This is a genomic window from Pseudomonas sp. CMR5c, from assembly GCF_003850545.1.
Lineage (GTDB): Bacteria > Pseudomonadota > Gammaproteobacteria > Pseudomonadales > Pseudomonadaceae > Aquipseudomonas > Aquipseudomonas piscis.
On the sequence record NZ_CP027705.1, the window covers coordinates 5,025,663 to 5,082,166 of the forward strand.

Sequence of the window (56,504 nt, forward strand, 5' to 3'; positions counted from 1 at the left end):
AGAATGGCCAACTGGGCTACCTGGGGCTGGACGTCTATGAAGAAGAAGCCCAGCTGTTCTTCGAGGACCGCTCCGACCTGCCCTTGCAGGATGATGTACTGGCCCGGCTGCTGACCTTCCCCAACGTGATAGTGACCGCCCACCAGGCCTTCCTGACCCGCGAGGCCCTGGCGGCGATCGCCGACACCACCTTGCACAACATCGCCAGCTGGTTCGCCGGCCAGCCTCAGAACCTGGTCCATGACTGAGCGCCGCGCGCGGGCTGATCGAAGGTCGCCAGCCCGCGCCCTGTGGCGCCGGGGCCCGTGCTAGCATACGCGGCAGATTTGGAGGACCCATGGTCGAACACGATTTCCGCTACACCCTGATGAGCCCGCAACACACCCTGATCGAATGCCGTGCACTGGTGCCGGGCCGCTATCAAGTCACCGGCAATGGTGGCTCGATCCGCGCCAGCGACGTGCTGCTGGTCACCCTCAAGGGCAGCAAGGACTTGTCCATGCGCCTGACGGTGGACACCGTTCGCCACCTGATCAACCCGGTCGGCCAATGGGTCGCGGTCGCCAGCGGCCCGGTCTTCGGCGAACTGGCCATCCACCAATGGCAGGTCAACTGCGATAGCTGCGCCACCCAGTTGGATTTCGAATTCGCAGTGGATGCCAAGCTTGGCGAAAAGGCGCGCCAACCCGCCGCCAGCGCACGGATCGCCGAACTCGGCTGGAGCAGCGAAGGCGAGCGCCACCTGTGCCCTCAATGCCGGCAGGCGGCGCAATGAAACGCCTGGCGCTGGTCCTGGCACTGGGCGCTGGCCTGCTGGGCTGCGCCGCCGAGCCGCTGCAGCTCAAGCAAGACCGCAGCTATATCCTGGAATGGATCGGTGAGCGTCCGCTCATCGACTACAGCCACCTGACCATCACCCTGGGCGAGGATGGCCGCGCCTACGGCAATGGCGGCTGCAACCACTGGTTCGCCCCTTATACCCTGGATGGCCAGAAGCTCAGCTTCGGCAAGGTGGGCAGCACCCGCAAGCTCTGTGCCCCGGCCCTGATGGAACAGGAACGACGCTTCCTCCAGGCCCTGGAGACCGTCGAACGCTGGGATATCTCGCCCATCGAGCAGGTACGCTTCTGGCCTGCCGAAGGCAAGCCGCTGCGCTGGTGGCTGGAAGAAGGCTGACTGTCCTGTGCCGTGGCCACCGGGTGGCCGCGGCGCCCCTCATCAATGACCGCGCAGGGCCTGCAGTTTCGCCAATACCCCTGCTGCGGTCTGTTCACCCAGCAGTTGCTCCCGCACCTTGCCCTGGTCGTCGATGATGTAGGTCACCGGCAGCGCCTCGGTGCGTGGCAGGTCGAAGATCGGCGAAGGATCCTGGGCCAGCACGGTGAACTTGATCCCCAGCTTCTCGCTGGCGCTCTTGAGTTCCTCGCCCTGCACGTTGTCGAAGTTGACCCCCAAGACCGTCACCGACTGCCCCTTGAGCTGCTCGTCCAGGGCGTTCAGCTCGGGCACCTCGGTCCGGCACGGGCCACACCATTCGGCCCAGTAGTTGAGCACCAGCCACTGCTTGTCGAGGCGTTCGGAGGCGACTTTGCGGCCATACTGGTCGACCCCGTAGTCATTGCCACAACCGCCCAGCAACAGGGTCGTGATGATCGCCAATGCCGCTGCCAATTGCCTTGCCATGCCTGTTTTCCCGTCTTTGAAAGTGTCTTGGATGATCCACGGCCACCCATGGCCGCTGCGACCGAACGACTCTCGAGGTTCAGCAGAGCCCGTCGCGCGGTTAGAATAGCCGCCACCTTACGCAAGATGCGACCCGCACATGACCGACCTGACGCTTTATCACAACCCGCGCTGCTCGAAATCCCGTGCCGCACTGGAGCTGCTGGAACAACGCGGCCTGGCCCCGACCGTGGTCCGCTACCTGGAAACCCCACTGGACGCCGCCCAACTGCGCAGCCTCCTGGGCAAGCTCGGCATCGGCGCCCGTCAGTTGCTGCGCACCGGCGAAGACGAATACAAGGAGCTCGGCCTGGCGGACACCAGCCTCAGCGAAGAGCAGTTGATCGCCGCCATCGCCCAGCACCCCAAGCTGATGGAGCGCCCGGTTCTGGAAGCAGGTGACAAGGCCATCATTGGCCGACCACCGGAAAACGTGCTGGAGATCCTGCCTTGAGCACGCCGTACATCCTGGTGCTGTACTACAGCCGCAATGGCTCCACCAGCGAGATGGCTCGGCAGATCGCCCGAGGCATCGAACAAGCCGGCCTGGAAGCCCGCCTGCGTACCGTCCCGGCCATTTCCGCCGAATGCGAAGCCGTGGCCCCGGCCATCCCCGACAGCGGTGCGCTGTACGCCAGCCTCGACGACCTGAAGAACTGCGCCGGCCTGGCCATGGGCAGCCCGACCCGTTTCGGCAACATGGCGGCGCCGCTCAAGTACTTCCTCGACGGTACCAGCAATCTGTGGCTGACCGGCGCCCTGGTGGGCAAGCCCGCTGGCGTGTTCACCTCCACGGCCAGCCTGCATGGCGGCCAGGAAGCCACCCTGCTGTCGATGATGCTGCCCTTGCTGCACCACGGCATGTTGATCACCGGCTTGCCCTACAGCGAATCGGCGCTGCTGGAGACCCAGGGCGGCGGCACCCCCTACGGCGCCAGCCACCATGCCGGCGCGGATGGCAAGAGCCCGCTGGACCAGCACGAGATCGCCCTGTGCCGAGCCTTGGGCCTGCGCCTGGCCAAGACCGCCCAGCGACTGGAGAACGGCCGTGGCCAAGAAGCCTAAGATCCTGCCCGAGATCCACTGGCTACAACCCCGGGTGCGAGTGGCCCGGGCCCTTAGTCTTATGTGTTTCTTCGCCCTGGTGGGCCTGTTGTGCATCTATTACCTGCTGGTCGCCGACCTGCACGGCGCCCGGCCCTGGGTGATCCTGCTGATCGAGCTGGTGCCCCTGTTGCTGATGGCACCCGGCATGCTCAGTGGCAGCGCCCGCGGGCACTCCTGGATGTGTTTCGTGGTCAACCTGTACTTCATCAAGGGCGCGCTGGCGGCCTATGACCCGAACCGCCAGTTGTTCGGCCTGCTGGAAATGCTCGCCAGCCTCGCGGTGTTCACTTCCTCGCTGCTGTACGTGCGCTGGCGCTTCCAGCTCAACCGCCGGCTGGCCGGCGAAGGCGCCACCCCGGCCTGAGGCAAGGTGCAAGCCCCCATCGCAAGATGCCGGGGCTTGCATCCATGCCAGCCGCCCCCACCTTGCACAACGGACCTTCTGACCGACACTCCCGATCCGACCGGAGCAGGCATGCACGATTACAAATGGCTGAATGAATACTGTCTCAATCGCTTCGGCTCCGCCGCAGCCCTGGAGGCGCGGCTGCCAACTCCGGCCAGCGACGACTACCTGCGCACCCTGGGTAGCGATCGCTACCTGTCGCTGCTGGCCTTGCGGGTCTTTCGCGCCGGCCTGAAGCACAGCCTGGTTGACGCCAAGTGGCCAGTCTTCGAACAAGTGTTCTTCGGCTTCGACCCCCACAAAGTGGTGCTGATGGGGGCCGAGCACCTGGAGCGGCTGATGCAGGACACGCGGATCATTCGCCACCTGGGCAAGCTCAAGAGCGTCCCGCGCAATGCCCAGATGATCCTCGACGTGGAGCAGCAGCACGGCAGCTTCGGCAGCTTCATCGCCGACTGGCCGGCCCAGGACATCACCGGCCTCTGGCAGTACCTGGCCAAGCACGGCAACCAGCTGGGCGGCCTCTCGGCGCCACGCTTCCTGCGCATGGTGGGCAAGGACACCTTCATTCCTTCCCAGGACGTGGTGGCAGCCCTCAATGCCCAGGGCATCGTCGACAAGGTACCCAGCAGCAAACGCGACCAGGCCCTGGTACAAGCCGTGTTCAATCAGTGGCAGCAAGAGAGCGGCCGTCCGCTGTGCCAGCTGTCGGCGATGCTGGCCTACACCGTCAACCACTGATCTCTGTTCACTTCCAGAGCATCTCCCTGCCTGCAACGGGCAGGGAGATCTTCCTCACTTTCGCCCAACCGATTACGCAAGCTGACAATAAGCTGAACTAAATGCGGGGATTTCTCACTCGCTGTTTGCGATCGGATAAAGTCCGCCTGAACTTCCCACACAATTAAAAACAATCAGTAAAGGCTTGGTGGAATCGACATTCTGCAATCATTAGCCATGTACAAATGGGCTACGAAGCATTGATCAGGCCAACAAGCTGAACAAAGGCTGTCGGCTTTTAAAATAATGATTGTGATCCATTCGTTTTTTTCACATTGCTTTCACCCTTCGCTAACTCGGCACGCTCTAGATTGGCAAGCAGTTGCAGCGCAGGTCCCGTTACCGGTCTTTTCAGAACATCAGCTCCAACCCGAATGACAAGCCCTCTTCCAGAACAGTTCAGGTAAGCGAAGTGATCGACACTGCTAAATCCGACACGGGCACCTTGGCCTCGCATCCAAACCGATTCCGCAAGGCCATGGCATGGGCCAGCGTGGCAGTCCTGGCAATCCTGGTCAGCGGCTTCGTGCTCTGGCCTGGCGCGCCCCTGGACCTGGGAGCCGCCAACCAGATGGAAAGCGCAGGCATGTACCGTCATTGGAACAGCGGCGAAGTGATTGCCCTGGTACGCCATGCCGAACGCTGCGACCGTTCGCCCAACCCCTGCATAGGCCCCATCGACGGCATCACATTGGCCGGAAGCAGCATCTCCAGGAGGCTGGGCCGGGCATTCCAGGTTCTGGGCATGGACTCCACCGATGTTCTCAGCAGCCCCGCCACCCGCACCCGGCAAACCGCGGAATTCATGTTCGGTCAGCCCGCGAAAACCCAGGACTGGCTGCTCAGTTGCGGTAGCCAGCTTGGCGAAACGATCAAGGCGCACAAGGCTCCGCGACGCAACCTGGTACTGGTCACCCACAGCGATTGCATCAGCGACCTGGAGAGCCAACTGGGCTTCGAGCACGCCCCCCACAGTCAGTACAACAGTTCGCTGTTCGTCACTCTGAACAGCGATGGCACGTTGCAGATACTTGGCAGCATCAAGGTCGAGGACTGGCAACAGGCACTTGTGCCGGAGGCGGCCAAGCTATAACTCTTTTTTACAACATCCCAACAGATTTAATTCAGCGCAAAGACAGACTAGACGCTTGAGCAAGTTGACTTCGATAGAACTTGTACTAATAGAAGAAACTACCGCACGACCTATAACAGCGCCGCTCCATTAACAGGGCCAGGTCAAAACACTAAAAACGGTCGCCTGACACTCTTTACAAGCTAAAAATACTGAGCTTGCTAACTAGTAATGCTTTATCGGCTGCATTCGATACAAGTAACGCCCCAGCTTCCAGCAGATGACTTAGAGGACACCAATGCACCGCACCTTGCCACCCCAGGCTTATGGAACAAGCACCACGCCGTCTGGCTACACCATGGGTGGAAGTACGACCGACATCCTGCAACGCTGGGGGCTGCTCTTTCTTTTGCTGGCCTTCGGCCTGTTCTACCTGCTGCCACTGACCGGCCATGGCTTGTGGATCCCGGATGAAACCCGCTACGCGCAGATCAGCCAGGAAATGCTGCAGAGCGGCGATTGGATCGCACCGCACTTCATGGGCATCCGCTACTTCGAAAAACCCATTGCCGGCTACTGGATGATCGCCATCGGCCAGGCCATTTTCGGCGACAACCTGTTCGGCGTGCGTATCGCTTCCGCCGTGAGCACCGGCCTGAGCGTGGTGCTGGCCTACCTGGTCACCCGCCGGATGTGGAACGACCCACGCAAGAGTTTTATCGCGGCCTTGCTGTACATGAGCTTCGGCCTGGTGGCCGGCCAGGCCGGGTATTCCAACCTCGATCCGCAGTTCACCTTGTGGGTCAACTTAAGCCTGGTGGCGCTGTGGTTCGCCCTGCACAGCCAAACCGTACGCGCCCGCCTCCTGGCTTGGGCTGCCCTGGGTGCAGCCTGCGGCATGGGGTTCATGACCAAGGGCTTCCTGGCCTGGCTGCTACCGGTGCTGATCGCCCTGCCCTACGCACTCTGGGAGCGCCGCCTCGGCCAACTGTTGCGCTATGGCCTGGTGGCGGTGCTGGTGGCGGTGCTCATCAGCCTGCCCTGGGCGCTGAGCATCCATGCCCAGGAACCGGACTTCTGGCGTTTTTTCTTCTGGCATGAACATATCCGCCGCTTTGCCGCCGAGAACGCCCAGCACACCCGCCCATGGTGGTTCTACTTGCCGATCCTGGTGGTTTCGAGCCTGCCGTGGGCGGCCCTGCTGCCCGGCACCCTGCTCCAGGCCTGGAAGGACAAGCGCCAGGCCGCCACAGGCTTCCTCCTGCTGTGGATGATCCTGCCGCTGGTGTTCTTCAGCCTGAGTCGAGGCAAGCTGCCGACCTACATCATGCCGTGCTTGCTGCCCCTGGCCGTGCTCATGGGCCACGCCCTGGTGGAGCGCATCAGTGCCGGCCGGGGTCGGGAAGTCCGTCTCAACGCCCTGCTCAACCTGGTGATCGGCGTTGGCGCCCTGGTGGTACTGCTGGTCCTGCAGATCACCCGGCCAGTGTACGGCCACGATGAAATGCTCAGCCTGTCCCTGGTGTTCATCATGCTCATGGGCTGGATCATCGCCAACCTGCTGCCCGCCTCCAAACCGCTGCAGTACTGGGCGGCACCGGCCCTGGGTATCTGGCTGCTGGTGGCGCTGCTACCGGCGGGCATGCCGGCGATGATCGTCTACAAGGAAATGCCCGACCAGTTCATCAAGGAACACCTTGTGGAGCTGCAACAAAGCAAGACCCTGCTGAGCAATGACCTGGGTACGGCATCAGCCTTGGCCTGGCGCCTGCAACGCCCCGAGGTGGCGCTGTACAACACCGAAAGCGAGTTGAAGTACGGCCTGGCATACGCCGATTCGATCCAGCGCAAGGTCAGCATGGAGAACGTCGGCCAGTGGATGGAAGCGGCGCGCAGCCAGGGATCGGTCGGGGTGGTCATGCGGGTCAAGGACGTGGTGGAAAACCAGGAGCTGGCCCTGCTGCCGCCAGGCGGCAAGCGCTATACGAAGGGCAACCTGGTGATCCTGATCCTGCCGGCAACCCAGCCCTGATACGCGCCCCCTGATACCTGCTGACAACGTCAGCGTCGGCCCAGGCCAACGCTGGCGCTTTACACGTGTGACGGCGATGGACCGCCTCTTCCTCGATCCTGTCCACGGAAATCCCACCGATGAAGATCCACAGCAACGAACGCAAGGCCCTGGCCCTGCTGCTCGGTGTGTCCGCCCTGATCCTGCTGCTCGGCCTGGGTTCGCGCGAGCTATGGGGCCCGGAAACCCGCTGGGCCAACATCGTGCTGCAAATGCTGCAGAGCGGCGATTACTTCGATCCCTATCTCAAGGGCAGTCCCTATTACGACAAACCCCTGCCCTCCTACTGGCTGATCGTCGCCAGCACCTGGCTGACCGGAGGTCTGGGACATTGGTCGCTGCGATTGTCCTCGGTACTGGCCGCCTGGCTGAGCATCTGGCTGGTGTACCGGCTGGGCGAGCAGCTGTTCCGCAAGGGCACTGGCCTGATCGCCGGCTGGATGCTGGCCACCACCTTCTATTTCGTCTTCTGGGCCCGGGTCGCCACCGCCGACATTCTCACCGTGTGCGGGGTGCTAGCCGCAGTGTGGTGGTACTGGCGGGGCCCGGAAGACACCCGCCTGGGCCGCTACACGGTGTTCTTCCTGATTTTGGCGATCACCTCACTGCTCAAGGGGTTGATCGGCTTTGTCCTGCCAGGCCTGATCCTGCTGCCGCACCTGCTGGCCCAGGGGCGCTGGAGGCGCCACCTCAACCTGCGCCTGGCCCTGGCAATACTGCTGGCCGGTGCCTTGTACATGGTACCGTTCCTGCTCGCGCATCTATATGGCACGCCGCATTCCGGAGAAAGCGGCCTGAACCTGGTATTTCGCGAGAACGTCGTCCGCTTCTTCGAGCCGTTCGACCATGTCGGGCCGATCTACACCTACCTCGTGTACCTGCCGCTCTACACCTTGCCCTGGACCCCTTGCTGGATCCTCGGGCTCTGGGTCGCAACCCGGCATTGGCGCCAGCTGCACGCCAACGAACGCTGGCTGGTCTGGGCCCTGGGCCTGCTGTTCCTGTTTTTCACCGCCAGCGGCAGCCGGCGCAGCTACTACGTCCTGCCGCTGGTGCCCTTCGCCCAGTTGCTGGGTGCCTGGTGGCTGTCCCGACGCCTGGAGCAGGCACGGAACCTGGGCCGGGAGCGCAGTCGCGGCTGGAACCTGGGATTGGCCAGCGCCGCCATGGTGATGCTGTTGGTGCTGGGGCTGGCCTATCCCTGGAGCAACGGCGGTGGCGGAGTGCTCGGTTTCGCCGCGCAGGTCAAGGCCGAGGCCAGCCGGATCGCTCCCTGGAACCAATGGCGAATGGTGATGGTGGAGGTCGACAACAAGCTGCCGATGTACGTGCAGAACCAGGGGGCGCCGTTCTACTACGTGCCCGAGAACCAGGATTTCCCGAAGCACGGCACCAGCGCCGACTTCATGGCCTGGCTGGAGCGCACCAGCGGCCAGCACTGGGACCCCCAGCGCACCCTGATCTTCGTGGCACAGGACAACAAAGGCCCGCAGTTACTGGAGTACCTGGGTGACGATCACCAGGTGATCAGGACCCAACCGACCAATGGCGAGCGGCTGGCCGGCAAACCCGCGGAAGGCAACCTGGCGTTCATTCCCCGTCCCGCCACGGAATGAAACAGCGCGCCGCGCCGGCAATGAGCGGCGCGGCAAACTCCCAGACTTAGAGGTTCACTACGTTGACGAAGCGCGGCGTGGCGCTTTCATCGATACGCAGGCTGGTGAAGTCGAACAGGTTGCGGTCCGCCAGCTGGGACGGGATGACGTTCTGCAGGCCGCGGAAGATGCTCTCGGTCCGCCCCGGGCTCTTGCGCTCCCACTCCTGGAGCATTTCCTTGACCACCTGGCGCTGCAGGTTCTCCTGGGAACCACAGAGGTTGCAGGGGATGATCGGGAACTGCTTGAGGTCGGAATAGGCCTGGATGTCCTTCTCGCTGCAGTAGGCCAGCGGACGGATCACCACGTTACGCCCGTCGTCGGCCAACAACTTGGGCGGCATGGCCTTGAGCGAGCCGTTGTAGAACATGTTGAGGAAGAAGGTCTCGACGATGTCGTCGCGATGGTGACCCAGGGCCATCTTGGTCGCGCCGATCTCGTCGGCGAAGGTGTACAGGGTGCCGCGACGCAGGCGCGAGCACAGCGAGCAGGTAGTCTTGCCTTCCGGCACCAGCTCCTTGACCACCGAATAGGTGTCCTTCTCGACGATGTGGTACTCGATCCCCAGTTCCTTGAGGTAGGCCGGCAGTACGTGCTCGGGGAAACCAGGCTGCTTCTGGTCCATGTTCACCGCGACGATCTCGAACTTGATCGGGGCCACCTTCTGCAGGTGCAGCAGCACGTCGAGCATGGTGTAGCTGTCCTTGCCGCCGGACAGGCAGACCATGACCTTGTCGCCATCTTCGATCATGTTGAAATCGGCGACCGCTTCGCCCGCCTGCCGGCGAAGGCGTTTCTGCAGTTTGTTCTGGTTGACCGTAAGAGTGCCCATGGCGCTTGGAATCCGCGAGGTGTGTGACGAAAAGCCGGACATTTTACGCAAAAACACCCGCCCCGCGAAAGCGCTGCCGAGCAGCGGCCAGCGGGCCCGAGGCGACAGAGGCCCTGGCGATTAGCCCAGGCTTTTACAGCGCAATTTGCTCTAAAGAGGCGTACATCTGGCGACAACTCCTCCCTATACTGCGACATAAGGTCGCATATACAGACCTGCACTGTGCCACGTGGTTGTAGCGCTCCGTTGGGGGGCGATGGCAACAACAAAGGAGTGACTGACCATGATTCATCATGTCGTAGGACTCTTCACCCACCCCGATCAGGAATGGCGAGACATCCGTGGCGATGCCGAAGAAAGCATCAGCCACATGTACCTCACCCACACATTGATCCTGGCGGCGATCCCCGCCATCTCGGCCTTCATCGGCACCACCCAGGTCGGCTGGGTCATCGGCAGTCGCGCGCCGGTGATGCTGACCAGTGAAAGCGCCCTGTGGATGACCATCATGTCGTACCTGGCCATGCTCGGCGGTGTCGGGGTCATGGGCGGCTTCATCCACTGGATGGCCCGCACCTACGACGCCAATCCGAGCCTGGCGCGCTGCGTGGCCTTCGCCACCTATACCGCGACCCCGTTGTTCGTCGGTGGCCTGGCGGCGCTCTATCCGCACATGTGGCTGGGCATGATCGTCGGCACGGCGGCCATCTGCTACACGGTCTACCTGCTCTACGTCGGGCTGCCGACCTTCATGAACATCCCGTCCGATGAAGGTTTCCTGTTCTCCAGCTCGGTACTGGCGGTGGGATTGGTGGTGCTGGTGGCAATCATGGCGTTCACCGTCATCGTCTGGGGCCTGGGCGTCGGCCCCGTCTACACCAACTGACGCCGCGCCAATAATAATCCTCTGTCTGCCAATACAGGCCGCCGCAAGGCGGCCTTCCTCTTTCCGGGCATGACCATTGGGCGGCTTGGCGGTTCGGATTCAGCGGCCTTTGCGGCATACTCGAGCGCTCTGGAGAACCGCCAAGCATGCCCGAGCAACTCAATACCCGCGTTGAAGACTGTTTCCTACTCGCTGAATCCTTTTTCAAACGTCCCTTCAAGCGCCCGCTGGTCAGCCTCAAGTTGCGCGGCCAGAAAGCCGGAGTCGCCCACCTGCACGAGAACCTGCTGCGCTTCAACCCGCAGCTGTACCGGGAGAACACCGAGGACTTCCTCAAGCAGACCGTGGCCCACGAAGTGGCGCACCTGATCGCCCACCAGCTGTTCGGCGACCGCATCCAGCCCCACGGCGAGGAGTGGCAGTTGATCATGCGCGGGGTCTACGAACTGCCACCCAATCGCTGCCATACCTACGAGGTGCAGCGGCGCAGCGTGACCCGCTATATCTACCGCTGCCCCTGCGCCCAGAGCGATTTTCCGTTTTCCGCCCAGCGCCACAAGCTGGTGGCCCAGGGGCGGCGCTACCTGTGCAGGCGTTGCCGGCAGACCCTGGTCTACAGCGGCGAAACCCGGGTCGAATGACCTGCCCCTAGGCGATCACCCGGTCGCGTCGCAATGCCTCGATCCGCTCGGCGTCGTATCCCAGCTCCGCCAACACCTCGGCGGAATGGCCCCCCAGACTTGCACCGACATGTCGCGGCTCGGGCAGACCCGCGGAAAACTTCAGCGGACAAGCGATCTGCGCCTGCCGGCTGCCATCCTCGCGGGGCACCTGGCTGACCAGCTGGCGCGCCTGCAATTGTGGATGCTCCAAGGCCTCGGCCAGGCCCAGAACCGGCTCGACACAGGCATCCAGGCCCTCGAACAGCCGGCACAACTCGGCAAAATCATGCTTCTCGAATTCGACCTGCAAGGCGTGCTTGAGGGCTTGCTGCTGTTCGGGGACAGGCGACAGCCCCTGGGCCGCCAGCTCCGGCCGCCCCAGGGCCGCGCACAACTGCTGCATGAACCCCGGCTCCAGGCTGCCCACCGACAACCAGCGCCCGTCGCGGGTACGGTAGTAGTCATAGAAACTGCCACCGTTGAGCACTTGCTGCTCCATCCCGGGCTCCACCCCACAAGCCAGGTAGCCGGCACCGGCCATGGCGTGGAGGCTGAACACGCAGTCGGTCATGCTCACGTCCAGGTGCTGGCCCTGGCCGTTTTGCTGGCGGGCGATCACCGCGGCCAGCAGGCCGATCACCCCGTGCAGGGAACCGCCGGCGATGTCCGCCGCCTGGATCCCCAGGGGCAACGGCCCTTGTTCCCGGCGGCCGGTCTGGCTGGCCAGGCCGGCCAGGGCCAGGTAGTTGATGTCGTGCCCGGCGCGGTCCTTGTAGGGGCCGGTCTGGCCGTAGCCGGTGATGGACACGTAGATCAGCCCCGGGTTGATCGCCTTCAAGGCCTCGTAGCCCAGCCCCAGGCGCTCCATCACTCCCGGGCGGAACTGCTCAAGGACGATGTCGTAGTCCTGCACCAGTTGCCGTACCACTTCCAGGGCCTCGGGTCGCTTCAGGTCCAGGGCCAGGCTGCGCTTGTTGCGGTTGAGGTAGGCATGGCTGGCCGATACGCCCTGGTCGTGGGGCGGCAGGACCCGCAGCAAGTCCATGCGGGTCGGTGACTCGATGCGCAGCACCTGCGCGCCCATATCCGCCAGCAGCAGCGAAGCGAACGGCCCCGGCAGCAGAGTGGAGAAATCCAGTACCTTGAGTGACGCCAACGGCCCTTGCATGTGCCTCTCCTTCTGATCGACTGCCCACAGAGTAGGCAGCCACGGCACGTCCGCCAATCACCGCAACGGTCAGCGGCAATGACCGTTGCGCTCAAGTCCCGGGCAATAAAAAACCCGCCGAAGCGGGTTTTTCATGGACAACGCAGCTTACTTGACGCTTGGCGCCGGGCCTTCGGCCACGCCCAGGTCGTCGCTTTCGCGGGTATCGATGATCGCCCGGCCACCGGATGCCAGCTCGGCTTGCAGCTGGTCTTCGTCCAGCTCCTTGACCCACTTGGCGACCACCAAGGTGGCCACGGCGTTGCCCACCAGGTTGGTCAGGGCACGGGCTTCGGACATGAAGCGGTCGATGCCGAGAATCAGCGCCAGGCCGGCCACTGGCAGGTGGCCCACGGCTGACAGGGTGGCCGCCAGGACGATGAAGCCGCTACCGGTGACGCCGGCAGCGCCCTTGGAGGACAGCAGCAACACCAGCAGCAGGGTGATCTGGTGGGTGATGTCCATGTGGCTGTCGGTGGCTTGGGCGATGAACACCGCGGCCATGGTCAGGTAGATCGAGGTGCCGTCCAGGTTGAAGGAGTAACCGGTAGGGATCACCAGGCCGACCACCGACTTCTTGGCGCCCAGGCGCTCCATCTTGATCAGCATGCGTGGCAGCGCCGACTCCGAGGAGGAGGTGCCCAGTACGATCAGCAGTTCCTCACGGATGTAACGGATCAGCTTGATCACGCTGAAGCCGTGGGCACGGCAGATGGCGCCCAGGACCACCAGCACGAACAGCACGCAGGTGATGTAGAAGCAAATCATCAGCTGGCCCAGTTGCACCAGCGAACCCACGCCGTAGGCGCCGATGGTGAACGCCATGGCACCCAGCGCGCCCAGGGGAGCCAGCTTCATGATCATGTTGATGATGTTGAACATCACATGGGCGAAACGGTCGATGAAGTCCAGGATCGGCTTGCCGTAGGCGCCCAGGCGATGCAGGGCGAAACCGAAGATCACCGAGAACATCAGCACTTGCAGGATGTCGCCGTTGGCAAAGGCACCGACGATGGTCGCCGGGATGACGTTGAGAATGAAGGCGACGACGCTCTGCTCGCTACCGGCAGTCACGTAGGCGGCGACTTTCGAGGCGTCCAGGGTCGAGGCGTCGATATGCATGCCGGCGCCCGGCTGCACGACGTTGACCACCACCAGGCCGATCAGCAGGGCGATGGTGGAAACGATTTCGAAGTACAGCAGCGCGTAGCCACCGGTCTTGCCCACCGACTTCATGTTCTGCATGCCGGCGATACCACTCACCACGGTGCAGAAAATGATCGGCGCGATGACCATCTTGATCAGTTTGATGAAGCCGTCACCCAAGGGCTTGAGGGCCACGCCCGCCTGGGGATAGAAGTGACCGAGCAGGATGCCGATGGCGATGGCAACGATCACCTGGAAATACAGGGATTTGTACAGTGGCTGACGAGTCGTCATTGCAAAGTTCCTCAAAAGCCCCGGCATGCTGCTTCCATCACGGCATGCGGTGCCTAAAGTGCGAACCCTCCTGCGCTGGAGGGATTTGTTGTGTCGAGCTGCGTACAGGCAGATCTGCAGGCTCTATCGCAAGGCCCGTGCCACCTTGTAAAAAATCCATACAAGCCTTTTAAAACAAGGGGTTAGAGCCGAACTCCGTTTCCAGTGAGCAACGATGAACTTGGCGGATTTCCGCCCACTCGTCGATTCTCGTCCTACAATTTGGCGGATATCCGCCTTGTTCCCTCATGGAGGTGCTGGCTAATATCCGCCACTCAATGGACGGACCTGCCTGCATGCGCGAACGTACTATCGCCAGCCACTTTGCCCGGGCCGCCCTCGGCGGCGCGCATCGTCGCGGCTATGACTACCTGCCGCTGCTGCAGCGCCTGGGCATCAGCCCCGAGTTGCTGCACCAGCCCAGGGCCCGCATCGCTCCCGAGCAGTTCACCCAGCTGCTGCAACAGCTATGGCTGGAAATGGACGACGAATACCTGGGGTTCGGCGATGGACCGAGCAAACCCGGGACCTTCGCCATGATGTGCCACGCCCTGATCCACTGCCGCACCCTGGAGAAGGCGCTCAATCGCGGATTACTGTTTTATAGCCTATTCCCGCAGGCCCCGCGGCTGAGCCTGACGCGTGAAGGAGACATGGCCCGGCTGAGCCTGGACGACTCCGCACTCTGGGACCCCGAGCACTTTCTCAGCGAATGCCTGCTGGTGATCTGGCACCGGCTGGGCAGCTGGCTGATCGGCCAGCGAGTCCGCCTGGAACAAGCCTGCTTCAGTTATCCGCGCCCTGAACACGGGGCGGAATACGACTTGCTCTTCCCCTGCCCGCTGCAGTTCGACCAGCCCCACAGCAGCTTGCTGTTCCACAGCCGCTACCTGGGCATGCCCTTGCTGCAGGATGAACGGACCCTCAAGCACTTTCTCGAACGCTCCCCCGCCGATCTGCTGTCGCGCCCCGATGAAGGCGACAGCCTCGCCAGCCAGCTGCGCCGCCTGCTGGCCCGCGATCGCGAACACTGGCCGGACCTGGAAAGCGTCGCCCAGCACATGCACGTCAGCCCCCAGACCCTGCGCCGGCATCTACGGGAAGAGGGCTTGAGCTTCCAGGAACTCAAGGATGAGCTGCGGCGCGATATCGCCATCTATCACCTGGGACGCGCCGACCTGTCGTTGCAACAGATCGCCGAACAACTGGGGTTTTCCGAACCATCGGCCTTCCATCGAGCCTTCAAGAAATGGACCGGGCTGACCCCGGGCGCCTATCGCGCCCGGACCCAGTGAGCAACCACGCTAAAGGACCGGGAAGTGAATCCGGAAGGCCGCCCCGCCCAGGGCTGAATCCCCCAGGGCCAGGCGCGCGCCGTAGCTTTCGATGATGTCCTTGACCACCGCCAGGCCGATGCCCTGCCCCGGATGCTGGCGATCCAGGCGCTCGCCACGCTGGAGGATCCGAGCCCGCTGGTCCGGCGGCACTCCCGGCCCGTCGTCCTCCACGCACAATTCGGAACCATCGAGGCTCTCGCGCACGCTGATGCGCACCGACCCCAGGCACAGGCGGTAGGCGTTTTCCAGCAGGTTGCCCAGCAGCTCCAGCAAGGCACCGTGCTCGATCGGCAAGTAGCAGCGCTCGGGCAGGTCGAACGAGACCCGCACCTGTTTGTCGCGATAGACCTTGTCCAGGGTGTCGCACAGGCTCTGCAACAATGGCCGCAGGCGTACCTGATGGCGCACCAGCCCGCTCTTGCGCAGGCTGGCTCGCTGCAGCTGGTAGCTGATCTGCTGGCTCATGCGTTCGATCTGGGTTTGCAGGACCCAGGCCTGCTCACGATCCTCGGGCCGCAGGGCCATGTCCTCGCTGACCCCTTGCAATACCGTCAGCGGGGTCTTGAGGCTGTGGGCCAGATCGTCCAGGGAGTCCCGATAGCGGCTACGCTGGTCGCGCTCGCTTTGCAGCAGGCGGTTGAGCGACCCCGTCAGGCGCAGCAGCTCGCGCGGATGTTCCTCGCTCAGGCTCTGGCGAGTGCCGCTCTCGATCTGGTCCAGCTCCTGGCTCAGGCGCCGCAGCGCCTGCAATCCCCAGGTCAAGCCCAGCCAGAGCAGCGCCAGCAGCACCAGCAACGCCGCACCGAAGCCCAGGTAGAGGTTCTCGCGCACCCCTTCCAGGGTCTGCTGGTACTCGCGCACCGGCTGCAAGGCGACGATGCTGAACGCCGCGCTCTTGCCTCCCAGCAGCTTGATCTCGACGTCGTAGACGAAGAACTCCTGGCCATTGGCCTCGCGGATCCGGGCGAACTCGTTGCCACGTCCGTCGTAGCGCGGCCGGTAGTTGATGTTCTCTTCCTGGGTGGCCCGGGAACGCCAGACCAGGTGCCCCTCGCGATCGTAGATGTAGCCCAGCAGCCGGCTATCGGCGAGATTGAAACGCTCGTCGGGCAATTGCGCCGGCATTTGCAGACGGTTGTCCTCGATGCGCGCAGCCGAGATCAGGGTGGTGACGTCCGAAGCCAGGCGCTGCTCGATGGAGTCTTGCAGGGCCAGGCTGAAAGCGCCCTGCATGGCTGGCAACAAGGCCAGCATGAACAGGACCGCGAGAATGGTTGCGGCCAACATCAAGCGCAGGCGTAGCGAACGAATCATCGGCAGCGCTCATTGAACAGATAGCCCAGGCCGCGCACCGTGTCGATCGGCTTGAAGCCCGACGGCGCTTCAAGCTTGCGCCGCAACCGCCCCACCAGCACCTCGATGACATTCGGATCACGCTCGTCATCGTCCGGATACAACTGCTCCATCAGCCGGTCCTTGGCCACTACTTGCTGGTGATGGCGCATCAGGTATTCGAGGATCCGGTATTCGTAGGCCGTCAGGGCCAGGGGCTGCTCGTCCAGGGACGCCTGCTTGCGATTGAGGTCCAGCAGCAGTGGGCCGGCGACTATGGTCGACTGGGTGAAACCGCTGGAGCGCCGCAGCAGCGCATTGAGCCGGGCTTCCAGCTCCTCGAACTGGAATGGCTTGACCACATAGTCGTCGGCGCCGGTGGCCAGGCCCTCGACCTTGTCCTGCCAGTTGCCACGGGCCGTGAGGATGAGGATCGGGAACGTCTTGCCCCGGGCGCGCAGCTGTCGGATCAGATCCAGCCCGCCCATGCCAGGCAGGCCCAGGTCGATCACCGCCAGGTCGTGGTTGAACTGCTCGGTCTGGTACAGCGCCTCTTCGGCATTGGCCACGGACTCGACGACATGACCGCTGTCGGTAAGGCGGGTTTGCAAGTGATGACGCAACAGCGCCTCATCCTCGACGACCAGCAATTTCATAATGCTCTCCCAGGCAAAATTCGACGTCTGCGGGGCACTCCTGCGCCCAGATGATTAATACGCCAACGCCGGACCGTGCCCAAGGCAAGGTCCGGCGTGGTTCAAGCTCGGCCGCTTCAGAAAGCGTAGTTGGCCGAGAGATAGGTCTGGGCGCTGCTGGTGAGACTCAGCGAACCCTGCTTGCCACCACCCCGCTCGCTCATCTGGGTTCCGGCATTGCTGCGCAGGTACCGATAGCCGAGCTCCACCGAGGCATTTTGTGAAACCTGCTGCAGGACACCGGCCTGCACCCCCAGCGCATAACCGATATCGCTGTCATGGCTGAACCCAGGGGACTTCTGGGTCAGCTTGGTCAGGCCGGCACTGGCGCCGCCGAACAGCCGGGTGCTGCCGGTCACCGGCAGGAACCGGTCATAACTGCCCAGCAGGTTCTGCTGACGCAGTTTAATGCCATTGTGCGAGCCGGAAACGTAGTCGTAGGTAGCGTAGTAGCGGCCCTGGTCATTCTGCTGACCAACCCGCAGCCCCCAGGTGTTGTCCTTGCCGATCACGCCATCGGTATTCGGATGGCCGAGATTGTTGTTGAGCGAACCGGATTTCTTGATCTTGTCGCTGGTCTGGCCGAAGGACAGGCTGGCGAAGTTGCTGTCAGCGGCCTGGGCGGCAGCGCTGGCACCGAGAACGGTAAAGGCCAGCAGCAGTTTTTTCAACGAAGTCATAGGAAACTTCCTTTGCGCTATTGACGTTTAGGTACGGCGCAAGAGTAAACGTCCCGCCCTGAACTCCCACTGAACATCCCCTTAACCTTGCCTGAACCGGAGTGCTCCAAGGCATTGCGTCCGGCAACTGTTCGCAGCGCCAGCCGGCTCTCTTTATATAGAGCACACGACTACCCACCCTGAGCGCAACCCGGCACACTAGCGGCCATGAACGAACACCGACTCCTCCCCGCCTGCTGTACCGTCCCGCAAGCTTCCTGGCCCCTGCCGGAGGCCTTGCCCAATACCCTCTTGCTCAGTACCCGGTTCGACTCCAAGCAGTTGGCTGCCGACGACTTCCAGCGCAGCGGCATCGAGGCCCCAGCGAACATCCAGCGCTCGGTGGCCAAGCGCCAGGCCGAGTTCCTCGCGGGGCGCCTGTGCGCCCGGAACGCCTTGTGGCAATTGCAAGGACTGGACTGGGTACCGGCGATCGGCGATGACCGTGCACCGGTGTGGCCCGAGCATATCTGCGGCTCGATCACACACAGCACCGGCCGCGCCGCGGCCATCGTCGCCGATAAACAGCATTGGCGAGCCCTGGGCATGGACCTGGAAGTGATGCTCGAGAGAGAACGCTCGGCCAACCTGGCAGGACATATCCTGACCCCCGCCGAGCTGCAGCGCCGCGACCAGCTACCAGACGAACTGCACGCCCTGGCGGTGACCCTGACCTTCTCGATCAAGGAAAGCCTGTACAAGACCCTGTACCCGCTGGTGCGCAAGAATTTCTATTTCGAGCATGCCGAGGTGCTGGAGTGGAACCTCGATGGTCAAGTGCGCCTGCGCTTGCTGACCGAGTTGTCCGAGGAGTGGCACCAGGGTCGCGAGCTCGACGGCCAGTTCACCGTCGAGGACGGGCAGGTCTTGAGCCTCGTGGCCATTCCCGCCTGAACCTTAGTGCGGCTCCTGCTGCCGTGGCCAGCTGAGGCTGAAGCAGGCGCCGCCCAGGCTCTTGCTGCGACCGATCAGTGCCCGGCCACCGTGCCAGTAGATGATCCGCCGCACGATCGACAGCCCCAATCCATGGCCGCCGGACGCCCGGGTCCGACTGTCATCCAGGCGCAGGAATGGCGTGAAGATCTTCTCCCAGGCGCTCTCGGGCACTCCGGGGCCATCGTCCTCCACATCCACCCGACAGCGCGACTGGCCCACCTGGTAGCTGACGGTCACCTGGGACTCGGCATGCCGCATGGCGTTGCCCACCAGATTCTGCAGCGCGCGGTGCAGGTAACGCGGCTCGGCCTCGACCCAGGCCCCATCGCAATCGGCGGCCGACAGGCACAGGCCACGCTGGACCTGGAGGTTGGCGCGCAACGGCGCCAGTTCGCCGATCACCTGGTTGATCAGGGCGTCCAGGTCGACCCGCTGGAAGTTCAGGGCCGGCGAACCCTGCTCCAGGCGAGCATAGGTGAGCATCTCGTCCACCAGCCGGTCGAGGTCCTGGATATCGTTGTCCATGCCGTCCAGATGCTTGTGCCGTGCCTGATCGGTACTCGCGGTGGCAATCATCTCCAGACCGAAACGCAGGCGCGCCACCGGAGTCCGCAGCTCATGGGATACAGCACGCACCAGCTCGCGCTGGATCGCCAGCAACCGCTGCAGATGTTCGGCCATGTCGTTGAAGGCCGCCGCCAGGCGCCCTACCGAATCCGCGCCCCTGGCCGGCACCCGGACCTCCAGGCTGCCCTTGGCGATACGCGTGGCAGCCGCCTCCAGGCCATTGACCCGGCGCTCCAGTTGGCGCACCAGCAGATAGACGATCAAGCCGATCAGGCTCAAGCCCAGCACCGCGATCAGCACCAGCCACTGCGGCGGATAGGGATTCATCTGGTACAGCGGGCCTATCTCCAGCACCCAGGGCGTACCCACCAGCCCGGCGAACACCCGGATCGAATCCCCCCCCTTGCCCAGCGCCATCACGGTATCGCCCTCGGCGACCCGGCGGCGCTGGTCATCGTCCATGTCGGTGGCATCCAGGGTCGACAAGTGCATGTCGAAGCCGAACCCCTTGTCCTGCTTCAATGCCGCCAGACGCTGGGGCTGCTCGGCCACGGGATAGCGTACCAGCTCGTCCGCCAGCAGATAGATGGTGGCCCGGGCCAACTGCTCGCTGATCTGCTGGACCTCGGCGCTGAGCAGCAGTTGTTCCTTGTCGCTGACCAGGCGGTAGACCCGGGCCGCGAACGGACCGGTCTGCTCCACCAGGGCCTGGCCGCGCAGCACCCGGCCACGCTGACTGCTATCCAGGTCGGTCTGGCTGAAAGTCTTGAGGCTCAGGGGAATGCCCAGCAACCGCTCCCAGACGGCCAGGGCCCGGCGGCGCTCGATCTCGCTCATCGGCTGCAGGTTGTCGGCCATCAGGGAGAAAGTGCCATGGGCCAGGCGCTCGCGGTATTGCTCGCTACGCACCTGGTTGAGCAAATGCAGGGCCAGCACCCCCAGCAGCGCCACCAGGACCAGGGCGGCGCACATGCCGCCGTAGATACGCAGGAAGATCGAGTTCACGACGGCATGTCGGCGGCGGCTTCGGGCACGAACAGGTACCCCTTGCTGCGAATGGTCTTGATCAGCCGCGGATGCTCCGGGTCGTCGCCGATCTTGGGGCGGATGCGGGAGATGCGTACGTCGATGGAGCGGTCCTGGCCGTCATAACCGATACCGCGCAAGGCCGTGAAGATTTCCTCGCGGGACAGGATTCGCCCGGCATTGACCACCAGCAGCCACAGCAGGTCGAACTCGGCGCTTGTGAGCTCGATCCCGGCATCGCACAACCAGGCCTCGCGCAGGGCGTTGTCCACTACCAGCGGACCGAATTGCAGGCGCCGGGTCTTCTCCTGGGCAGGCTCCGGCGCCTCGCTGCGCCGTAGGAGTGCCTGAATCCGCGCCAGCAGCAAGCGCGGGCGCACCGGCTTGCAGACATAGTCATCGGCCCCCAGGTCCAGGCCCATGACCTGGTCCATGTCGTCGGTGCGCGCGGTGAGCATGAGGATCGGCCCGTCGTAGCGAGCGCGGACCTTGCGGCAGATGCTCAGGCCGTCTTCCCCCGGCAGCATCAGATCGAGGATCACCAGGTCCGGCTGCTCGGCGATGATCCGCGCGGCGGCCAGGGCGCCGTTGCCCTCGATCGCCACCCGCAATCCGTTGCTCTCCAGATATTCCCGGGTCAACTCAGCCAGACGCTGGTCATCCTCGACAATCAGTACCTGCCAGGCTTCTTGCTCCACGCTCGACCTCTTCTTGTTTTTTGTTGCCAGCATTGGGCGCAACCGAACGCGTACATCCTTCTGTCATGAAAAAGGCCGATAACCGGCCCTGAAGGAGACGCCTTGCGCGGTAGATCGCGACGGATTGTAGCAACCGCCGCGGGCCTCCATACAAGCCACTGAAACGGCTCGGACAGGACGGTTTTTTGTGATAGGGTTCGCGCCCGCAAAAATCCGTCCCCGGGCAATTTTTGCAGGTAAAAAACAGTGACAAACGGTTCCATGCAGTGGGACTGCGGGCTGCGAGAGTTTTACCCAGTCCATGCACACTTTACGCACAAACTTATCCACAGGCCGTACGTTGCAACCACCCCCCAAACGCATTATCTTGTAGCCCGGCGGCTAAAAAACCCTATATCTAGGGTTTTACCCAAAAAACCAAACACAATTCAGACAAGAAACTCAAGCGCTTTTCTTGCGCCCGTTTGGTGGAACCAATCGCTGTTTTAGAAGACCAACACCGCGCGTGCGGATGGCACCGTTTTCCACCCTGCCCAGGAGAAGACGGTACGGGTGTTGCAGCAACAGACTGCCACCCAGGAACAAGGTGTCGGAGCCCATGCCCGGCACCCAGGACTTCGGCATGGAAGCGGCGCCAAAAGCCCCCTTCCTGAACTGTTCCGAAGTCGTCATGCCGGCCTGTGCCGGCTGCAGTGCTTCTGGACGGAACGGTGGGCACCTTCTTGGTGCCCAAATAAACATAGAGAACGTGGAGACACCCATGCAAACCGACACAACTCGCGAGAACCCGCAGGCCCATGCGCCGCAGGCCGGCGATTCCAACCTGGATCTGTCTGCTACCGCACCTGGCCAACTGCGCGTGATCAAGCGTAACGGCACTGTCGTTCCCTACACCGACGACAAGATCACCGTCGCTATCACCAAAGCGTTCCTCGCAGTTGAAGGCGGCACCGCTGCCGCCTCGTCGCGAATCCACGACACCGTGGCGCGCCTGACCGAACAGGTCACTGCCACCTTCAAGCGTCGCATGCCTTCGGGCGGCACCATCCATATCGAAGAGATCCAGGACCAGGTCGAACTGGCCCTGATGCGCGCCGGCGAACAGAAAGTCGCCCGCGACTACGTGATCTATCGCGACTCCCGCGCCAAGGAACGCGCCACCCGCTCCAGCAGCGAAGAGCCGGTGAACGCCCACCCTTCGATCCGCGTCACCCGCGCCGATGGCAGCTTCGCGCCTCTGGACATGGGCCGCCTGGGCACCATCGTCAGCGAAGCCTGCGAAGGCCTGGAAGAAGTCGACGGCGACCTGATCCAGCGCGAAACCCTGAAGAACCTGTACGACGGCGTGGCCATCAAGGACGTCAACACCGCCCTGGTGATGACCGCCCGCACCCTGGTGGAACGCGAGCCCAACTACTCGTTCGTCACCGCCCGCCTGCTGATGGACACCCTGCGCGCCGAAGCCCTGGGCTTCCTGGGCGTCGCCGAAAGCGCCACCCACCACGAGATGGCCGACCTGTACGCCAAGGCCCTGCCGGCCTACGTCGCCAAGGGCGTGGAGTTCGAACTGCTGAACCCGGTACTGGCCGAATTCGACCTGGAGAAACTGGGCAAGGCCATCAACCACGAGCGTGACCAGCAGTTCACCTACCTGGGCCTGCAGACCCTGTACGACCGCTACTTCATCCACAAGGATGGCGTGCGCTTCGAGCTGCCTCAGATCTTCTTCATGCGCGTGGCCATGGGCCTGGCGATCGAAGAGAAACAACGCGAAGACCGCGCCATCGAGTTCTACAACCTGTTGTCGTCCTTCGACTACATGGCGTCGACCCCGACCCTGTTCAACGCCGGCACCCTGCGCCCGCAGCTGTCCAGCTGCTACCTGACCACGGTTCCGGATGACCTGTCGGGCATCTACGGCGCCATCCACGACAACGCCATGCTGTCGAAATTCGCCGGTGGCCTGGGTAACGACTGGACCCCGGTACGCGCCCTGGGCTCGTACATCAAGGGCACCAACGGCAAGTCCCAAGGCGTCGTGCCATTCCTGAAGGTGGTCAACGACACCGCCGTCGCGGTCAACCAGGGTGGCAAGCGCAAGGGCGCGGTCTGCGCCTACTTGGAAACCTGGCACCTGGACATCGAGGAATTCCTCGAGCTGCGCAAGAATACCGGTGACGACCGTCGCCGCACCCACGACATGAACACCGCCAACTGGATCCCGGACCTGTTCATGAAGCGCGTCTTCGACGACGGCAAGTGGACCCTGTTCTCGCCATCGGAAGTGCCTGACCTGCACGACCTGACCGGCAAGGCCTTCGAAGAGCGCTACGAGTACTACGAAGCCCTGACCGAGTACAACAAGATCAAGGTCTTCAAGACCATCCAGGCCAAAGACCTGTGGCGCAAGATGCTGTCGATGCTGTTCGAGACCGGCCACCCATGGCTAACCTTCAAGGACCCATGCAACCTGCGCTCGCCACAACAGCACGTAGGCGTGGTCCACAGCTCGAACCTGTGCACCGAGATCACCCTGAACACCAACGCCGACGAGATCGCCGTGTGCAACCTGGGTTCGATCAACCTGCCGAACCACATCGTCGATGGCAAGCTGGATACCGCCAAGCTGGCGCGTACCGTCAAGACTGCCGTACGCATGCTCGACAACGTGATCGACATCAACTACTACTCGGTGCCGCAAGCGCAGAACTCGAACTTCAAGCACCGTCCAGTGGGCCTGGGCATCATGGGCTTCCAGGACGCGCTGTACCTGCAGCACATCCCGTATGGCTCCGACGCCGCCGTGAACTTCGCCGACAAGTCGATGGAAGCGGTCAGCTACTACGCCATCCAGGCTTCCTGCGACCTGGCCGATGAGCGCGGCGCCTACCAGACCTTCGACGGCTCGCTGTGGTCCAAGGGCATCCTGCCGCTGGACAGCCAGCAGATCCTGATCGAGGCCCGTGGCGCCAAGTACATCGACGTCAACCTGGAAGAGTCCCTGGACTGGGCACCGATCCGCGAACGCGTGAAGAAAGGCATCCGCAACTCGAACATCATGGCCATCGCGCCAACCGCGACCATCGCCAACATCACTGGCGTATCGCAGTCGATCGAGCCGACCTACCAGAACCTGTACGTGAAATCGAACCTGTCGGGCGAGTTCACCGTGATCAACCCGTACCTGGTACGCGACCTCAAGGCTCGCGGCCTGTGGGACTCGGTCATGATCAACGACCTGAAGTACTACGACGGCTCGGTACAGCAGATCGAGCGTATCCCGCAAGAACTGAAGGACCTGTACGCCACCGCGTTCGAAGTCGAGACCAAGTGGATCGTCGATGCCGCCTCCCGTCGCCAGAAGTGGATCGACCAGGCCCAGTCGCTGAACCTGTACATCGCCGGCGCTTCGGGCAAGAAGCTGGACGTGACCTACCGCATGGCTTGGTACCGTGGCCTGAAAACCACTTACTACCTCCGTGCACTGGCCGCCACCAGCACCGAGAAGTCCACCATCAACACCGGCAAGCTGAACGCTGTTTCCAGCGGCGGCGACCACGGTGACAGCTCGGTCCTGGCAGCCCCTGCCGGTCCCGCTCCGGTACCGAAGGCTTGCGCCATCGACGAGCCGGATTGCGAAGCTTGCCAATAAGCTGAGCAGACAGGCGCCTTCATTGGCGCCTGTGCCAACCCCCGATACGCCCCTGGTGTATCGGGGGTTTTCTTTTGCCCGCGACAACCCCCGCGCTAACGGCCTCGCGAACAACTCCAGCCCCCCGCCTGACGCGCGCCCGCACTCCGACGGGCCACCCCAGGCCGCAAAGACCAGTCGGCAGCGAACAGGCATAAAAAAGCCCCTCAGAGAGGGGCTTCTTGTCCAACACGCCAGAGCGGCATCAGGTCATCTGGATGATGGTCTGCATGATGGTGCTCTGGGTGGAGATGGTCTTGGCGTTCGCCTGGTAGTTGCTCTGGGCCTTGATCAGGTTCACCAGCTCGTTGGTCAGGTTGACGTTGGACTCTTCCAGGGAGTTGGACTGGATCGCACCCAGAGTGCCGGTCTTCGGTGCGTCATAACCCGGGATACCCGAGGAGTAGGTTTCCTTCCACTGGGTACCACCGATCGGCTGCAGGCCCTGCTCGTTGGTGAAGCTGGCCAGGGAGATCTGGCCGATCGGCTTGGTCTGCTCGTTGCTGAAGTTGGCCAGCATCACACCACTGCCGTCGATGGTCAGGTTGGTGATCTGGCCAGTGGAGTAGCCGTTCTGCGCGACTACCGAGCGGGCGGTATCACCCAGTACCGAGCCGGTCTTGGTCATGTCGACCTTCACGCCGCCTGCCGCTGCTACCGAACCGTTGGGGACGAAGTTGCCATTGACCACGTTGCCCGGGGTCCAGTTGCCCATGACGATGCTGTTGCCACTCACCGTGAACTGGCTGGTGGCCGGCGCGGTTGGCGGCGTCAGGGACTGGAGCTTGCCCGAGGAATCGAACTTGATGGTGATCGGCGCCTGGTTGGCCATGCTGAAAGCCGTACCGTCGGGGTTGCGGCCATCGATCAGGGTGTAGGTCTGCCACTCGTTGGGATTGGACGTCTTGATCATGTACTGATCCATGACGTGCTTGTTGCCCTGGGAGTCATACACCGGGGTGCTGAACTGCTTGCTGTAGGTTTCGCTCTTGGTCGGATCGAACACATACGCCGGGGCCGGAGCCGTAGGATTGACGTTGATCGGAGTTTCGCTGGAGTTCAGGTTGATGGTCGAGGAGATCGAATCGGTCGGCTTTGGCGCCAGGTTCGAAGTATCGATCCGCAGGTCGGTCAGCACGCCGTTGATGATCTTGCCGTTGGCATCCACGGCATAACCTTGCAGGCGGGCAGTGCCGTCGCTGGTGGTGATGTAGCCTTCCTTGTCGGCCTTGAAGGCGCCGGCGCGGGTATAGCTCAGCGAGCCATTGGTGCTCAGCACGAAGAAACCCTGGCCCTGGATCCCCATGTCCAGCACGTTGCCGGTGTTGTTGATATCACCGTTGGTGAACTGCTGGGACACGTTGGCCAGGCGCACGCCGTTACCCACTACCTGGGTGCCGCTGCCCAGCTTGGTGGCCGAGTACACGTCGGCGAATTCCGCACGGGAAGACTTGAAGCCGGTGGTGGCGACGTTGGCGATGTTGTTGCCGGTCACGTCCAGTTGCTTGTTGGCAGCGTAGAGACCGCTAAGGCCGATATTGAAAGACATATTCCACTCCTCGTGCCGCTTAGTCGGCTCTAGATACCAATAGTTTGTACTTTGGACAGCCCGATCGGGCTGCTCATGCCCGCCAGGTTCAGCATCAGCTCACCGCCGGTCTGGCTGATGGTGACGCTGTTGACCGTGGCCGGCAGGTAAGTGATCAGGGAAGTACCCTTGCCATCGATGGTGGTACTGGCCTTGAAGGTGTAGTTGCCCGGCGGGGCCTTGGTGCCGTCGGCCTTGGTGCCATCCCAGACGAAGCTGGCGTTGCCAGCCTTCTGGCTGCCCATGTCGATGGTCTTGACGGTGTTGCCGTCCTTGTCGGTGATGGCCACGGTGACCGAGCTCACGCTGGTCGGAACGGTCACCGACCCGGTCATGCTCTTGCTGGTATCGACCTGGGTGGTGCCGCTCTGGACGATCACCGAGCGCCCGACCAGGGACGAAGCCTGCAAGGCCTGGGACGATTTGTAGTTGCCCGTGATGGAGTTCACCGACGTATTGAGCGTGGTGATCCCTTCCAGGGTCGAGAATTGCGCCAACTGGGCCACGAACGCACTGTTGTCCTGAGGATCCAGCGGGTTCTGGTTATTCAGCTGGGTTACCAGCAGCTTGAGGAATGCATCCTTGCCCAGGGACTGCTTGCCGGTGGTGCTGTTGGTTGCCGCAGCGAGGCCATCAGCACTGGTGGTCGTGGTCTTTTTCGACGAATTGGCCAGCACATCCTTGAGGGATGGGGCTGTAGTGGTATCAGTAACGCTCATCGGATTCGCCCCTTATCACTGACCGAGGGTCAGGACCTTCTGCATCATGGTTTTGGCGGTATTCATCATTTCAGCGTTGGTCTGGAACGAACGGCTGGCGGAAATCATGTCGGCCATCTCTTCCACCACATTGACGTTGGGGTAGTAGACATAGCCCTTGGCATCGGCTGCCGGATGATTGGGCTCGTAGCGCGCCTCGAGGTTGCTCTGGTCCTCGACCACGCCCAACACTTGTACGCCCTGCCCGGCAGCGTCCTGACTCTGGAACAGCGAACCGCGATCACCACCCTGAGCGTTCTGGAACATGGTGGCGAACACCGGATGCCGGGCGCGGTAGGTCTGGTCGATGCTCGACGACACGCTCTCGGCGTTGGCTATGTTACTGGCGACGGTGTTCAGACGAGTGGTCTGGGCGCTCATGCCACTACCGGCAATATTGAAAACACTGGCAAGGGACATGGATTACTCTCCGCGCAGGGCTGCCACCAGCCCTTTGAATTTGCTGTTGAGCAGCGTGAAGCTGGCCTGGAATTCCACCGCGTTCTGCGCATAGTTCGACTGCTCGAGCTGCGCGTCCACGGTGTTCTGGTCGATCGAAGGTTGCATTGGCGTGCGATATTGCAGCGACTCGTCGCCAGCGCTCACGCCTTGCGCTTCGATGTGCCGGTTATTGGTCAGGTTCAAACCGAACGTCCCCTTGTTGACCTTTTCGTTCTGCTCGGCGAGCACGGCGGAAAAGTCCAGGTCCCGAGCCTTGTAGTTCGGGGTGTCGGCGTTGGAGATGTTGTTGGCCAATACTTCGGCCCGCTTGGCGCGAAAGCCGAGAGCCTGTTCGTGAATACCGAGCGCTTTATCGAAGCTGATGCTCATGTCGGGAAACCTTTGGGTGACCTGATTTTACGTTGACATCAAACTAGCAATCCGCGTGCCAACCTAGGAAACCCCGTAAATCAAGGCCCTCGCAGTAACGGCAAGGCGGCAAATGCCAGAAAAGCGGCAATGGTTTTCCGCGCAGCGCCGGCAAAGCGGCAATCACCCTGCCATCTCGGCATTAAATGACGAACATGAAAAAGGAGGCCCGAGGGCCTCCTTTGGCGTAGCGATCAATCCAGGTTACTTGGCCTGGTAGATGATCCCCGGGTTGCACTGGACCATCTGGTAATGATCCGGCAAGCCGTTGAGCGCCTCGGACGCCCCCAGGAACAGGTAACCGCCCGGCTTCAGGGTGCTGTGGATGCGCATCAGGATGTCCTTCTTCACTTCCGCCGAGAAGTAGATCAGGACGTTGCGGCAGAACACGATGTCGAACTTGCCCAGGCTGGCATAGCTGTCCAGCAGGTTGAACGAGCGGAACTCAACGCGGTTCTTGATCGGCGACTTGACCACCCAGCGCCCCGGCCCCTTGGGGTCGAAATAACGCTGCAGGCGATCGGCCGACAAGCCGCGACCAATGGCCAGGCTGTCGTATTCACCGGTCTTGCAGTTGTTGAGCATGGTCCCGGACAGATCGGTTGCGACGATCTGCGCGCCCATCTTCAACTGGCCCATGTTGGTACGCTCGAACTCGTCGATGGACATCGACAACGAGTAAGGCTCCTGTCCCGAGGAACAAGCCGCGGACCAGATCCGCAAGCGCTGGTTGGGATTGGCCTTGATCGCCTCGGGAAGCACTTTGTTCTTCAACACCTCGAATGGGTAGGTGTCGCGGAACCACAAGGTCTCGTTGGTCGTCATGGCATCCACTACCATCTCGCGCAAACCGCCGCGTGGCTGGGTCTGGATCCGCTGAACCAGCTCGCCCAAGGTTTTTATACCTTGCTGCTCCATCAGTTTGTTGAGACGGCTCGAGACCAGATATTGCTTGTTTTCCCCGAGCAAAATACCACAGGCTTTTTCCAGGAAGACCCGGAACTGTTCAAAATCCAAATTACCCGTAGACAATGCTGCCGCCTCTTAAATCTAGGTCCACCAAGGGCCACTGCCCTCAGCTGTGGTCTGCTGCTTTGATCCGGTCGACTACCCGGGAAGCCAGGTCATCAGGGCGGAACTTGGCAAGGAAGTCATCGGCACCGACCTTCTTCACCATCGCCTGATTGAACACCCCTGACAACGAAGTATGCAGGATGATGTGCAGCTTTTGCATGCGTGGATCGTTACGTATCTCGGCCGTGAGGGTGTAGCCGTCCATTTCAGGCATCTCGATGTCGGAAATCATCATGAGGAATTCCTCTTCCGGCTTCTTGCCTTCGTCGACCAGCTTGCGCAGGTAGTCCAGCGCCTGCCGACCGTCGTTCAACGCCACCACTTCCACGCCCACTGTCTGCAGGCAGCGAGTGACTTGCTTGCGCGCCACCGACGAATCGTCGACGGTCAGCACCCGCAGGGAAATGGCCTTGTGCTGGGTCTCGACATCCACCACGCCTGCCGAGATCGATTCGGAAGTTGGCGCGACTTCCGCCAGGATCTTCTCCACATCGATGATTTCGACCAGCTGGTTATCGACCCGGGTCACCGCCGTGAGGTAGTGATCGCGCCCTGTGCCCTTGGGTGGCGGATGGATCTCTTCCCAGTTCATGTTGACGATGCGTTCCACCGAGCGCACCAGGAATCCCTGGGTCTTGGTGTTGTACTCAGTGATGATGACGAACGGATTGCTCTGATCCTGCAACCCGCCAGACCCAGTGGCCATTGCCAGATCCAGGATCGGAATGGTCGCCCCTCGAATATTCGCGACACCGCACACCACAGGACTGGATTTGGGCATCAAGGTCAGCTTCGGGCATTGCAGCACCTCGCGAACCTTGAATACGTTGATCCCGTAGAGTTGCCCACCGTCCAGACGGAACAGCAGCAGCTCCAGGCGATTCTGCCCAACCAATTGCGTGCGCTGGTTTACCGAATCCATTACACCAGCCATGCCCAGACTCCCCAAAGCTTTAAGATCCGACGCACGCTCATTGCTAAACGGCACGGCGCTTGCTTTTTAACTGTTATGAACGCCAAAACGACATTTTTTCGACGCCTAACATCACCTGGCCGCAGAGTGCTCTGCGCCCTTGCGATGCTGTGCATTTTAAACCCTGGCGGCCCTGCCATTGCTGATTCGGTCACCCTGCCTGATCTACTTATCGGCGTCACTCAAGGGTTTCTTGAATTCACGGTAGAAGACTACCTGGCAACCAGTCAAACCGAAGGACGCTATGAGATCGAGGTCAAGCAGCTGGATCCACGGATGCACATGCCTGCCTGCGACAAGGAATTGACAGCCAGCCTGGAAAGCCCGGCCCAACCCCTGGGGCGTGTGACAGTCAAGGTCCGCTGCGAAGGCAGCTCGCCCTGGTCGGTTTTCGTACCGGCGCAGGTCAAGTTGTTCCGCGAAGTAGTCACCAGCGCCCGCCCTCTCAAACGATCGTCCATCATCGAGCCGGAGGATGTGGTGCTACGCGAACGGGATATCAGCCAGAACGGACAGGGCTACCTGACCTCGGTCGACCAGGCCATTGGTCAGAAACTTGTCCGACCAATGGTCGCCGACCAACTCGTCACCCTGGTTCACCTGGAGCAGGCCGAGGTGGTGCGCAAGGGCGATCAGGTAGTGATCTCTGCACGCAGCGGCTCCTTGAATGTACGAATGCCCGGCGAAGCCTTGTCCAACGGCGGCATGAGCGAGCAGATCAGGGTCAAGAACCTGAATTCGCAACGGGTGATCAAGGCTCGCGTCACCGCGCCGGGCCAGGTGGAAGTGGCCATGTAGATCACTGGCGCTTGCCCCTCCCGTTCCCTAAACTGTGACCGATAACGGGTCGCTGATACCTGCCTTGGCTTGTCGACAATTGAGCCTAAAGTTTTCCAGGGTATGGCCGAGAACATGGCAAGCGTCCAAATACCCAGAGGTTTTACTCATCATGGTCATCGACTTCAGCCGTTTGAACAGCTCCTCCCCACTGACAGGCAGTACGCGTACCAGCGCCAGCAAGGAAACCGGTGATGCCGGCAAGCCCGTAGCCCAGGTAAGCACAGCCGAGACCAGCAAAAGCGGGGAATCGGTACACCTCAGCAATGAGGCTCAACAGTTGCAACGAATCACTGACAAGCTGCGCGACCAGCCTGTTGCCGACAAAGCCCGGGTGGCAGCACTGAAGCAAGCTATCGCCGATGGCAGCTACCAAGTCGACAGCAACCGTGTAGCCAGCAAACTGCTCAATTTCGAAGCCCAGCGCTAGCCACAGGCTTGCGCCAGGCTTTTGGACGCTTAATCCCCAAGGCCAGCCATGCACGATACCAACCTACTGCAACTGATCACCGATGACCTTGCTCCAGCTCAACAATTGCTGGAGCTGCTCAGGGCCGAATCCATCGCCCTGCACGGCCGCGACATGCCGTTGCTGGAGGAGATCCTGGCGCAGAAACAGGCCCTGATCGTCTTGCTGGAACAGCATGGCCGCACCCGCACCCAGCTCCTGGACAGTCTTGGCCTGCCCGCCAATCGCGAAGGCCTTGCACAACTGGCCAGCCACTCCAGCCTGGGCGCGCAATTGCTCGAGCAGGGCGACCTGCTGGTCCAGCTCCTGGCTGAATGCCAGGCTGCCAACGAGCTCAACGGCCGCTCGATCCAGATCCAGCAGGCCACCACCGCCAACCAGTTGAAGATCCTCAATGGCGGCGAACCTCCAGCCCTCTACGACGCCCGCGGCTCCACCTCGATGCTTGCGAAGCAACGCCCACTCAGTCAGGCTTAGGCCGCAAAAATGAGCGCGTGCTACCAAGTCGCGAAACATGCTGGCAAAATGCTGGCCCATGCGTGTAGTTGTATTTTGTCTGGAGATTGATGAACCGTGTTCACAGCATCAAACGCGGAAGATGCTCCGCAGCCACCCAAGGTGCTAACCACCCCGTTGGAGATCTCCTCCAACCTGCGTTTGCTGCAAGAAAGCCACGATCCGCTGATCATCACTTTCCATGAGCGCAGCCAGCGCTTCCAGAGCTACGTGGTGGAAGTGGACCGCGAGAGCAATACGCTCGCGCTCGACGAAATGATTCCCCGCGACGGCGAACGCTTCATGCTCGCCGGCGAAGCATTCCGTGTCGAAGGCTTCCACGAAGGCGTACGCATCGCCTGGGAAAGCAACGGCTTGCCGACCCTGGACGAGTCTGGTGGCGGCCGCTGCTACCGCACCACCCTGCCGGACGAAGTGGTCTACCACCAACGCCGCAATGCCTTCCGCGCCGCCCTTAAACTGGCACAGCTGGTGGATATCGAGCTGGGCGGCGACAAGCTCAAGTCGCCCCTGACCGGCAAGCTGCTGGACATCTCCGCCACCGGCTGCAAGCTGCGCTTCGACGGCGAGATCTCCGCTCGCCTGCAACTGGGCCAGGTCTATGAGCGCTTCATCGCCGCCCTGCCCTTCGGCAGCATGACCGCACCGGTGGAACTGCGTTACCTGCACTACGAAGAAAGGATCGACACCACTTTCGCCGGCGTACGCTTCCACAACATGAGCGGCCTGGTGCAGCGCCAGGTAGAGCGCTTCGTCTATCAGTTGCAGCGCGAAGCACGGCGCTTCGACAAAGACGATATGTGATCGCCGAAAATCCATGAAAAACGGGCAGTGCCTTGCGGCAACTGCCCGTTTTTTTCATCTCGAGCGCTAAGGCCTGGTTTCGCCTAGCGGCTCGCCCTCACGCTCTTCGCCAACGGGCTCCTCGTCGCCTGCCCCGGACTCAGGCGACATGGGCGGCACGGCGTCCGTCGCAGGAGCGACCTGCATCTGATCCTGCACCACCTGCTCGTCCACCCGCGGGTCGAGGGCCGCCACCAGCGGCGAACTGGACATGCTGTCCGGCATCGCCACGTGATGCAGCGGCGCATCGTCGACCTGGTGCAGGTTGGTCACGGCCTTCGGCCGGATCCGCCAGACCAGTACCACGGCAAAGAAACAGAAGAAGGCATAGAGCATCTGGCTGCCGAACAGTTTCATCAGCACGCCGGCCGCCAACGGCCCGATGCTCGCTCCCACGCCGTAGGTAACCAGCAGCATCGCCGTCAGCGATACCCGTCGATCGCCCTCCACGTGGTCGTTGGAAAACGCCACGGCCAGCGGATAGAGACAGAACTGCATCAGCGAACAGAAAAAACCCAGGATGAACAAGACTTCCAAAGGCACCGTGGGCAAGATCGCCAACGGCAAGGCCATCACTGCCAGGAACAGGGCGAAGCAGCGAATCAGCAAGGCCCGGTCGAAGCGATCGGACAGCCAGCCCAGGGGCCACTGCACGACCAGGCCGGCAAAGATGCAGCTCCCCATGAACAGGCCCACCTGCTCGGTGCTCAAGCCCTGTTGCGAGGCATAGAGCGGCGCCAGGCCGTAGAACGAACCGACGATCAGCCCCGAGCCCAGTACCGTGCTCAGGGACTGCGGTACCCGCTTGATGAAGAAGCGCGGCTCCATCGGCGCCGGACGCAGGGGTGCCGGGTGGATGCGCCGGGTCATCGCCACCGGCACCAGGCACAGCGCGAAGCACAGCGCCACCAGCATCAGCAGCTCCAGCCCCAGGGCCGGATGCAGGACCAGGATCAGTTGCCCCAGGACCAGCCCCAGGTAGGACGCGATCATGTAGCCGCTGAAGACCACGCCACGTTGCTTGGCATCGGCCTGCTCATTGAGCCAGCTTTCGATGACCATGTACTGGCACATCATCCCAAGGCCGACGATCATCCGCAGCACCAGCCAGGCTGGCAGCCAGTTCACCAACCCATGGCCGAGCACCGCCGCGCCGACGATGCCGGCGCAGGTGGCATAGGCCCGGATATGCCCGACCCTGGCGATCAGCCGGTGCCCCAGCTTGCCCCCCAGGACCAGGCCGAAGTAGTTGGCCGCCATGAGCGCCCCGACCCACAGGCCGTCGACATGGTCGGCCGCCAGGCGCAAGGCCAGGTAGGTACTGAGCAGGCCCGAGCCGATCAACATCATCAGCGAGGCGAAATACAGCGCGCGAAAAGATTTCCAGATCTGGCGCATCGGCGTTCCGGGCGGCTCCTTGAATGAGGTTCCGGACCCTCGGGACGAGGGCCCGGCCAGCGACGTTGGTTAAGCCTGGGCCGCTAGTACACGCCGTTCCCAGGGAGTGATTTCATCGAAGAAGCTGGTCAACTCCATGGTTTTCGAAGCAATGTAGCCTTCGATGAACTCGCTGCCGAACAGTTCCCTGGCCAACTGGCTGCGCTTGAGGCGCTCCAGCGCCGCATGCAAGGTACAAGGCAGGGACAGGTTATCCGGCACTTCGAATTCCCCCTGGATGGCAGCCGTTGGCGCCAGCTCGTTCTCGATACCATGCAAACCTGCTGCCAGGCTGGCGGCAATAGCCAGGTAAGGGTTGGCATCCGCCCCCGGCAAGCGGTTCTCGACCCGCCGCGCCACCGGCGAACTGGCGGGAATTCGCAGCCCCGCGGCGCGATTGTCGTGGGACCAGCAGGCATTGTTCGGCGAAGCGTAGGGATGGCACAGGCGCTGGTAAGAGTTCACATTGGGCGCGAACAGTGCCGTGAAATCCGCCATCCCGGCCTGCAAGCCACCGATGAAGTGGTGGAACAGTGCCGTGGGCTGCCCAGACTCGTCACTGAAAACGTTACGCCCGCTACCAATCTCCACCAGGCTCTGATGGATGTGCATGGAGCTGCCAGGGGTATGAGCCAGCGGCTTGGCCATGCAGACCACGATCAAGCCATGCTTGAGCGCCACTTCCTTGAGCAGGTGCTTGAACAGGAAGGTCTGGTCTGCCAGCAGCAGCGGATCGCCATGCAACAGGTTGATCTCGAATTGGCTGACGCCCATCTCGTGCATGAAGGTATCGCGAGGCAGGCCCAGGGCCGCCATGCACTCGTAGACTTCCTTGAAGAAGGGTCGCAAACCGTTGTTGGAACTGATGCTGAAGGCCGAGTAGCCGTCTTCCCGGCGGCCGTCCTTGCCGACCGGAGGGCGGAAGGGCTGGCCGGGATCATCGTTGGGCGCGAACACGAAGAACTCCAGCTCGGTGGCCACCACCGGCGCCAGGCCCAGGGCCGCATAACGGGCGATCACCTGCTTGAGCTGGCCGCGAGTCGACAGGCGCGAGGACTCGCCGCTGAGTTCGTCGGCGTCACAGATGGCCAGCGCTCGCGGAGTCTCGCTCCAGGGCAACCGATGAATCTGCCGCGGGTCGGCGGTGAGGGCCAGGTCGCCGTCATCGCTGCCATAGAAACGCGCTGGCGGGTATCCGCCCATGATGCATTGCAGCAGCACCCCGCGAGCCATCTGCAGGCGCCGCCCTTCGAGGAAGCCCTCGGCGGTCATTACCTTGCCCCGCGGTACGCCATTCAAATCCGCAGTAACACATTCGATTTCATCAATGCCCGTCAATCGCTCGGCGAGTGAACTGTGGCCATCGGTTGTCATGACTCAATCCTTGTTGTTATACGAGCCGCGAACGGCGACCCGTACAAAATACGCACCACCCGTTCGGGATTTCAAGCACGGCAGAGCAAATTCCCGGACATGCCTGTTCCCGCCAGCACCAGCGCATCCACGACCATCCTGCGCGCCTGGACCTGTACTCGCCGGATCGATGCAGTAGGCTCGGCTGGTGACCTGAAGCAGGCCTGCGGAGGCCCCTCATGCTGGGAAATCTTGCCGATATCGATCTGCGGATGTTGCGGGTGTTCTGCGCCATCGTCGACGCCGGGGGCTTCACTGCGGCCCAGGCCCGGCTCAACACCAGCCTCTCGCGACTGAGCGTGGTGGTTCGCGACCTTGAGGAACGCCTGGGCTATTCCCTGTGCCGGCGCGGCAGCAGCGGCTTCCAGTTGACCGACCAGGGCCTGGAACTGTTCGAGGCCGCCCAAGGACTGTTCGCCGATATCGAGCGTTTTCGCCAACATGCCAACCGGTTGGGTCCCAACGCCCGCGAACACTTGCAGATCGGCAGCGTCGACAGCCTGGCCAGCCTGCCCTGCGCCCCACTGCCCCTGGCCCTGAAGCATCTGCGCCAGCGCTTGCCCCAGGTACGGCCGAACCTGCACCTGATGCGCCCTGACGAACTGGAGCAGGCCGTGCTGGACGATCGCCTGCACCTGGCCATCGGCGCTTTCCACCATGAGTTGTCGGGCTTGAACTATCGGCATCTGTTCGACGAAGAACAGCACCTGTACTGCGCCGCCGGGCATCCGCTGTTCGCCCTGCGCGACGAGGAATTGAGTCTGGACCGGATCTGCAGCGCCGACTATGTCGGTCGAGGCTATATGGCCGAACACCAGCGGCCCCACGACCTGCACTTCAACCAGGCAGTCAGCGCCTATAGCATGGAAGCCATCGCCACGCTGATCCTCTCTACCACCTACCTGGGCTACCTGCCCAGCCACTATGCCGCAGGCTGGGTCGCCAAGGGGCAGCTGCGCGCCCTGCTACCCCTGCGCCTGGGGTACCGCTCGCGCTTCCACTGCATCACTCGCCAGGGCCAGGAGCCTGGGACAGCCCTGGCCACGCTCCTGCAATGCCTGGAACTGGCGGCACAGCAACTGACCGAACCTGCGCCGGCCGTCGCTCAGGGCAGGTAGATCTTGAACAGGCCACCACCCAACGGGCCGCCGTTGCTGATCCGGGTGTGCCCACAGACGCCATTGCGCTGGTGCAGCTCGGCGATACGCCCGGCGAAATACAACCCCAGCCCGGTGCTACCGCTGCTCTGGTTGATGCCCTGCATGTACTCGGCCTGGCGCTCGATCATCGCCTGGGGATAGCCGTCGCCATCGTCGTTGATCGACAGCACCACCTGGCCTTCCTCGTCGCTGACACTGATCAGCAGGGCATGGCGGGCATGGCGGATTGCGTTATTGATGCAGTTGGCCAGCACCGAGGCGATCAGCTCACGATCCAAGAAACCCAGGGGGCTCAGCGGATCGACTTCATAGGTGGCGGAAATCCCGCGGCTCTTGAACACTTCCTGGTGGCTCACCAGCTGCGCTTCGATGAAGTCGTCCAATTCGTGGTAGGCCGGCTGCAACGGCAACTGGTTGACTCCCAGCTTGTACAGCCCCAACAGCTGCACCAGCATGCCGTTGAGGTGCGCGAACTCGTAGTCGATCACCCCCTGCTCGGCAGGCAGCTGCCCTTCCGGCAGGCGTGCCAACCACTGGGCATGGGCCTGCATCAGCATGGCCAGGGAGTTCTTCATGTCATGTACGGTGGAGGCGATCACCGTGGAAAAGTCGAGCGCCTGTTGCTTTTCGATCATTCGCCAAACGCCTTGCTTCGCAGCTTCTGGTAGCGCGGATAACGCGCGTCGGTATCGGGCATCATGCCGACCATCTTCAGGCACGCCTGGCATTCCTCCAGGAGCGCCGCATCCGGGTTGGCGTCGGCGCCATGCAGCAGCGACTGCGCCATGTTCAGGGCAACACTGATGTTCTTGGGCTGCATGGCCAGGGCCTTGCGGAACAGTTCCCGGGCCTCGGCCAGGTTGCCGGCCTTGTAGCTGCGCACGCCCTGGCGGTTGATGTCGGCTGCCGCATTGGAAGAACTGAGGATAGTCGGGTCATCGGTGAGCTTGGCGATGCCTTGCATGACTTTCGGGTCATCGCCGTAGATTTCCGCGCAGTTCTTGAGCATCGAGGCGCCGGCACTGGCCTGCCCCAGCATCTGTAACTGCTTGGCCACCAGCAGCGCCGCCTCGGGGCTCATGAACTGCTCCATGCCTTCGAGTCGCTGCAAGGCCTGCTCGGTGAGCTTGTCGGCCGTCTCGGCATCGTTGAGCAACAGGCTGGTGGCCTTCATCAGTCGCGCGCGGATCTGCAAGCCTGGATCGGCCGGGTTTTCCTTGGCTACGGCGCTCAGCGTCTGGTTGATCTCCAGCCGGGTACGGGTATCGAGGCCGCGCTCGCTGCCCTTGCTGATCAAAGCATGGGCCAGGCCCAGGTTGCTTTCCGGGTCCTTGAAGCGCGATTGCGCGCCCTGGTTCACCGCCTGGCGATAAGCCCTGGAGGCGCTTTCGAAGTCTTCGTTGGCCATGGCCAGCTTGCCCAGCAACGCCTGGCGCCGGGGAGCCAGGGGCGACAAGCGCACCGCTTCCTCGAGCACGCTCTGGGCACGCTTGGTATCGCCCTCGGCCACCAGCACATCGGCCAGGCCGTCATACAGGCCCGGCATCATCGGGAAAGCCTTCAAGGCCTTCTCGTACACCGCCTTGGCCTCGGTGACCTGGCCGCGCTTGAACAGCAGGCGCCCCAACCCGACATAGGCCCAGGGCAGCGGCCGATCCGCCAGGATGCTGTTGTACAAGCGCTCCAGGGGCTCGTTCTGGTTCATGTCGCGCAGGGCGTCGGCCCGGTAGCGCAGGCACAGCGGCGCATAGCGCGGGTCCTGCTTGCACAGGGTGACGCAGGCGTTGAGCACTTCCACCGGCTTGCCCCGGTCCAACGCCTGGAGGATCGGCTTGAGCAGGGTCTTGCGTTGCTGCAAGCGCTCCAGGCGCTGGGCCAGGCCGGAGCGATTGAACGGTTTGGTCAGGTAGGCATCGGGCTCGTGCTCCAGGGCGCTGAGCACCATGGCCTGGCTGCTCTCGGCGGTCACCATGAGGAACACGCTTTCATGGCTGATGAGCTTTTCCATCATCAGGTCTTCGAGCACTTGCTGGCCGTTTTTCTTGCCGTCACCCAGGTGGTAGTCCTGCAAGATGAAGTCGTAGCGCTTCTGCGCGCACATGCGCAGGGCCTGCTCACCAGAGTCGGCGGTATCCACGTCCTTGACGCCCAGCTCACGCAACATCGAGCGCACCGAACTGCGGTAGTCCGAGAAATCATCGACGATCAAAAAGCTCTTTTGGTGGTACGCCAGCATCGAAGATTCCAGGCAAGTAAGAAGATCAATCCAGAGACGCCAGGGCCCACCCGGCTTCACAGCCCCTCGGCGCGCAGATAATAGCGGCTGGCCGAAGGCTATCAAGCACTTTGCGGCCAGCCTGTGATGCAGGTCGCCGCTTGGGAACACAATTGTCCATCGCAGGTTATCGGCCGGATCGAGCATTCCCTTATAGGCGCTCGATAGCATTTATTGCGGTTTGGTCTGTCCTTGTCGCGATTTGCCCCACACCGGTAAAAACCTTCGGAAAATGGTCTTGGAAGGCCTGGGAAATCTTGGATTCTGCAACTTCACCTGCTAGCGTGCGCGCCTCTAAGCCTCGATCGCTGTCGCTCCCCACCCAAGCCGCGATACGCCGCTCTGCAGCGGCAAGCAAGCGCGGCTTGCAGGCCAGGTGCCGAAGAATCGGCGGGCACCCGACGCTGGCATCAGCGACATGGGCATGCCGGTTTGCCAGAAGATGCATCGATGGATGTACACAGCATTATCCAATGGAGTTAACGATGGCGCAGGACAGCAGTGTGATTACCGGTATTGAACTGGAACAGTTCATGGACCGCCTCGAAGCGCAACAGCAAGAGCAGGAAACCGATACCCTGCTGGCCCAGTTGCAAGCACAGCCTCTATTCGCCGACTCCCTGGGCTCCATCGCTCGCCTGCACACCCTGTGGATGCAGGCCGGCGATTCGGTTGCCGCGCAGGCCGTCATCGATCGCGACGGTGACGCCCTGCTGCAAGCCTCAGGGGATGCGGCGCGCGACGAGTTGCAGATCAACCTGGATATCCTGCGCCTGCAGGTCGCCAACTATCTGGATGACGAGCCGGTACTGCTGCAGGTACTGGAAAAACTCAACCAGATGGCCACCCAGACCCTGGACTTCGATGTCGAGTACTACCGGCGCTATCGGATCTTCGACCAGCTGGAAATGGGCAGTATCGAAGTCGCGCTCAAGACCATCGAAGTGCGCTATGCCCTGGCCCTGATCAACCCCGAACGCGCCGCCTTGCGGGCCTGGGACGACGCCGACCGGCATCGACGCCGCGCCCTGGCACTGGCGCGCCATGAGCGTGACGAAGAAGCCCGCGCCGCCGCCCTGGACGCGATCAACGTCGTCCGCAACGCCAGCCCCGAGCAGGACATCGACGAAGGTGACTGGCTGTGGCTGGGCAATTCACTGATCGAGATCATCCCACTGCGCCTGGCCCTGTTCGAGCAACCCATCGCCCAGCTCACGGCTGGCCTGTCGCAGCCCCGGCGTCGCGAATGGGACGTGCGCATCGCACGCCTGGCGGCCCGGTCCCTGCACGCCCAGGGCGACCTGAACGGCGCCCTGAAGATCTGTCACGTGGCGGCGATGAGCCTGGACAGCGGCGGTGGCAACAGCTTCATCGAGTATGAGTTGCCCTGGCTGCAGGAAGCCGGACGCATGGAGGAAGCCGGCCATCGGGCGTTCCTGGATATCTACGACCGCCAGTCGGAGATGTGGCCACCAGTAGCACGCCTGGTCCTCGAACGCCTCAAGGACCCGGAAGACCGCAACGCCTGGTGGCCGATCTGCATCATGCGTGCCTGTGTCACCAGCGAGCTGTTGCAAATATTCCTCGAGGCATTGCCGCCGATCACCCCAGAAGAACCGGCGACCACGCCGCTGCTGGTCGCCCTGTATGCCGCAATGGACGACCTCGAGCAGCTCGATCGGTTGTTCGCCGAAGCCCGGGCCGAGGCGCTGCGCCGCAACCCCGAACAGCCCTGGATCAAGCGCCTGGCCGCAGTGCACGACGCCGACCGCGATCTGATCGACGCAGCCACCGAGGTCGAGCTGCTGCAACAAGCCATCGAGGCCGGTCGCCTGCACGACAACCGCAGCGCCTATGCCTTGTTCGTCGCCCAAGTGCGCAAGCTGGGCATCATCGAAGCGCTGAAACAGTGCCGGCCACAACTGGCCAGCGGCAATCACGCCTACAACTACGCCCTGACCATGGAGGAACTGGCGGAACCAGAGGCCGACAAACTGCCAAGCGAGGCTCGCGACGAAGCCTACTCGCTGCTGCGCGATGCCCAGAAAGATGCCTACGAGCAGGGGCAAGCCCATATGGAGCGCTACTTCGCCACCGGCAGTGGCCACCCGTTCGATGCCTGTGCCCACCTGTACTCGATGCTCTGCAACAACCTGGCGATCAACTACCGCTGCTACAACGAGCAACAGCGCTACGCCGATGCCATCGAACTGCACCAGCGGGGCATTGCCGCCAGTTCCTTCGCCGAGCACTTCAACGGTGTCCTCAGCGCCCGTATCGCCATGGACGACTACCCGGGCATCGCCGAAGCCGCGGAGCAGCTGTGGCATTTCTCGATGGACTACGGCTACAGCCGTCACAATCCGGAGAGCTACATCGTCTCGGTGGCCTACGCCCTGTACTCGCTGGACCGCGACAGCGAAATCCTCATCTGGCTGGAACGCCTGCTCAACTGGCAGGCCGCCCAGGAGATCAGCGACCAGCAGCTGGACTCCTCGGCGCTGTTCGACCGGATCAAGCTGGCGCGCTACCTGGCCCCCACCCATCCGGACAACGCCGACAGCCTGTGGCAGCGCTATGAGTCCTGCGTGCTGGAAATGAACGAGGTGTCGGTGATGTCCTGTTCGGTGGACTACTTCAAGGCTCGTGGACGCACTGAAGAAGCCCTCGACTACTGCGCCCGGACCCTGGCCCTTTGCGATCCGAGCAAAGACTACGACGTGCAATGCCGCACCCGGATCGAGTCGATCATGGCCGAACTGCAGGCGCCTGCCGCCCCTGCCGCCAAGAAGAGCTGGTGGCAGCTATGGAAGTAGCCGCCGACAAACGCAGCTCCAGCTATGCCGCGCGCAACCTGCTCAATGCCGATGAACTCAAGCGAGGCATCAAGCAACGCAGCCAGGCCCGGGAAGACGAAGCTGCCGTGCAAAGCTGGCTGCTCAACCACTTCTATCGGCACCTGGCTGGCAACTTCGAACCGGCACGACGCATCCACGACCTGGATGACGCCGCTCAGGTATTGGGTAGCGCCGGGCTACCGGCCTGGGTAGCCGGGCACTTCAGTGCCGCCAAGGCCCAGGAGGCCGACGCCTGCGCCAGTGCGCCCCCCCTGGTGTGGATCGACCCGGCGCAACCCCAGCTGTTGGCCCAGGAGGCCCGGCTGGTGGAGTTCCTGGTGTCACGCAAGGGCACGGCCCTGGAGGGCAAGCTCGACCGCATCAACTGCCCCCAGGCCCTGGCGCTGTGGGAGAAGGAACATGCGCAAATGGTGGCCCGGGTCGACCAGGGCTGGCGCCAGAGTTCGGCCGATGCCTTGCAAGTCACGGTGACCTGTGCCGAGCACACCTGGGTGGAAATGCGCAGCGACAGCCCGCTGCTGCGGGCCGAGATGGCGTTCGAAAGCTATGTGATGCGCCACTGCCTGGGGCAGTTCGCCAATCGCCGGGCCTTGACCGGCGGCTATGGCGAGCGCTACGCCGAGGCCGTGGAGCAACAGGGCATGCGGGTCTTCAGCCTGCGCGATGCCCAGGGCCAGCCCCACATCACGGTCAGCCTGATTGTCCAGGACAGCGGCGCACTGACCGTGGAGCAGGTCAAGGGCAAGCAGAACCGCCCACCAGTGGAGCGCTACTTCCATGACCTGCTGGCGTTCCTCAATACCATAGGTACCGACCAACAGACGCCGGACGACTGCATCGCCATCGGTGTCGTGCGCACCGAAACCGGCTGGCTGCACATTGAAGAGGTCTGTGAGCCCGAGGCCCAGACACGCCTGGTATCGCGCTACCCACAGCTGTTCTCGCGACTGGACTCGCCCTCGCCCATGGTCCAGTGGCTGGTGGCGGCTCGCCAATGCGACCTGTTGCTGGAAAACGAACCCGAGGCCCCGGCTGTGCGCTATGCCATCCGGCATGTCTACAAGAAAAGCCCTTGGCCACAGCCTCGCCTGGAGGACCCGTTGTATCGCACCGAAGGCGTGCCATGGAAAGACATGTCCCCGGCCCAGGCCGAGTCCATCTGCAGCTGGCAAGCCAACAGGCAGCGAGGCAAAGCATGCTGACCGTCATTGGCTTCCTATTCGGCGCCTGGGTGGTCTGGGGTTACCTGCGCCGCCGCTCCAGCCCCACCTCCCTGGTGGTCTTCACCCCACGCAAGCGCTGGGCCCTGACACTGGCGCAACCCATGGTGGATGCCACAGGCATGACCGGGTTCTTCGATCCCGAGACCACCTACTTCGCCGATCAGGCCAGGGACACCCTCAGGGCTCCGCTGCTCCACCAGATCGGCTTTCGCAGCAACGCCAGCGACGATGAAGTTCGCAACCACCTTAACTCCACCCTGGAACGCCAGTGGTTTCGTATCGACCTGCATGGCCTGAACGCCAGCGACGATCCGCGGGCCGCCGTCGCCTTCGCTTGCGTGCGCAGTGCATTCTTCGCCCGGTGTGCAACGCTGATGGGCTGGCTGGAAGCCGACAGCGGCTGGCGCATCATGCTGCTCAATGCCCAGCGAGCTCAGGATTGCTTCGACAGCTGGGAAGACTTCGGCCAGGCCTTCATGCAGGGGCGCCGGCAATGGGTAGCGGCCTTCAGGGCGGACGCCCTGGGGAGCACCTTCAACGAAGACAGTCTCAAGCAGTTGCTCGCGGCAGACGGCGGGGCCTGGGCAAAAGTAGCGTGGCAGGGTTTGCCGGCATTCAGCCCGGCAACCGAGTGAAGGCCGGGAGAACCCTCACTATTAGCAGTCTCACACGTGAGACATAGAACCCGCAGGTTTAAGTTGCACTATAGATAAATCAAGCGCCGAACGGCCCCAGGCACCCTGAGTGTCCTGGGGCTTTTTCATGCCCACAGAAAAATGGAGGTTGTACCGTGTCCCATCTAGCTCTACTGATTACCGCCCTGATCCAGCGCAGCTCCAGCCTGTCGGCAGGACGATTCTGGACCCTGGCGATAATGACGTTCATCTACATGCTTGAACGCCTGTTCATCTTGTGGCGAATGACTTGAGAAACAACGCAAACAGCTCCGCCTGGGTATTGATCTGCAACTTCGCATAGAGATTCTTCCTATGCATCCTGATGGTCTCCAGGCCAACCTTCAAAGTATTGGCGGCGGACTTGGTGGAGTGCCCGCAAAGTATCAGATGGGCCACATCCTTCTCCCGCTCCGTCAGCGCTCCATTGCCAAACGGCTTGAAAGCCTCGGATATATGATCCCTGCTGATACCCTGTTCCTGGACATCAAACGCCTCGCATGGTCCTTGCTGTTCGGACAGGATGGCGGGTTGTCCTTGCCAATGCAGCAGCACCAGGCTCCTGACCAATGGCTCGACGGATCGAAGGAATTCGAGTTGCAGATAATCGAATGTCTCCCCCGTCTTGCCCTGAAAGAAACATAGGGTCAACTTGGTTACCGGGTCGAGATCGATGACATAGAAACAGTCCTCTTTCACCCCATTTCCCAGGTAATAATTCTTGTAGTACTCGCTGCTGAAGAAATCGTCCGGACAAGCCTCGGACAGGTGATAGAACCCTTGCGTAATACCACTCTTCACTGCCAGGCACATGGGATCGAGCATATAACCCGCTGCAAAGTAGCGGTTTATCAAGGATTCATATTTCTGTTGTGGGATACCACTCTCGTACAACAGAACTGGCGCCCTGGACTGGATCTCCAGCACGAACTGCGTGGACTGGATAACAGCCACGGTACTCAGGGCGTGCACCAGCCTCTCGACGAAATCATCGCTACCCACAGCCTCTATCACGGCCGACAGATTGGCGTGCCACTCTCGCAGCGATACCAGGGCTTTCATCTTTTCATAACTGCTCATGATGGAAGACATCGCCACGCTCCTGCTTGCCCGGGTTTGTGCATTCCTATCACAAAGACTTCCTGCTGGCGTGGACCTCAGAGTCTTACGCCCGGGCGAACGATTTGCTGAACATGAACCAGCCCTGTACCAGGCAACTTCCGGTGAGACTCCCGGCAGGCAGGACGGCTATCTGCCGGACTTGATCTGCGTCCAGGATCGCGTGGCAAAGCGCTGTATGGCAAAAGGCAACGGCGTGGCTACGAACAGCTGTTTTTTGGCCGTAATCTCTGGAAAAACCATGGGATTGTCGAGCAACTCGCGGCTGATCAAGGAATAGGATTTGTAGTTCGGATTGGGATACCCGACATCTTCACTGATCCTTGCGATCACCTCGGGCCTGAGGATGTAGTCGATGAACGCCAAGGCCGCATCAGGATTCTGCGCATCAGCGGGAATGGCCAGCATGTCATACGCCAGCTTGCTGCCTTCCTTGGGTAGCGAGTAGCTGATATCGATGTTTTTCCCCGCCTCCTGCGCCCTGGCCGCGGCCTGGTAGATATCCCCGGAGTAACCGATGGCCACGCAGATATTGCCATTGGCCAGATCGGATATGTATTTGGCGGAGTGGAAGTAAGTAATGTAGGGCCGGATAAGCAGCAACTTCTCTTGTGCCAGCTTGTAGTCCTTGATCTCGCTGCTGTTGGGGTCCAGGCCAAGATAATTGAGCATCACCGCAAACAACTCATCGGGCGAATCCAGTATCGCTACACCGCACTGGCTCAGTTGTTCGATATTCCTCGGCTCGAAGACAGTCGCCCAGGATTCGATCTTTTCCAGGCCAAGAATGGCTTTGATCTTGTCGACGTTATAGCCGATCCCCACCGACCCACCGAGGTAAGGCACTCCGTATTGATTACCAGGATCCACTACTTGCAACAGCTGCAAGATGTCCGGATCCAGATTGCTCCAGTTCTGCAATTTGCTCTTGTCCAATGGCTGGAACGCACCGGCGCGGATCTGTTTTGCCAGAAAGTTATTGGAAGGTACCACCACGTCGTAGCCGGACTTGCCGGCCAACAACTTCGCATCGAGCATCTCGTTGGACTCGAATACGTCATAGACGGGAAGGATCCCCGTGGCTTGCTGGAAGTCCTTCAGGGTGGTCCGCCCAATGGAATTGGTCCAGTTATAGATGTGCACACTTTCCGTACCCGCTGCGCTGGATAGCCATAACGCCAGTAGCACAGCGACACCTGCCTCGATTACCAGACTTTTCATTTTATTGTTCTCCTGGAAACGCACTGCCAGGAAGCTATCCAGGCCACCCCACTACGTCCATTACCCTACAGGGGGTATGTCCGAGGCGGTTGCGACGGCAAGACCCGAGCTTGTGAATTCTTCTTCCCTTGAAGGGGAATTCTTGCCGGAGATCGATCGGGATAAGTTGGATAGGGCGCATGCAGCTTGGAACAACACCCCTGAGCTGCTGAAAGTCTTGTAACCGACCACCAATAAAAACCCATGGGGATTAAAACAATGGTCTACGACAAATTGCTTATCGATGGGCACCTGGTATCTGGCGAAGGAGATAACGAACGCATCTATTGCCCAGCCGATGAAAGCCTCATCTGTGAAGTAGCCGCAGCCAGCCCGGCGCAACTCGAGTTGGCTGTGGAAGCCGCCAGCCGGGCGTTTCCCGCCTGGTCACAGACACCTCCCGGACAGCGCAGCTACCTGCTGCTCAAGCTCGCGGACCAGATTGAAATGGCCGCGCAAGAACTGGGCGCCCTGGAAAGTCGCAATTGCGGCAAACCGCTGCAAATGGCCATCGAAGATGAGATTCCTGCAGTGGTCGATGTCTTGCGCTTTTTCGCGGGGGCCGCTCGCTGCCTGCCCGGCAGCGCGGCAGGAGAGTATGTGCCCGGCAATACCAGCATGATCCGGCGTGATCCCCTGGGAGTCGTCGGGCTGATCGCTCCCTGGAACTATCCGCTGTTCATGGCGGCCTGGAAGCTGGCACCTGCCTTGGCAGCCGGCAACACCGTGGTCTTCAAGCCCTCGGAGCTGACACCCTTGAGCGCGCTCTACATCGCTCGGCTTTGCGCAGTCATATTTCCCCGGGGGGTCGTCAACATCATTTCCGGACGCGGCATTACCCTGGGGGCCCAGCTCTCGTCGCACCCCAAGGTACGCATGGTGTCCGTGACTGGCGACATCACCACCGGCCAGGCAGTGGCCCATGCTGCGGCTGGCAACCTGAAACGCACGCATCTCGAACTGGGAGGCAAGGCTCCGGTCCTGGTGTTCCCTGATGCGGACATTCGCGCAGTGGTCGATATGGTGCGCAGTGCCGGCTTCTACAACGCTGGCCAGGACTGCACCGCAGCTTGCCGCATCTACGTCGCGGAATCGATTCGCGAGCCATTCCTGGATGCCCTGGTGCAGCAAGTTTCGACGCTACGCAGCGGCCACCCAGAAGATCGAGACATCGATTTTGGCCCCCTGATCAGCCGCCGCCAGCAAGAGCGCGTCCTGGGCTTCGTACAACGCGCCGCGGCGCTGCCCCATAGCGAGGTGCTGACCGGAGGCGACGTTCCCGACGGCCCTGGATACTTCTTCCAACCCACGGTCATTGCCGGAGTCAGGCAGGAAGATGAAATAGTCCAGAAGGAAGTGTTCGGCCCGGTGGTCTCGGTGACCTCCTTCGACGATGAGGAGCAGGTACTGGAGTGGGCCAACGCCAGTGAATACGGGCTCTCGGCTTCGGTCTGGACCGGCGATGTCAAACGAGCCCTGAGGACCTCCAGGCAACTGCAGTACGGCTGCGTGTGGGTGAACCAACACATGACCCTTGCCACGGAAATGCCCCATGGCGGCCTGCGGCAATCGGGTTATGGCAAGGATATGAGCTTGTATAGCCTCGAGGACTACACCTGCATCCGCCACATCATGCTCAACTTCGAGTAGCCCATCATTGAAGCAGGCAAGGACGAACGACGGACAGGATGTCCGATGCAAGAAGCCAGCTTCATGGGATGCGAACAAGGGGAGAGATGGTGTCCCAGGGCAGGTTCGAACTGCCAACCTTCCCCTTAGGAGGGGGATGCTCTATCCAATTGAGCTACTGAGACCCGGAGGTAAGTGCCTGATACGGCACAAAGGACGGCGTGCATGTTAACGGCCAGCGGCGTATTTGTCATGTCATCGGTAGGGGTTTTTACAGGGCGCCACAGGCCTGGCTGGCGGGGATCGTGCAAATTGCATCAATGCAAAAAGCCATCATTGCAAAATGCAACTCACACATCCGGCAAACAAAAGCCAACCAGCTGTTTTTAAAGGATTTAATGGCATATACACTGTTGGCACGCAGCCTGCTTTATCCATGGATAAAACACTGCGGAGATGATGCCCATGAACAGCGTCCTGTTTCTCTTGAATGCGACAGCCATTGCCGTGCTGGTGGCTTTTCACTTTCTACCGCAGGACAACGTCACCGATGGGCCTTGCGTCACTCATCATAGCCAGGGCCTGAGCGCACAACTGGCCGTCCTCAATACCCAGGCCCTGCCCGGGACCATGACCCAGACCGCCACCGGAGAGGCCCCGCAGCCACCAGCGGAGCTAGTAAGCGAGCGCTGGGTATTCTGATCAGGAGATGTTCATGTCCACCGCAGCCAAAAGCCTGCTTGTCCTGGTAATGCTTAGCGCCATAGCGGCCATGGCATTGCCCGAAGGAACCTTCAGCTGGATATGCCTGGCAGCCTGCGGCGTGTTCTCCAGCCTGTTGCTGCTGGCCCTGATTGCCGGGCGCAAGATCAAGTTCGACCCGGTGCTGCGCTGATCCCGTGCAGGCGTAATATCTCCAATAGATGCTGGACGGTAGACGACAACCCTTGTGAGTTGTCCAGGCGCACCACCTGCCCGTCGCCGATCCAGCCCTCATTGATGAACAACTCGTTGCGCCTCAGGCGATCCTCGATTTGCGCCACACTTTCCCGTCCCCGCATTAGCAAACGCTGGCGCAACACCTGGGTATCCACGGTAAGCACAATGGGCAGCAGGTCGCGATAACGCTCCCGAGCCTGCGGCAGATAACCTCGGGAGCCATTGACCAGTACGTGGTGCCCCTGAGCCAACCAGTGGTCGATCTGCAGCGCAATGCCATAACCCAGGCCATTGGCCCGCCACCATAAGGCAAATTCCCCCTGGGTCACCCGGCGCTCGAACTCCTCGGCGCTGACCTCCTCGGCACTCTCGCCCACCGACTCGGCAGAACGGGTGATGACCCGCCTCGCCACCTCGCAACCCATCTCTGCCAATGGCTGCCTGGCGGCATCGATCAGGCTGTCCTTGCCAGCCCCCGAGGGGCCCATCAGGTAAATGAGTCTACCGGGCATGGATGAGGGATCCGGACGGAGATACTAGTAAATCGGCCATTTGCCACTATCCTCTAACAGGTAGGGATCATGAGACTCATCCGCAGCGCGTGCACCTTCGCTAGTGCACAGCCACTCCCGCCGGGCGAGAGACTGCGGCCAACAATGCGGATCAGCGATCTTTTCAAACCAGTCCGCATTTCTGATAATTGGTGCTGGCATAACGCCTTTATCCAGTTCAATATTTGTCACAGAATTGACGCCAATGATCTGGCAATTTTTGAGGCATGATGCGGGCCTCTTAACAATTCAGGTTGAACATTTGGCAATCAGGCTTGTCCTAAAAAACAGCCCGCGGCCAATTCCGAGAACCGCTCCCCTGAACTAACCGGTTAAATATATGCGCCCATTGAAACAGGCAATTTATTCCAGCCGTACGGCTGACAAGTTCGTCGTACGTCTGCCCGACGGGATGCGTGAACGCATTGCCGAGGTGGCTCGCAACCATCATCGCAGCATGAACTCCGAAATCATCGCACGCCTGGAGCAGAGTCTTATTCAGGAAGGTGCCTTGGGTGAAGAGCTGAGCATGCGCCTGGACAGCCCAGAACTGTCCTTGCATGAACGCGAGCTGCTTCAACGTTTCCGCCAACTTTCACATCGCCAGCAAAACGCCCTGGTTTCGCTGATTGCACATGACGCAGAAATGGCCGCAGACGCCAGCTGATTTTGCCCCGAAAGCTAGAGCCAGCCTAGTCGCTGGCTTTTTTTTGCCCGCCTGAAAGCAACGAAGCGCCATCAAGGCGCTTCGTCGGGAATCCATAGCCAAGGGCTCAGAGCAGGAAGATCGTCGCCAGGCCGAGAAAGATGAAAAAACCACCGCTATCGGTCATCGCGGTGATCATCACGCTGGCACCCATGGCCGGATCTCGCCCCAGGCGTGCCAAGGTCATGGGGATCAAGACCCCCATCAGGGCCGCCAGCAACAAGTTCAAGGTCATCGCCGCTGTCATGACCACACCCAGCGACCAACTGCCGTACAACATGTAGGCCACGGCACCGATCACCCCACCCCAGATCAAGCCGTTGATCAAGGCTACCGCCAGCTCCTTGCGCATCAGGCGCGAGGTATTACCAGTACTGACCTGGTCCAGGGCCATTGCCCGGACGATCATGGTGATGGTCTGGTTCCCCGAGTTACCGCCGATACCTGCCACGATCGGCATCAATGCCGCCAGTGCCACCAGCTTCTCGATGGAACCTTCGAACAAACCGATCACCCGCGAGGCCAGGAATGCCGTGATCAGGTTGATGGCCAGCCAGGCCCAACGGTTGCGCAGGGACTTCCAGACCGAGGCGAAGATATCTTCCTCTTCACGCAGACCGGCCATGTTGAGGACTTCGCTTTCGCTCTCCTCACGAATCAGGTCGACCATTTCGTCGATGGTCAAACGGCCGATCAGCTTGTCGTTCTTGTCGACCACCGGGGCCGAAATCAAGTCATAACGTTCGAAGGCCTGGGCTGCATCGTAGGCGTCTTCATCGGGGTGAAAGCTCACCGGATCACTGGCCATGACCTCCGCAACCTGCTTTTCCGGGTCATTGACAAGGAGCCGCTTGATCGGCAGGACCCCCTTGAGCACGCCGTCGTAGTCGACCACGAACAGCTTGTCGGTATGGCCAGGCAGCTCCTTCAGGCGACGCAGGTAACGCAGGACCACTTCAAGGCTGACATCCTCGCGGATGGTCACCATCTCGAAGTCCATAAGGGCACCGACTTGCTCCTCGTCATAGGACAACGCGGAGCGGACACGCTCACGCTGCTGGCCATCGAGGGCCTCCATCAGCTCATGGACGACGTCTCGCGGCAGCTCGGGAGCCAGGTCAGCAAGTTCGTCAGCGTCCATCTCCTTGGCCGCAGCCAGGAGCTCATGATCGTCCATGTCGGCGATCAGGGTTTCACGCACGGAGTCGGATACTTCGAGGAGGATGTCGCCGTCACGCTCGGCCTTGACCAGCTGCCAGACAGTCAGGCGCTCTTCCAGGGGCAAGGCTTCGAGAATGTAAGCGACGTCGGCAGAGTGCAGGTCATCGAGCTTGCGCTGCAGCTCGACGAGATTCTGCCGATGGACCAGGTTTTCCACCCGGTCATGGTGATGGCCTTCCTGACGGTGCGTCAGGTCTTCGACCACACGCTGGCGCTGCAGCAGCTCAACGACTTGAGCCAGGCGATCCTGCAGGCTTTCCTGCGTTTTCTTTACTTCTACTTCGGTCATAGGCGAACTCCACTCCCAGCAGAGGAGCACGCCGGAAGGATCAATCAGTCAGTTCATGATTGTGAAAACGAGATACTGAGTAACTACTGGGTAAGTCCATGGAGATATTCCACAAGCCCCGGCGGGGCTGACGGGCGCAATCATACACCGCCTGGCGGTTTTAAACGTTAAAAAATCGCGGCAAGAACAAGCGCTTGCGACATAAACCTGAGCGGCGCCCGAATCTATGGAACTGCGACGCCTCGGCAGAAAAAGAAAACACACGGATGGAGAAAAAAGTCCGCCGACATGCCGCCGAGCAGGATATTCGACTACCGAGAAGACAAGCCGTTCCGAACGAACAGACAAGAGAGAAGATAAAGCCGCACAAAAACAAAAAGCCCGTATCTTGCGATACGGGCTTTCTGATATATGGTGCACTCGACAGGATTCGAACCTGTGACCGCTCGGTTCGTAGCCGAGTACTCTATCCAGCTGAGCTACGAGTGCATTTGTGTTTTTAGACCAGGCCACAACTGGTTGAAGCCGAGTTATTCATATCGCTACAACTAACTCTTAAATGGTGCACTCGACAGGATTCGAACCTGTGACCGCTCGGTTCGTAGCCGAGTACTCTATCCAGCTGAGCTACGAGTGCATTTGTGTTTTTAGACCAGACCACAACTGGCTGAAGCCGAGTTACTCATATCGCTACAAGCAACTCTTAAATGGTGCACTCGACAGGATTCGAACCTGTGACCGCTCGGTTCGTAGCCGAGTACTCTATCCAGCTGAGCTACGAGTGCATTTGTTGCGCCGCATTATAGCCCGTTGAATCATCTTGTTAAGCACTTTTTCTAGTAAATTCAACAACTTACAGAAGAAGCCAGATTACAACGTACTAAGCAAATAATGGCGGAGAACGGGGGATTCGAACCCCCGACACCCTTTTGAGGTGTACTCCCTTAGCAGGGGAGCGCCTTCGGCCACTCGGCCAGCTCTCCGCAACACGGGGCGTATATTAACCACCTTTCTCCCCGTTTGCAAACAAAAAAAACGAGAAAAATTAATGGCTTGGTTCTTCGTCCTTCTCTTTCTTGATCCGCAGGTAGATTTCCTCACGGTGGACCGCCACTTCTTTGGGGGCGTTGACACCAATACGCACTTGATTACCTTTGACGCCGAGCACGGTCACAGTGATTTCGCCATCACCAATGATCAGGCTTTCTGCGCACCGACGAGTCAGAATCAACATACCTTTCTCCTCACGCATTACATTTCAGGGACTACAGTCTGCAAAAAAAAGGGTGTTGGCCTACAACCGGGTCGGCAGTAGTCCTACACGCCTAAGTATTGACTAGCGTGGACGAAAGAACAGCTTTCTTCCACGCCGATCAAAAACACAAAGGGCGCGGTCAGACCGCGCCCCTTTCAACCACGCGTCACTCGCCCTGTCGGGCTGGCGCGTCGAGCTCGAACGCGGTGTGCAGGGCACGTACCGCCAGCTCCAGGTATTTCTCTTCGATCACGACCGAAACCTTGATCTCGGAAGTGGAGATCATCTGGATATTGATGCTCTCCTTGGCCAGCGCCTCGAACATCCGGCTGGCTACACCCGCATGGGAACGCATGCCAACACCGACGATGGAGACCTTGGCGATATCGGTATCGCCAACCACTTCCCGGGCACCGATTTCACGCGCGGTATTTTCCAGCACGTTCTGGGCAGCCAGGTAGTCGTTGCGGTGCACAGTGAAGGTGAAATCGGTGGTGTTATCGTGCGAAACGTTCTGCACGATCATGTCGACTTCGATGTTCGCTGCGCTGATAGGGCCAAGAATCTTGAAGGCCACGCCAGGATTGTCTGGCACGCCACGGATAGTCAGCTTGGCTTCATCGCGGTTAAAAGCGATGCCGGAAATGATCGGCTGTTCCATGGATTCCTCTTCATCAATAGTAATGAGGGTGCCCGGACCCTCCTGGAAGCTGTGCAACACGCGCAGCGGAACGTTGTACTTGCCGGCGAACTCGACCGCACGGATCTGCAACACCTTGGAACCCAGGCTGGCCATTTCCAGCATTTCTTCGAAGGTGATCTTGTCCAGGCGCTGAGCCCTGGCCACCACGCGCGGATCGGTGGTGTAGACGCCATCCACATCGGTATAGATCTGACACTCGTCGGCCTTCAAGGCCGCCGCCAGGGCTACACCAGTAGTGTCGGAGCCGCCACGACCCAGGGTGGTGATGTTGCCGTGCTCGTCGACACCCTGGAAACCGGCCACCACGACCACACGACCGGCCTTCAGGTCGGTGCGGATCTTCTGGTCATCGATCTGCAGGATCCGCGCCTTGGTGTGCGCGCTGTCGGTCAGGATGCGTACCTGGTTGCCGGTATAGGACACCGCCGGGATACCACGCTTGATCAGCGCCATGGCCAGCAAGGCGATAGTCACCTGCTCACCGGTGGACACGATCACATCCAGCTCACGGGGAACCGGTGGGGCTTCGCCACTGATCTGCTTGGCCAGATCGATCAGGCGGTTGGTTTCGCCACTCATAGCCGACAACACGATCACCAGGTCGTCGCCAGCTTCGCGGAACTTCTTCACCTTGTCGGCAACCTGCTCGATCCGCTCGATTGAGCCGACCGAAGTGCCGCCAAATTTCTGTACGATCAAAGCCATTTTCTAAGCCGCCTCAGCCCGTCAAGGGGCGCCCGTTAAACAATCAAACTGCGCAGCGCAAGGACCCGCCACTAGACGACGGGTCCGGTCGGCGCCTTAAATGCCTTGCTCGACAAAGGGCACGGTCAGGGCCAGCGCGGCATCCAGCGCAGCAGCGTCGACGCCACCACCCTGTGCCATGTCTGGACGACCACCGCCCTTACCGCCCACTGCCGCAGCAGCCTGCTTCATCAAATCACCGGCTTTGAGTTGGCCAGTCAGGTCCTTGGTTACGCCAGCAACCAGCACGACCTTTTCCTCATGGACACTGCCGAGCAGGATCACTGCGCGGCCGAGTTTGTTTTTCAACTGATCCACCAGCGCCAGCAGCGCCTTGCCGTCCTGGCCATCGAGACGCGCAGTCAGCACTTTCACGCCCTTGACGTCCTGGGCCTGGGCCGACAGGTCGTCACCGGCCGCAGCGGCGGCCTTGGCTTGCAGCTGCTCGAGTTGCTTCTCCAGCAGACGGTTGCGCTCCAGCACCGCCGACAGCTTGTCGATCAGGTTGTCACGGCTGCCCTTGACCAGGACCGCCGCTTCCTTGAGTTGCTCTTCGCCCGCATTGAGGTAGGCCAGGGCCGCAGCGCCAGTGACTGCCTCGATACGTCGCACGCCGGAGGCCACGCCACCTTCGCTGGTGATCTTCAACAGACCGATGTCGCCGGTGCGGTTGGCGTGGATACCACCGCACAACTCGACCGAGAAGTCGCCGCCCATGCTCAGCACGCGCACGCTATCGCCATACTTCTCGCCGAACAGCGCCATGGCGCCCTTCTTCTTGGCGGTGTCGATATCGGTTTCTTCGGTTTCCACCGCGGTGTTCTTGCGGATCTCGGCGTTGACGATGTCTTCCAGCGCCTTGATCTGCTCTGGCTTGATCGCTTCGAAGTGACTGAAGTCGAAGCGCAGGCGCTGGCTGTCCACCAGCGAGCCCTTCTGCTGCACATGTTCGCCCAGCACCTGGCGCAGCGCGGCGTGCAGCAAGTGGGTAGCCGAGTGGTTCAGCGAAGTGGCGTGACGCACATCGGCATCGACCTGCGCTTCAACCGAAGCGCCGACGCTCAGGCTGCCCTGGGCCAGCACACCGTGGTGCAGGAAGGCGCCACCGGTCTTGGTGGTGTCACGTACGTCGAAACGTACATTGCCAGCCGTCAGGAACCCGCAGTCGCCGACCTGGCCGCCGGATTCGGCATAGAACGGAGTCTGGTCGAGGATCACCACGCCCTCCTCGCCTTCGCCCAGCACGTCGACCGATTGCCCATCCTTATAGAGAGCGACCACTTTGGCCGCGCCGCTGGTGGCGTGATAACCGGTGAACTCGGTGGCTACATCGACCTTGACCAGGCTGTTGTAGTCCATGCCGAAGGAGCTGGCGGAACGAGCGCGTACACGCTGGGCCTCCATCTCGCGCTCGAAACCTTCCTCGTCCAGGGTCAGGTTGCGCTCGCGGGCGATGTCACCGGTCAGGTCCATGGGGAAGCCGTAGGTGTCATAGAGCTTGAACACCACATCGCCCGGAACCACGCTGCCCTTGAGTTCGGCCAGGTCCTGCTCGAGGATGCGCAGGCCCTGCTCCAGGGTCTTGGCGAACTGTTCTTCTTCAGCCTTGAGCACGCGCTCGATATGCGCCTGCTGACTCTTGAGCTCAGGGAAGGCTTCGCCCATCTCGGCCACCAGCGCGGCGACGATCTGGTAGAAGAAGCTGCCCTTGGCGCCCAGCTTGTTGCCGTGGCGGCAAGCGCGGCGAATGATCCGGCGCAGCACATAGCCGCGACCTTCGTTGGACGGCAGTACGCCATCGGCAATCAGGAAACCGCAGGAGCGGATGTGGTCGGCCACCACTTTCAGCGAGGCCTGGCCGTCGTTGCTGCAACCGATCGCCTTGGCCGCGGCGGCCAGCAGGTTCTGGAACAGGTCGATCTCGTAGTTCGAATGCACGTGCTGCAATACGGCACTGACACGCTCCAGGCCCATGCCGGTATCCACCGACGGCGCTGGCAGCGGGTGCAGCACGCCGTCGGCGGTGCGGTTGAACTGCATGAAGACGTTGTTCCAGATCTCGATGTAGCGGTCGCCGTCTTCTTCCGGCGAGCCGGGTGGGCCGCCCCAGATATCGGCGCCGTGATCGTAGAAGATCTCGGTGCAAGGACCACAAGGACCGGTGTCGCCCATGGTCCAGAAGTTGTCGGAGGCGTAGGGCGCGCCCTTGTTGTCACCGATGCGTACCATGCGCTCGGCCG

Annotated in this window: 54 protein-coding genes and 5 tRNA genes (2 of these 59 cut by a window edge); 28 read left to right on the forward strand and 31 right to left on the reverse strand. The window is 61.5% G+C overall.

Annotated elements, in window-relative coordinates:
- The 3 genes from C4K40_RS22970 to C4K40_RS22980 form a co-directional block, all read left to right on the forward strand.
- Positions 1–248, forward strand: the end of a protein-coding gene (locus C4K40_RS22970; protein ID WP_053133388.1) for a 2-hydroxyacid dehydrogenase. The gene continues 742 nt to the left of window position 1, outside the view; 248 of the gene's 990 nt are visible here — the last part of the coding sequence; its start codon lies beyond the left edge, outside the window; it ends in the stop codon at positions 246–248.
- Between the two features lie 89 nt (positions 249–337).
- On the forward strand, positions 338–775 hold the full coding sequence (locus C4K40_RS22975) for a hypothetical protein (protein WP_022640244.1): 438 nt from the start codon (positions 338–340) through the stop codon (positions 773–775).
- Complete coding sequence (locus C4K40_RS22980) at positions 772–1,176, forward strand: META domain-containing protein (RefSeq protein ID WP_022640245.1); 405 nt, start codon at positions 772–774, stop codon at positions 1,174–1,176. The genes C4K40_RS22975 and C4K40_RS22980 overlap by 4 nt, the downstream gene beginning before the upstream one ends.
- A 42-nt stretch (positions 1,177–1,218) precedes the next feature.
- Here the strand turns inward: C4K40_RS22980 and C4K40_RS22985 are convergent, their stop codons facing one another.
- Positions 1,219–1,683, reverse strand: coding sequence for a TlpA disulfide reductase family protein (locus C4K40_RS22985; RefSeq protein WP_031320315.1), 465 nt, complete (start codon positions 1,681–1,683; stop codon positions 1,219–1,221).
- Positions 1,684–1,822: 139 nt separating this feature from the next.
- Here C4K40_RS22985 and arsC point away from each other — a divergent pair, with 139 nt between their 5' ends.
- From arsC to C4K40_RS23020, 7 genes are all read left to right on the forward strand, one after another.
- Positions 1,823–2,176, forward strand: coding sequence for an arsenate reductase (glutaredoxin) (arsC, locus tag C4K40_RS22990; protein WP_022640247.1), 354 nt, complete (start codon positions 1,823–1,825; stop codon positions 2,174–2,176).
- The gene (gene wrbA / locus C4K40_RS22995) at positions 2,173–2,787 is read left to right on the forward strand and encodes an NAD(P)H:quinone oxidoreductase (RefSeq protein WP_022640248.1); all 615 of its coding nucleotides are present in this window, start codon (positions 2,173–2,175) and stop codon (positions 2,785–2,787) included. Before arsC ends, wrbA begins: the two co-directional genes overlap by 4 nt.
- A complete protein-coding gene (locus tag C4K40_RS23000; RefSeq protein ID WP_022640249.1) occupies positions 2,771–3,193 on the forward strand; it encodes a DUF2069 domain-containing protein in 423 nt (140 codons plus the stop codon). Before wrbA ends, C4K40_RS23000 begins: the two co-directional genes overlap by 17 nt.
- A 111-nt stretch (positions 3,194–3,304) precedes the next feature.
- Positions 3,305–3,976: a DNA-3-methyladenine glycosylase I gene (locus C4K40_RS23005; RefSeq protein ID WP_053133392.1), complete on the forward strand. Its 672-nt coding sequence runs from the start codon at positions 3,305–3,307 to the stop codon at positions 3,974–3,976.
- A 532-nt stretch (positions 3,977–4,508) separates the two neighbouring features.
- A complete protein-coding gene (locus C4K40_RS23010) occupies positions 4,509–5,108 on the forward strand; it encodes a histidine phosphatase family protein (RefSeq protein ID WP_256224098.1) in 600 nt (199 codons plus the stop codon).
- 337 nt (positions 5,109–5,445) lie between these two features.
- The gene (gene arnT, locus C4K40_RS23015; protein WP_053133397.1) at positions 5,446–7,119 is read left to right on the forward strand and encodes a lipid IV(A) 4-amino-4-deoxy-L-arabinosyltransferase; all 1,674 of its coding nucleotides are present in this window, start codon (positions 5,446–5,448) and stop codon (positions 7,117–7,119) included.
- 119 nt (positions 7,120–7,238) lie between these two features.
- A complete protein-coding gene (locus C4K40_RS23020) occupies positions 7,239–8,774 on the forward strand; it encodes a glycosyltransferase family 39 protein (RefSeq protein ID WP_053133400.1) in 1,536 nt (511 codons plus the stop codon).
- Positions 8,775–8,820: 46 nt separating this feature from the next.
- Here the strand turns inward: C4K40_RS23020 and ttcA are convergent, their stop codons facing one another.
- Entirely contained in the window at positions 8,821–9,645 is an 825-nt protein-coding gene (gene ttcA, locus C4K40_RS23025) for a tRNA 2-thiocytidine(32) synthetase TtcA (RefSeq protein ID WP_022640254.1), read from the reverse strand.
- 283 nt (positions 9,646–9,928) lie between these two features.
- On the opposite strand from ttcA, the gene C4K40_RS23030 reads away from it, so the two are divergent.
- The gene (locus tag C4K40_RS23030) at positions 9,929–10,531 is read left to right on the forward strand and encodes a Yip1 family protein (RefSeq protein ID WP_022640255.1); all 603 of its coding nucleotides are present in this window, start codon (positions 9,929–9,931) and stop codon (positions 10,529–10,531) included.
- Positions 10,532–10,677: 146 nt separating this feature from the next.
- Complete coding sequence (locus tag C4K40_RS23035; RefSeq protein ID WP_022640256.1) at positions 10,678–11,172, forward strand: SprT family zinc-dependent metalloprotease; 495 nt, start codon at positions 10,678–10,680, stop codon at positions 11,170–11,172.
- A 7-nt stretch (positions 11,173–11,179) separates the two neighbouring features.
- Here C4K40_RS23035 and C4K40_RS23040 read toward each other — a convergent pair whose 3' ends face one another.
- Positions 11,180–12,361, reverse strand: coding sequence for a CaiB/BaiF CoA-transferase family protein (locus tag C4K40_RS23040; RefSeq protein WP_053133403.1), 1,182 nt, complete (start codon positions 12,359–12,361; stop codon positions 11,180–11,182).
- Positions 12,362–12,508: 147 nt separating this feature from the next.
- Positions 12,509–13,840 carry a dicarboxylate/amino acid:cation symporter gene (locus C4K40_RS23045; protein ID WP_053133406.1) on the reverse strand — a complete coding sequence of 444 codons (1,332 nt, stop codon included), beginning with the start codon at positions 13,838–13,840 and terminating at the stop codon, positions 12,509–12,511.
- A gap of 335 nt (positions 13,841–14,175) precedes the next feature.
- On the opposite strand from C4K40_RS23045, the gene C4K40_RS23050 reads away from it, so the two are divergent.
- Positions 14,176–15,174, forward strand: coding sequence for an AraC family transcriptional regulator (locus C4K40_RS23050; RefSeq protein ID WP_031320317.1), 999 nt, complete (start codon positions 14,176–14,178; stop codon positions 15,172–15,174).
- A gap of 9 nt (positions 15,175–15,183) precedes the next feature.
- On the opposite strand, the gene C4K40_RS23055 is transcribed toward C4K40_RS23050, so the two are convergent.
- The 3 genes from C4K40_RS23055 to C4K40_RS23065 all read right to left on the reverse strand — a co-directional run bounded on the left by C4K40_RS23055 (position 15,184) and on the right by C4K40_RS23065 (position 17,923).
- Positions 15,184–16,530, reverse strand: coding sequence for an ATP-binding protein (locus C4K40_RS23055; protein WP_022640260.1), 1,347 nt, complete (start codon positions 16,528–16,530; stop codon positions 15,184–15,186).
- Entirely contained in the window at positions 16,527–17,204 is a 678-nt protein-coding gene (locus C4K40_RS23060; RefSeq protein WP_022640261.1) for a response regulator, read from the reverse strand. Before C4K40_RS23060 ends, C4K40_RS23055 begins: the two co-directional genes overlap by 4 nt.
- Positions 17,205–17,320: 116 nt before the next feature.
- Positions 17,321–17,923 carry an outer membrane beta-barrel protein gene (locus C4K40_RS23065; protein ID WP_053133409.1) on the reverse strand — a complete coding sequence of 201 codons (603 nt, stop codon included), beginning with the start codon at positions 17,921–17,923 and terminating at the stop codon, positions 17,321–17,323.
- A gap of 207 nt (positions 17,924–18,130) precedes the next feature.
- On the opposite strand from C4K40_RS23065, the gene C4K40_RS23070 reads away from it, so the two are divergent.
- Positions 18,131–18,856: a 4'-phosphopantetheinyl transferase gene (locus C4K40_RS23070; RefSeq protein WP_031320318.1), complete on the forward strand. Its 726-nt coding sequence runs from the start codon at positions 18,131–18,133 to the stop codon at positions 18,854–18,856.
- Between the two features lie 3 nt (positions 18,857–18,859).
- Here C4K40_RS23070 and C4K40_RS23075 read toward each other — a convergent pair whose 3' ends face one another.
- Both C4K40_RS23075 and C4K40_RS23080 read right to left on the reverse strand, forming a co-directional pair.
- Entirely contained in the window at positions 18,860–20,470 is a 1,611-nt protein-coding gene (locus C4K40_RS23075) for an ATP-binding protein (RefSeq protein ID WP_022640264.1), read from the reverse strand.
- Entirely contained in the window at positions 20,467–21,189 is a 723-nt protein-coding gene (locus tag C4K40_RS23080) for a response regulator (RefSeq protein WP_022640265.1), read from the reverse strand. The genes C4K40_RS23075 and C4K40_RS23080 overlap by 4 nt, the downstream gene beginning before the upstream one ends.
- A gap of 760 nt (positions 21,190–21,949) precedes the next feature.
- On the opposite strand from C4K40_RS23080, the gene C4K40_RS23085 reads away from it, so the two are divergent.
- Entirely contained in the window at positions 21,950–24,841 is a 2,892-nt protein-coding gene (locus C4K40_RS23085) for a ribonucleoside-diphosphate reductase subunit alpha (protein WP_053133412.1), read from the forward strand.
- Positions 24,842–25,085: 244 nt separating this feature from the next.
- On the opposite strand, the gene flgE is transcribed toward C4K40_RS23085, so the two are convergent.
- The 6 genes from flgE to C4K40_RS23115 form a co-directional block, all read right to left on the reverse strand.
- Positions 25,086–26,429 carry a flagellar hook protein FlgE gene (flgE, locus tag C4K40_RS23090; protein WP_022640267.1) on the reverse strand — a complete coding sequence of 448 codons (1,344 nt, stop codon included), beginning with the start codon at positions 26,427–26,429 and terminating at the stop codon, positions 25,086–25,088.
- 29 nt (positions 26,430–26,458) lie between these two features.
- Complete coding sequence (gene flgD, locus C4K40_RS23095; protein ID WP_031320319.1) at positions 26,459–27,187, reverse strand: flagellar hook assembly protein FlgD; 729 nt, start codon at positions 27,185–27,187, stop codon at positions 26,459–26,461.
- A gap of 15 nt (positions 27,188–27,202) precedes the next feature.
- Positions 27,203–27,646 carry a flagellar basal body rod protein FlgC gene (gene flgC / locus C4K40_RS23100; protein ID WP_031320321.1) on the reverse strand — a complete coding sequence of 148 codons (444 nt, stop codon included), beginning with the start codon at positions 27,644–27,646 and terminating at the stop codon, positions 27,203–27,205.
- Between the two features lie 3 nt (positions 27,647–27,649).
- The gene (flgB, locus tag C4K40_RS23105) at positions 27,650–28,057 is read right to left on the reverse strand and encodes a flagellar basal body rod protein FlgB (RefSeq protein WP_022640270.1); all 408 of its coding nucleotides are present in this window, start codon (positions 28,055–28,057) and stop codon (positions 27,650–27,652) included.
- Between the two features lie 243 nt (positions 28,058–28,300).
- Complete coding sequence (gene cheR, locus C4K40_RS23110; RefSeq protein ID WP_031320322.1) at positions 28,301–29,128, reverse strand: protein-glutamate O-methyltransferase CheR; 828 nt, start codon at positions 29,126–29,128, stop codon at positions 28,301–28,303.
- Positions 29,129–29,171: 43 nt separating this feature from the next.
- The gene (locus tag C4K40_RS23115) at positions 29,172–30,104 is read right to left on the reverse strand and encodes a chemotaxis protein CheV (protein WP_031320323.1); all 933 of its coding nucleotides are present in this window, start codon (positions 30,102–30,104) and stop codon (positions 29,172–29,174) included.
- A 75-nt stretch (positions 30,105–30,179) separates the two neighbouring features.
- On the opposite strand from C4K40_RS23115, the gene flgA reads away from it, so the two are divergent.
- The 4 genes from flgA to C4K40_RS23135 all read left to right on the forward strand — a co-directional run bounded on the left by flgA (position 30,180) and on the right by C4K40_RS23135 (position 32,769).
- The gene (gene flgA / locus C4K40_RS23120; RefSeq protein ID WP_031320328.1) at positions 30,180–30,941 is read left to right on the forward strand and encodes a flagellar basal body P-ring formation chaperone FlgA; all 762 of its coding nucleotides are present in this window, start codon (positions 30,180–30,182) and stop codon (positions 30,939–30,941) included.
- 151 nt (positions 30,942–31,092) lie between these two features.
- The gene (gene flgM / locus C4K40_RS23125; protein ID WP_022640275.1) at positions 31,093–31,410 is read left to right on the forward strand and encodes a flagellar biosynthesis anti-sigma factor FlgM; all 318 of its coding nucleotides are present in this window, start codon (positions 31,093–31,095) and stop codon (positions 31,408–31,410) included.
- Between the two features lie 48 nt (positions 31,411–31,458).
- The gene (locus C4K40_RS23130) at positions 31,459–31,926 is read left to right on the forward strand and encodes a flagella synthesis protein FlgN (protein WP_022640276.1); all 468 of its coding nucleotides are present in this window, start codon (positions 31,459–31,461) and stop codon (positions 31,924–31,926) included.
- Positions 31,927–32,022: 96 nt separating this feature from the next.
- Positions 32,023–32,769, forward strand: a complete 747-nt coding sequence (locus tag C4K40_RS23135) for a flagellar brake protein (protein WP_031320330.1) — start codon at positions 32,023–32,025, stop codon at positions 32,767–32,769.
- A 66-nt stretch (positions 32,770–32,835) separates the two neighbouring features.
- Here the strand turns inward: C4K40_RS23135 and C4K40_RS23140 are convergent, their stop codons facing one another.
- Complete coding sequence (locus tag C4K40_RS23140) at positions 32,836–34,206, reverse strand: MFS transporter (RefSeq protein ID WP_022640278.1); 1,371 nt, start codon at positions 34,204–34,206, stop codon at positions 32,836–32,838.
- 69 nt (positions 34,207–34,275) lie between these two features.
- Positions 34,276–35,517 carry a glutamine synthetase family protein gene (locus tag C4K40_RS23145; RefSeq protein WP_022640279.1) on the reverse strand — a complete coding sequence of 414 codons (1,242 nt, stop codon included), beginning with the start codon at positions 35,515–35,517 and terminating at the stop codon, positions 34,276–34,278.
- Between the two features lie 320 nt (positions 35,518–35,837).
- On the opposite strand from C4K40_RS23145, the gene C4K40_RS23150 reads away from it, so the two are divergent.
- Positions 35,838–36,776 (forward strand): LysR family transcriptional regulator, encoded by a 939-nt coding sequence (locus C4K40_RS23150; protein WP_053137005.1) that lies wholly within the window; start codon positions 35,838–35,840, stop codon positions 36,774–36,776.
- Here C4K40_RS23150 and C4K40_RS23155 read toward each other — a convergent pair.
- Positions 36,764–37,453: a sensor histidine kinase KdpD gene (locus C4K40_RS23155; RefSeq protein WP_053137008.1), complete on the reverse strand. Its 690-nt coding sequence runs from the start codon at positions 37,451–37,453 to the stop codon at positions 36,764–36,766. The two genes, C4K40_RS23150 and C4K40_RS23155, sit on opposite strands and share 13 nt — an antisense overlap.
- Positions 37,450–39,054 carry a tetratricopeptide repeat-containing response regulator gene (locus tag C4K40_RS23160; RefSeq protein ID WP_022640282.1) on the reverse strand — a complete coding sequence of 535 codons (1,605 nt, stop codon included), beginning with the start codon at positions 39,052–39,054 and terminating at the stop codon, positions 37,450–37,452. Before C4K40_RS23160 ends, C4K40_RS23155 begins: the two co-directional genes overlap by 4 nt.
- A gap of 524 nt (positions 39,055–39,578) precedes the next feature.
- Here C4K40_RS23160 and C4K40_RS23165 point away from each other — a divergent pair.
- The 4 genes from C4K40_RS23165 (at position 39,579) to C4K40_RS31655 (ending at position 44,102) form a co-directional block, all read left to right on the forward strand.
- Positions 39,579–41,909 (forward strand): hypothetical protein, encoded by a 2,331-nt coding sequence (locus C4K40_RS23165; RefSeq protein ID WP_053137011.1) that lies wholly within the window; start codon positions 39,579–39,581, stop codon positions 41,907–41,909.
- Entirely contained in the window at positions 41,900–43,153 is a 1,254-nt protein-coding gene (locus C4K40_RS23170) for a hypothetical protein (RefSeq protein ID WP_053137014.1), read from the forward strand. Before C4K40_RS23165 ends, C4K40_RS23170 begins: the two co-directional genes overlap by 10 nt.
- Entirely contained in the window at positions 43,147–43,809 is a 663-nt protein-coding gene (locus C4K40_RS23175; protein ID WP_053137017.1) for a DUF1266 domain-containing protein, read from the forward strand. The genes C4K40_RS23170 and C4K40_RS23175 overlap by 7 nt, the downstream gene beginning before the upstream one ends.
- A 155-nt stretch (positions 43,810–43,964) precedes the next feature.
- Positions 43,965–44,102 carry a hypothetical protein gene (locus C4K40_RS31655; protein WP_157064374.1) on the forward strand — a complete coding sequence of 46 codons (138 nt, stop codon included), beginning with the start codon at positions 43,965–43,967 and terminating at the stop codon, positions 44,100–44,102.
- Here the strand turns inward: C4K40_RS31655 and C4K40_RS23180 are convergent.
- Together C4K40_RS23180 and C4K40_RS23185 are read right to left on the reverse strand one after the other, a co-directional pair.
- On the reverse strand, positions 44,080–44,940 hold the full coding sequence (locus tag C4K40_RS23180; protein WP_053137020.1) for a helix-turn-helix transcriptional regulator: 861 nt from the start codon (positions 44,938–44,940) through the stop codon (positions 44,080–44,082). The two genes, C4K40_RS31655 and C4K40_RS23180, sit on opposite strands and share 23 nt — an antisense overlap.
- A gap of 156 nt (positions 44,941–45,096) precedes the next feature.
- Complete coding sequence (locus C4K40_RS23185; protein ID WP_053137023.1) at positions 45,097–46,188, reverse strand: polyamine ABC transporter substrate-binding protein; 1,092 nt, start codon at positions 46,186–46,188, stop codon at positions 45,097–45,099.
- A gap of 258 nt (positions 46,189–46,446) precedes the next feature.
- On the opposite strand from C4K40_RS23185, the gene C4K40_RS23190 reads away from it, so the two are divergent.
- Positions 46,447–47,877: a gamma-aminobutyraldehyde dehydrogenase gene (locus tag C4K40_RS23190; protein WP_053137026.1), complete on the forward strand. Its 1,431-nt coding sequence runs from the start codon at positions 46,447–46,449 to the stop codon at positions 47,875–47,877.
- 87 nt (positions 47,878–47,964) lie between these two features.
- On the opposite strand, the gene C4K40_RS23195 is transcribed toward C4K40_RS23190, so the two are convergent.
- Positions 47,965–48,041: transfer RNA gene (locus C4K40_RS23195), tRNA-Arg, on the reverse strand.
- Positions 48,042–48,321: 280 nt separating this feature from the next.
- Between C4K40_RS23195 and C4K40_RS23205 the strand changes: the two genes are divergently transcribed.
- Entirely contained in the window at positions 48,322–48,558 is a 237-nt protein-coding gene (locus C4K40_RS23205; RefSeq protein WP_031320337.1) for a hypothetical protein, read from the forward strand.
- Between the two features lie 13 nt (positions 48,559–48,571).
- On the forward strand, positions 48,572–48,751 hold the full coding sequence (locus C4K40_RS23210) for a PA3371 family protein (protein WP_053137250.1): 180 nt from the start codon (positions 48,572–48,574) through the stop codon (positions 48,749–48,751).
- Here the strand turns inward: C4K40_RS23210 and phnN are convergent.
- On the reverse strand, positions 48,726–49,307 hold the full coding sequence (gene phnN, locus C4K40_RS23215) for a phosphonate metabolism protein/1,5-bisphosphokinase (PRPP-forming) PhnN (protein WP_053137029.1): 582 nt from the start codon (positions 49,305–49,307) through the stop codon (positions 48,726–48,728). The genes C4K40_RS23210 and phnN overlap by 26 nt on opposite strands.
- A gap of 379 nt (positions 49,308–49,686) precedes the next feature.
- On the opposite strand from phnN, the gene C4K40_RS23220 reads away from it, so the two are divergent.
- Entirely contained in the window at positions 49,687–50,013 is a 327-nt protein-coding gene (locus tag C4K40_RS23220) for an Arc family DNA-binding protein (protein ID WP_003178899.1), read from the forward strand.
- A 106-nt stretch (positions 50,014–50,119) separates the two neighbouring features.
- Here C4K40_RS23220 and mgtE read toward each other — a convergent pair whose 3' ends face one another.
- The 8 genes from mgtE to alaS all read right to left on the reverse strand — a co-directional run.
- Entirely contained in the window at positions 50,120–51,562 is a 1,443-nt protein-coding gene (mgtE, locus tag C4K40_RS23225) for a magnesium transporter (protein ID WP_022640315.1), read from the reverse strand.
- A 412-nt stretch (positions 51,563–51,974) separates the two neighbouring features.
- Positions 51,975–52,051, reverse strand: a tRNA-Arg gene (locus C4K40_RS23230).
- A 71-nt stretch (positions 52,052–52,122) separates the two neighbouring features.
- Positions 52,123–52,199, reverse strand: a tRNA-Arg gene (locus tag C4K40_RS23235).
- 71 nt (positions 52,200–52,270) lie between these two features.
- Positions 52,271–52,347: transfer RNA gene (locus tag C4K40_RS23240), tRNA-Arg, on the reverse strand.
- A 107-nt stretch (positions 52,348–52,454) separates the two neighbouring features.
- Positions 52,455–52,545: transfer RNA gene (locus C4K40_RS23245), tRNA-Ser, on the reverse strand.
- Between the two features lie 62 nt (positions 52,546–52,607).
- Positions 52,608–52,796, reverse strand: a complete 189-nt coding sequence (gene csrA, locus C4K40_RS23250) for a carbon storage regulator CsrA (protein ID WP_002554426.1) — start codon at positions 52,794–52,796, stop codon at positions 52,608–52,610.
- Between the two features lie 187 nt (positions 52,797–52,983).
- Positions 52,984–54,225 (reverse strand): aspartate kinase, encoded by a 1,242-nt coding sequence (locus C4K40_RS23255; protein ID WP_053137032.1) that lies wholly within the window; start codon positions 54,223–54,225, stop codon positions 52,984–52,986.
- A gap of 96 nt (positions 54,226–54,321) precedes the next feature.
- Positions 54,322–56,504, reverse strand: partial view of an alanine--tRNA ligase gene (gene alaS, locus C4K40_RS23260; RefSeq protein WP_053137033.1) — the 3' portion only. 442 nt of this gene lie beyond the right edge of the window; 2,183 of the gene's 2,625 nt are visible here — the last part of the coding sequence; the start codon falls outside the window, past its right edge; it ends in the stop codon at positions 54,322–54,324.

Coding starts and splice junctions, on each gene's coding strand:
- C4K40_RS22975 (WP_022640244.1), top strand. CDS start 338: ATGGTCGAACACGATTTCCGCTACACCCTGATGAGCCCGCAACACACC.
- C4K40_RS22980 (WP_022640245.1), top strand. CDS start 772: ATGAAACGCCTGGCGCTGGTCCTGGCACTGGGCGCTGGCCTGCTGGGC.
- C4K40_RS22985 (WP_031320315.1), bottom strand. CDS start 1,683: ATGGCAAGGCAATTGGCAGCGGCATTGGCGATCATCACGACCCTGTTG.
- arsC (WP_022640247.1), top strand. CDS start 1,823: ATGACCGACCTGACGCTTTATCACAACCCGCGCTGCTCGAAATCCCGT.
- C4K40_RS23005 (WP_053133392.1), top strand. CDS start 3,305: ATGCACGATTACAAATGGCTGAATGAATACTGTCTCAATCGCTTCGGC.
- arnT (WP_053133397.1), top strand. CDS start 5,446: ATGGGTGGAAGTACGACCGACATCCTGCAACGCTGGGGGCTGCTCTTT.
- C4K40_RS23020 (WP_053133400.1), top strand. CDS start 7,239: ATGAAGATCCACAGCAACGAACGCAAGGCCCTGGCCCTGCTGCTCGGT.
- ttcA (WP_022640254.1), bottom strand. CDS start 9,645: ATGGGCACTCTTACGGTCAACCAGAACAAACTGCAGAAACGCCTTCGC.
- C4K40_RS23030 (WP_022640255.1), top strand. CDS start 9,929: ATGATTCATCATGTCGTAGGACTCTTCACCCACCCCGATCAGGAATGG.
- C4K40_RS23035 (WP_022640256.1), top strand. CDS start 10,678: ATGCCCGAGCAACTCAATACCCGCGTTGAAGACTGTTTCCTACTCGCT.
- C4K40_RS23040 (WP_053133403.1), bottom strand. CDS start 12,361: ATGCAAGGGCCGTTGGCGTCACTCAAGGTACTGGATTTCTCCACTCTG.
- C4K40_RS23045 (WP_053133406.1), bottom strand. CDS start 13,840: ATGACGACTCGTCAGCCACTGTACAAATCCCTGTATTTCCAGGTGATC.
- C4K40_RS23050 (WP_031320317.1), top strand. CDS start 14,176: ATGCGCGAACGTACTATCGCCAGCCACTTTGCCCGGGCCGCCCTCGGC.
- C4K40_RS23055 (WP_022640260.1), bottom strand. CDS start 16,530: ATGATTCGTTCGCTACGCCTGCGCTTGATGTTGGCCGCAACCATTCTC.
- C4K40_RS23060 (WP_022640261.1), bottom strand. CDS start 17,204: ATGAAATTGCTGGTCGTCGAGGATGAGGCGCTGTTGCGTCATCACTTG.
- C4K40_RS23065 (WP_053133409.1), bottom strand. CDS start 17,923: ATGACTTCGTTGAAAAAACTGCTGCTGGCCTTTACCGTTCTCGGTGCC.
- C4K40_RS23070 (WP_031320318.1), top strand. CDS start 18,131: ATGAACGAACACCGACTCCTCCCCGCCTGCTGTACCGTCCCGCAAGCT.
- C4K40_RS23085 (WP_053133412.1), top strand. CDS start 21,950: ATGCAAACCGACACAACTCGCGAGAACCCGCAGGCCCATGCGCCGCAG.
- flgE (WP_022640267.1), bottom strand. CDS start 26,429: ATGTCTTTCAATATCGGCCTTAGCGGTCTCTACGCTGCCAACAAGCAA.
- flgD (WP_031320319.1), bottom strand. CDS start 27,187: ATGAGCGTTACTGATACCACTACAGCCCCATCCCTCAAGGATGTGCTG.
- flgC (WP_031320321.1), bottom strand. CDS start 27,646: ATGTCCCTTGCCAGTGTTTTCAATATTGCCGGTAGTGGCATGAGCGCC.
- flgB (WP_022640270.1), bottom strand. CDS start 28,057: ATGAGCATCAGCTTCGATAAAGCGCTCGGTATTCACGAACAGGCTCTC.
- C4K40_RS23115 (WP_031320323.1), bottom strand. CDS start 30,104: ATGGCTGGTGTAATGGATTCGGTAAACCAGCGCACGCAATTGGTTGGG.
- flgA (WP_031320328.1), top strand. CDS start 30,180: ATGAACGCCAAAACGACATTTTTTCGACGCCTAACATCACCTGGCCGC.
- flgM (WP_022640275.1), top strand. CDS start 31,093: ATGGTCATCGACTTCAGCCGTTTGAACAGCTCCTCCCCACTGACAGGC.
- C4K40_RS23130 (WP_022640276.1), top strand. CDS start 31,459: ATGCACGATACCAACCTACTGCAACTGATCACCGATGACCTTGCTCCA.
- C4K40_RS23140 (WP_022640278.1), bottom strand. CDS start 34,206: ATGCGCCAGATCTGGAAATCTTTTCGCGCGCTGTATTTCGCCTCGCTG.
- C4K40_RS23145 (WP_022640279.1), bottom strand. CDS start 35,517: ATGACCGCCGAGGGCTTCCTCGAAGGGCGGCGCCTGCAGATGGCTCGC.
- C4K40_RS23150 (WP_053137005.1), top strand. CDS start 35,838: ATGCTGGGAAATCTTGCCGATATCGATCTGCGGATGTTGCGGGTGTTC.
- C4K40_RS23155 (WP_053137008.1), bottom strand. CDS start 37,453: ATGATCGAAAAGCAACAGGCGCTCGACTTTTCCACGGTGATCGCCTCC.
- C4K40_RS23160 (WP_022640282.1), bottom strand. CDS start 39,054: ATGCTGGCGTACCACCAAAAGAGCTTTTTGATCGTCGATGATTTCTCG.
- C4K40_RS23165 (WP_053137011.1), top strand. CDS start 39,579: ATGGCGCAGGACAGCAGTGTGATTACCGGTATTGAACTGGAACAGTTC.
- C4K40_RS23170 (WP_053137014.1), top strand. CDS start 41,900: ATGGAAGTAGCCGCCGACAAACGCAGCTCCAGCTATGCCGCGCGCAAC.
- C4K40_RS23175 (WP_053137017.1), top strand. CDS start 43,147: ATGCTGACCGTCATTGGCTTCCTATTCGGCGCCTGGGTGGTCTGGGGT.
- C4K40_RS23180 (WP_053137020.1), bottom strand. CDS start 44,940: ATGTCTTCCATCATGAGCAGTTATGAAAAGATGAAAGCCCTGGTATCG.
- C4K40_RS23185 (WP_053137023.1), bottom strand. CDS start 46,188: ATGAAAAGTCTGGTAATCGAGGCAGGTGTCGCTGTGCTACTGGCGTTA.
- C4K40_RS23190 (WP_053137026.1), top strand. CDS start 46,447: ATGGTCTACGACAAATTGCTTATCGATGGGCACCTGGTATCTGGCGAA.
- C4K40_RS23205 (WP_031320337.1), top strand. CDS start 48,322: ATGAACAGCGTCCTGTTTCTCTTGAATGCGACAGCCATTGCCGTGCTG.
- C4K40_RS23210 (WP_053137250.1), top strand. CDS start 48,572: ATGTCCACCGCAGCCAAAAGCCTGCTTGTCCTGGTAATGCTTAGCGCC.
- phnN (WP_053137029.1), bottom strand. CDS start 49,307: ATGCCCGGTAGACTCATTTACCTGATGGGCCCCTCGGGGGCTGGCAAG.
- C4K40_RS23220 (WP_003178899.1), top strand. CDS start 49,687: ATGCGCCCATTGAAACAGGCAATTTATTCCAGCCGTACGGCTGACAAG.
- mgtE (WP_022640315.1), bottom strand. CDS start 51,562: ATGACCGAAGTAGAAGTAAAGAAAACGCAGGAAAGCCTGCAGGATCGC.
- csrA (WP_002554426.1), bottom strand. CDS start 52,796: ATGTTGATTCTGACTCGTCGGTGCGCAGAAAGCCTGATCATTGGTGAT.
- C4K40_RS23255 (WP_053137032.1), bottom strand. CDS start 54,225: ATGGCTTTGATCGTACAGAAATTTGGCGGCACTTCGGTCGGCTCAATC.